The sequence below is a fragment of the Methylobacterium sp. Gmos1 genome, from assembly GCF_053764715.1.
In genome coordinates, this window is record NZ_JBSNCC010000018.1 from 55,913 (window position 1) to 110,933 (window position 55,021).

Annotated in this window: 55 protein-coding genes (2 of these 55 cut by a window edge); 26 read left to right on the forward strand and 29 right to left on the reverse strand. The window is 71.9% G+C overall.

The annotated features are described in order from the left end of the window. Positions 1–303, reverse strand: partial view of a tetratricopeptide repeat protein gene (locus ACS5PV_RS25885; protein WP_455398210.1) — the 5' portion only. The gene continues 1,563 nt to the left of window position 1, outside the view; 303 of the gene's 1,866 nt are visible here — the first part of the coding sequence; its start codon is at positions 301–303; the stop codon falls past the left edge of the window. A 262-nt stretch (positions 304–565) separates the two neighbouring features. Here ACS5PV_RS25885 and ACS5PV_RS25890 point away from each other — a divergent pair, with 262 nt between their 5' ends. Further along, positions 566–2,623, forward strand: a complete 2,058-nt coding sequence (locus ACS5PV_RS25890; RefSeq protein WP_455398211.1) for a methyl-accepting chemotaxis protein — start codon at positions 566–568, stop codon at positions 2,621–2,623. A gap of 227 nt (positions 2,624–2,850) precedes the next feature. On the opposite strand, the gene ACS5PV_RS25895 is transcribed toward ACS5PV_RS25890, so the two are convergent. Continuing rightward, complete coding sequence (locus ACS5PV_RS25895) at positions 2,851–4,515, reverse strand: electron transfer flavoprotein-ubiquinone oxidoreductase (protein ID WP_455398212.1); 1,665 nt, start codon at positions 4,513–4,515, stop codon at positions 2,851–2,853. 194 nt (positions 4,516–4,709) lie between these two features. On the opposite strand from ACS5PV_RS25895, the gene ACS5PV_RS25900 reads away from it, so the two are divergent. The 3 genes from ACS5PV_RS25900 to moaB all read left to right on the forward strand — a co-directional run bounded on the left by ACS5PV_RS25900 (position 4,710) and on the right by moaB (position 7,215). Then, positions 4,710–5,609 carry a uracil-DNA glycosylase gene (locus ACS5PV_RS25900; protein ID WP_455398213.1) on the forward strand — a complete coding sequence of 300 codons (900 nt, stop codon included), beginning with the start codon at positions 4,710–4,712 and terminating at the stop codon, positions 5,607–5,609. A 107-nt stretch (positions 5,610–5,716) separates the two neighbouring features. Then, the gene (gene ypfJ / locus ACS5PV_RS25905; RefSeq protein ID WP_455398214.1) at positions 5,717–6,622 is read left to right on the forward strand and encodes a KPN_02809 family neutral zinc metallopeptidase; all 906 of its coding nucleotides are present in this window, start codon (positions 5,717–5,719) and stop codon (positions 6,620–6,622) included. Next, complete coding sequence (gene moaB / locus ACS5PV_RS25910; protein WP_455398215.1) at positions 6,622–7,215, forward strand: molybdenum cofactor biosynthesis protein B; 594 nt, start codon at positions 6,622–6,624, stop codon at positions 7,213–7,215. Before ypfJ ends, moaB begins: the two co-directional genes overlap by 1 nt. Here the strand turns inward: moaB and ACS5PV_RS25915 are convergent. Further along, complete coding sequence (locus tag ACS5PV_RS25915; RefSeq protein ID WP_455398216.1) at positions 7,181–7,696, reverse strand: hypothetical protein; 516 nt, start codon at positions 7,694–7,696, stop codon at positions 7,181–7,183. The two genes, moaB and ACS5PV_RS25915, sit on opposite strands and share 35 nt — an antisense overlap. Positions 7,697–7,815: 119 nt before the next feature. Here ACS5PV_RS25915 and ACS5PV_RS25920 point away from each other — a divergent pair, with 119 nt between their 5' ends. Beyond that, positions 7,816–8,928 carry a PA0069 family radical SAM protein gene (locus ACS5PV_RS25920; RefSeq protein ID WP_455398217.1) on the forward strand — a complete coding sequence of 371 codons (1,113 nt, stop codon included), beginning with the start codon at positions 7,816–7,818 and terminating at the stop codon, positions 8,926–8,928. Positions 8,929–9,431: 503 nt separating this feature from the next. Beyond that, on the forward strand, positions 9,432–10,004 hold the full coding sequence (locus ACS5PV_RS25925) for a GNAT family N-acetyltransferase (protein ID WP_455398218.1): 573 nt from the start codon (positions 9,432–9,434) through the stop codon (positions 10,002–10,004). Here ACS5PV_RS25925 and ACS5PV_RS25930 read toward each other — a convergent pair. From ACS5PV_RS25930 to ACS5PV_RS25940, 3 genes are all read right to left on the reverse strand, one after another. Then, complete coding sequence (locus tag ACS5PV_RS25930; protein WP_455398219.1) at positions 9,973–10,839, reverse strand: PCC domain-containing protein; 867 nt, start codon at positions 10,837–10,839, stop codon at positions 9,973–9,975. The genes ACS5PV_RS25925 and ACS5PV_RS25930 overlap by 32 nt on opposite strands. Continuing rightward, the gene (locus tag ACS5PV_RS25935; RefSeq protein ID WP_455398279.1) at positions 10,836–12,434 is read right to left on the reverse strand and encodes an acyl-CoA synthetase; all 1,599 of its coding nucleotides are present in this window, start codon (positions 12,432–12,434) and stop codon (positions 10,836–10,838) included. The genes ACS5PV_RS25930 and ACS5PV_RS25935 overlap by 4 nt, the downstream gene beginning before the upstream one ends. Positions 12,435–12,649: 215 nt before the next feature. After that, positions 12,650–13,243 (reverse strand): ribonuclease HII, encoded by a 594-nt coding sequence (locus tag ACS5PV_RS25940; RefSeq protein ID WP_455398220.1) that lies wholly within the window; start codon positions 13,241–13,243, stop codon positions 12,650–12,652. A gap of 250 nt (positions 13,244–13,493) precedes the next feature. Between ACS5PV_RS25940 and ACS5PV_RS25945 the strand changes: the two genes are divergently transcribed. The 3 genes from ACS5PV_RS25945 (at position 13,494) to msrB (ending at position 14,572) form a co-directional block, all read left to right on the forward strand. Beyond that, entirely contained in the window at positions 13,494–13,739 is a 246-nt protein-coding gene (locus ACS5PV_RS25945; RefSeq protein WP_455398221.1) for a hypothetical protein, read from the forward strand. A 109-nt stretch (positions 13,740–13,848) separates the two neighbouring features. Beyond that, a complete protein-coding gene (locus ACS5PV_RS25950) occupies positions 13,849–14,001 on the forward strand; it encodes a hypothetical protein (protein ID WP_455398222.1) in 153 nt (50 codons plus the stop codon). A gap of 157 nt (positions 14,002–14,158) precedes the next feature. Then, complete coding sequence (gene msrB, locus ACS5PV_RS25955) at positions 14,159–14,572, forward strand: peptide-methionine (R)-S-oxide reductase MsrB (protein WP_455398223.1); 414 nt, start codon at positions 14,159–14,161, stop codon at positions 14,570–14,572. A gap of 139 nt (positions 14,573–14,711) precedes the next feature. On the opposite strand, the gene ACS5PV_RS25960 is transcribed toward msrB, so the two are convergent. From ACS5PV_RS25960 to ACS5PV_RS25975, 4 genes are all read right to left on the reverse strand, one after another. After that, complete coding sequence (locus ACS5PV_RS25960) at positions 14,712–14,975, reverse strand: YARHG domain-containing protein (protein ID WP_455398224.1); 264 nt, start codon at positions 14,973–14,975, stop codon at positions 14,712–14,714. A gap of 116 nt (positions 14,976–15,091) precedes the next feature. After that, complete coding sequence (locus tag ACS5PV_RS25965; protein WP_455398225.1) at positions 15,092–15,292, reverse strand: hypothetical protein; 201 nt, start codon at positions 15,290–15,292, stop codon at positions 15,092–15,094. 375 nt (positions 15,293–15,667) lie between these two features. Then, positions 15,668–15,940, reverse strand: coding sequence for a hypothetical protein (locus tag ACS5PV_RS25970; RefSeq protein ID WP_455398226.1), 273 nt, complete (start codon positions 15,938–15,940; stop codon positions 15,668–15,670). A gap of 75 nt (positions 15,941–16,015) precedes the next feature. Further along, entirely contained in the window at positions 16,016–16,786 is a 771-nt protein-coding gene (locus ACS5PV_RS25975) for a cold-shock protein (RefSeq protein WP_455398227.1), read from the reverse strand. A gap of 402 nt (positions 16,787–17,188) precedes the next feature. Between ACS5PV_RS25975 and ACS5PV_RS25980 the strand changes: the two genes are divergently transcribed. After that, positions 17,189–18,622 carry a protein adenylyltransferase SelO gene (locus tag ACS5PV_RS25980; protein ID WP_455398228.1) on the forward strand — a complete coding sequence of 478 codons (1,434 nt, stop codon included), beginning with the start codon at positions 17,189–17,191 and terminating at the stop codon, positions 18,620–18,622. Here ACS5PV_RS25980 and ACS5PV_RS25985 read toward each other — a convergent pair. The 5 genes from ACS5PV_RS25985 to ACS5PV_RS26005 all read right to left on the reverse strand — a co-directional run bounded on the left by ACS5PV_RS25985 (position 18,595) and on the right by ACS5PV_RS26005 (position 24,082). After that, the gene (locus ACS5PV_RS25985; protein ID WP_455398229.1) at positions 18,595–20,220 is read right to left on the reverse strand and encodes an ABC transporter substrate-binding protein; all 1,626 of its coding nucleotides are present in this window, start codon (positions 20,218–20,220) and stop codon (positions 18,595–18,597) included. The genes ACS5PV_RS25980 and ACS5PV_RS25985 overlap by 28 nt on opposite strands. 205 nt (positions 20,221–20,425) lie before the next feature. Beyond that, positions 20,426–22,873, reverse strand: a complete 2,448-nt coding sequence (locus ACS5PV_RS25990; protein ID WP_455398230.1) for a sensor histidine kinase — start codon at positions 22,871–22,873, stop codon at positions 20,426–20,428. Between the two features lie 76 nt (positions 22,874–22,949). Beyond that, the gene (locus ACS5PV_RS25995) at positions 22,950–23,216 is read right to left on the reverse strand and encodes a hypothetical protein (RefSeq protein ID WP_455398231.1); all 267 of its coding nucleotides are present in this window, start codon (positions 23,214–23,216) and stop codon (positions 22,950–22,952) included. 41 nt (positions 23,217–23,257) lie between these two features. Beyond that, positions 23,258–23,587: a hypothetical protein gene (locus ACS5PV_RS26000; protein ID WP_455398232.1), complete on the reverse strand. Its 330-nt coding sequence runs from the start codon at positions 23,585–23,587 to the stop codon at positions 23,258–23,260. 285 nt (positions 23,588–23,872) lie between these two features. Next, positions 23,873–24,082, reverse strand: a complete 210-nt coding sequence (locus ACS5PV_RS26005) for a hypothetical protein (RefSeq protein WP_455398233.1) — start codon at positions 24,080–24,082, stop codon at positions 23,873–23,875. 911 nt (positions 24,083–24,993) lie between these two features. Between ACS5PV_RS26005 and ACS5PV_RS26010 the strand changes: the two genes are divergently transcribed. Then, positions 24,994–26,643 (forward strand): porin, encoded by a 1,650-nt coding sequence (locus ACS5PV_RS26010; RefSeq protein ID WP_455398234.1) that lies wholly within the window; start codon positions 24,994–24,996, stop codon positions 26,641–26,643. Between the two features lie 347 nt (positions 26,644–26,990). Here the strand turns inward: ACS5PV_RS26010 and ACS5PV_RS26015 are convergent, their stop codons facing one another. Next, on the reverse strand, positions 26,991–27,272 hold the full coding sequence (locus tag ACS5PV_RS26015) for a hypothetical protein (protein WP_455398235.1): 282 nt from the start codon (positions 27,270–27,272) through the stop codon (positions 26,991–26,993). A gap of 243 nt (positions 27,273–27,515) precedes the next feature. On the opposite strand from ACS5PV_RS26015, the gene ACS5PV_RS26020 reads away from it, so the two are divergent. Further along, on the forward strand, positions 27,516–28,187 hold the full coding sequence (locus ACS5PV_RS26020; RefSeq protein ID WP_455398236.1) for a glutathione S-transferase family protein: 672 nt from the start codon (positions 27,516–27,518) through the stop codon (positions 28,185–28,187). Positions 28,188–28,191: 4 nt separating this feature from the next. Here the strand turns inward: ACS5PV_RS26020 and ACS5PV_RS26025 are convergent, their stop codons facing one another. Beyond that, a complete protein-coding gene (locus tag ACS5PV_RS26025; protein ID WP_455398237.1) occupies positions 28,192–28,701 on the reverse strand; it encodes a DUF2147 domain-containing protein in 510 nt (169 codons plus the stop codon). A 375-nt stretch (positions 28,702–29,076) separates the two neighbouring features. Here ACS5PV_RS26025 and ndk point away from each other — a divergent pair, with 375 nt between their 5' ends. The 3 genes from ndk to ACS5PV_RS26040 all read left to right on the forward strand — a co-directional run bounded on the left by ndk (position 29,077) and on the right by ACS5PV_RS26040 (position 32,143). Then, entirely contained in the window at positions 29,077–29,499 is a 423-nt protein-coding gene (gene ndk / locus ACS5PV_RS26030) for a nucleoside-diphosphate kinase (RefSeq protein WP_048429253.1), read from the forward strand. Positions 29,500–29,584: 85 nt separating this feature from the next. Continuing rightward, positions 29,585–31,675, forward strand: coding sequence for a molybdopterin-containing oxidoreductase family protein (locus tag ACS5PV_RS26035; protein WP_455398238.1), 2,091 nt, complete (start codon positions 29,585–29,587; stop codon positions 31,673–31,675). A 111-nt stretch (positions 31,676–31,786) separates the two neighbouring features. Continuing rightward, complete coding sequence (locus tag ACS5PV_RS26040) at positions 31,787–32,143, forward strand: hypothetical protein (protein ID WP_455398239.1); 357 nt, start codon at positions 31,787–31,789, stop codon at positions 32,141–32,143. A gap of 335 nt (positions 32,144–32,478) precedes the next feature. On the opposite strand, the gene ACS5PV_RS26045 is transcribed toward ACS5PV_RS26040, so the two are convergent. The 4 genes from ACS5PV_RS26045 to hisC form a co-directional block, all read right to left on the reverse strand. Continuing rightward, entirely contained in the window at positions 32,479–33,207 is a 729-nt protein-coding gene (locus tag ACS5PV_RS26045; RefSeq protein ID WP_455398240.1) for an SDR family oxidoreductase, read from the reverse strand. Positions 33,208–33,217: 10 nt separating this feature from the next. Beyond that, positions 33,218–34,420, reverse strand: a complete 1,203-nt coding sequence (locus tag ACS5PV_RS26050) for a patatin-like phospholipase family protein (RefSeq protein WP_455398241.1) — start codon at positions 34,418–34,420, stop codon at positions 33,218–33,220. Positions 34,421–34,552: 132 nt separating this feature from the next. Continuing rightward, positions 34,553–35,485 carry a prephenate/arogenate dehydrogenase family protein gene (locus ACS5PV_RS26055; protein ID WP_455398242.1) on the reverse strand — a complete coding sequence of 311 codons (933 nt, stop codon included), beginning with the start codon at positions 35,483–35,485 and terminating at the stop codon, positions 34,553–34,555. Next, positions 35,478–36,611 (reverse strand): histidinol-phosphate transaminase, encoded by a 1,134-nt coding sequence (gene hisC, locus ACS5PV_RS26060; protein WP_455398243.1) that lies wholly within the window; start codon positions 36,609–36,611, stop codon positions 35,478–35,480. Before hisC ends, ACS5PV_RS26055 begins: the two co-directional genes overlap by 8 nt. A gap of 243 nt (positions 36,612–36,854) precedes the next feature. On the opposite strand from hisC, the gene ACS5PV_RS26065 reads away from it, so the two are divergent. Beyond that, complete coding sequence (locus ACS5PV_RS26065) at positions 36,855–37,634, forward strand: DUF1499 domain-containing protein (RefSeq protein ID WP_455398244.1); 780 nt, start codon at positions 36,855–36,857, stop codon at positions 37,632–37,634. A gap of 258 nt (positions 37,635–37,892) precedes the next feature. Here the strand turns inward: ACS5PV_RS26065 and ACS5PV_RS26070 are convergent, their stop codons facing one another. Together ACS5PV_RS26070 and ACS5PV_RS26075 are read right to left on the reverse strand one after the other, a co-directional pair. Continuing rightward, positions 37,893–38,819 carry an MBL fold metallo-hydrolase gene (locus ACS5PV_RS26070; protein ID WP_455398245.1) on the reverse strand — a complete coding sequence of 309 codons (927 nt, stop codon included), beginning with the start codon at positions 38,817–38,819 and terminating at the stop codon, positions 37,893–37,895. A 373-nt stretch (positions 38,820–39,192) separates the two neighbouring features. Then, entirely contained in the window at positions 39,193–40,194 is a 1,002-nt protein-coding gene (locus ACS5PV_RS26075; RefSeq protein ID WP_455398246.1) for a DUF2865 domain-containing protein, read from the reverse strand. 253 nt (positions 40,195–40,447) lie between these two features. On the opposite strand from ACS5PV_RS26075, the gene ACS5PV_RS26080 reads away from it, so the two are divergent. Next, complete coding sequence (locus ACS5PV_RS26080) at positions 40,448–40,789, forward strand: CsbD family protein (RefSeq protein WP_455398247.1); 342 nt, start codon at positions 40,448–40,450, stop codon at positions 40,787–40,789. 74 nt (positions 40,790–40,863) lie between these two features. On the opposite strand, the gene ACS5PV_RS26085 is transcribed toward ACS5PV_RS26080, so the two are convergent. Together ACS5PV_RS26085 and ACS5PV_RS26090 are read right to left on the reverse strand one after the other, a co-directional pair. Beyond that, on the reverse strand, positions 40,864–41,586 hold the full coding sequence (locus ACS5PV_RS26085) for a sigma-70 family RNA polymerase sigma factor (protein WP_455398248.1): 723 nt from the start codon (positions 41,584–41,586) through the stop codon (positions 40,864–40,866). 359 nt (positions 41,587–41,945) lie between these two features. After that, positions 41,946–42,263: a hypothetical protein gene (locus ACS5PV_RS26090; RefSeq protein WP_455398249.1), complete on the reverse strand. Its 318-nt coding sequence runs from the start codon at positions 42,261–42,263 to the stop codon at positions 41,946–41,948. A 304-nt stretch (positions 42,264–42,567) separates the two neighbouring features. On the opposite strand from ACS5PV_RS26090, the gene pstS reads away from it, so the two are divergent. The 6 genes from pstS (at position 42,568) to phoB (ending at position 48,127) form a co-directional block, all read left to right on the forward strand. Continuing rightward, positions 42,568–43,605, forward strand: a complete 1,038-nt coding sequence (gene pstS / locus ACS5PV_RS26095; protein WP_455398250.1) for a phosphate ABC transporter substrate-binding protein PstS — start codon at positions 42,568–42,570, stop codon at positions 43,603–43,605. A 185-nt stretch (positions 43,606–43,790) separates the two neighbouring features. Beyond that, positions 43,791–44,765, forward strand: a complete 975-nt coding sequence (gene pstC / locus ACS5PV_RS26100; RefSeq protein ID WP_455398251.1) for a phosphate ABC transporter permease subunit PstC — start codon at positions 43,791–43,793, stop codon at positions 44,763–44,765. 27 nt (positions 44,766–44,792) lie between these two features. After that, positions 44,793–45,704, forward strand: coding sequence for a phosphate ABC transporter permease PstA (gene pstA / locus ACS5PV_RS26105; protein ID WP_455398252.1), 912 nt, complete (start codon positions 44,793–44,795; stop codon positions 45,702–45,704). Between the two features lie 28 nt (positions 45,705–45,732). Continuing rightward, a complete protein-coding gene (gene pstB, locus ACS5PV_RS26110) occupies positions 45,733–46,545 on the forward strand; it encodes a phosphate ABC transporter ATP-binding protein PstB (RefSeq protein WP_455398253.1) in 813 nt (270 codons plus the stop codon). An 83-nt stretch (positions 46,546–46,628) separates the two neighbouring features. Next, the gene (gene phoU, locus ACS5PV_RS26115) at positions 46,629–47,348 is read left to right on the forward strand and encodes a phosphate signaling complex protein PhoU (RefSeq protein WP_455398254.1); all 720 of its coding nucleotides are present in this window, start codon (positions 46,629–46,631) and stop codon (positions 47,346–47,348) included. Between the two features lie 77 nt (positions 47,349–47,425). Then, positions 47,426–48,127, forward strand: coding sequence for a phosphate regulon transcriptional regulator PhoB (phoB, locus tag ACS5PV_RS26120; RefSeq protein WP_060847928.1), 702 nt, complete (start codon positions 47,426–47,428; stop codon positions 48,125–48,127). Between the two features lie 239 nt (positions 48,128–48,366). On the opposite strand, the gene ACS5PV_RS26125 is transcribed toward phoB, so the two are convergent. Next, complete coding sequence (locus ACS5PV_RS26125; protein WP_455398255.1) at positions 48,367–48,882, reverse strand: GcrA family cell cycle regulator; 516 nt, start codon at positions 48,880–48,882, stop codon at positions 48,367–48,369. Positions 48,883–49,432: 550 nt separating this feature from the next. Here ACS5PV_RS26125 and ACS5PV_RS26130 point away from each other — a divergent pair. After that, a complete protein-coding gene (locus ACS5PV_RS26130; protein WP_455398256.1) occupies positions 49,433–50,353 on the forward strand; it encodes a cell envelope integrity EipB family protein in 921 nt (306 codons plus the stop codon). 20 nt (positions 50,354–50,373) lie between these two features. On the opposite strand, the gene ACS5PV_RS26135 is transcribed toward ACS5PV_RS26130, so the two are convergent. Beyond that, positions 50,374–51,699, reverse strand: a complete 1,326-nt coding sequence (locus tag ACS5PV_RS26135; protein WP_455398257.1) for a DNA polymerase IV — start codon at positions 51,697–51,699, stop codon at positions 50,374–50,376. Next, positions 51,696–51,983 (reverse strand): DUF3572 domain-containing protein, encoded by a 288-nt coding sequence (locus ACS5PV_RS26140; protein WP_455398258.1) that lies wholly within the window; start codon positions 51,981–51,983, stop codon positions 51,696–51,698. The genes ACS5PV_RS26135 and ACS5PV_RS26140 overlap by 4 nt, the downstream gene beginning before the upstream one ends. Positions 51,984–52,118: 135 nt before the next feature. Here ACS5PV_RS26140 and ACS5PV_RS26145 point away from each other — a divergent pair, with 135 nt between their 5' ends. Further along, entirely contained in the window at positions 52,119–52,499 is a 381-nt protein-coding gene (locus ACS5PV_RS26145; RefSeq protein WP_093570411.1) for a response regulator, read from the forward strand. A 27-nt stretch (positions 52,500–52,526) separates the two neighbouring features. Then, a complete protein-coding gene (locus ACS5PV_RS26150) occupies positions 52,527–53,894 on the forward strand; it encodes a PleD family two-component system response regulator (protein ID WP_455398259.1) in 1,368 nt (455 codons plus the stop codon). Positions 53,895–54,159: 265 nt separating this feature from the next. Here the strand turns inward: ACS5PV_RS26150 and ACS5PV_RS26155 are convergent, their stop codons facing one another. After that, a protein-coding gene (locus tag ACS5PV_RS26155) for an NAD(P)H-hydrate dehydratase (RefSeq protein WP_455398260.1) crosses the window boundary here: on the reverse strand, positions 54,160–55,021 show its 3' portion. The gene runs 653 nt beyond the window's last position; the window shows 862 of its 1,515 coding nt (coding positions 654–1,515); its start codon lies beyond the right edge, outside the window — the gene reads right to left on this strand; the stop codon is at positions 54,160–54,162.

The following is a 55,021-nucleotide window of genomic DNA, read 5'->3' on the forward strand; positions in this document are numbered from 1 at the left end:
CAGGGAGCCGTCGGCCAGCAGCGCCACGAAGGAGCGTTCGAGGAGTTCCGCGTTGCGCGGGTCGCCCTTCACCGCCTCGCGATAATAGGTGGCGGCGGCCGCCGTGTCGCGGGAGGCGCCGGCGATGTAGGCGGCGAGGAAGTTGCCTTCCAGCGAATCCGCCGGCTCGTAGGCCTGCGGAGCCGCGATCTCCCGCGCCGGCAGCCGGGCCGCGAGAGCCGGCGCCGTCGAGGCGGCGAGGAGCAGGGCCAGCGCGGCGCGCGCAACTCCGCGGCGGGGGGCGGGGATTCGGGTCTTGAGCACCAAACTCGTGGCTCCGTGATCGCGCCGGCCGCGGAGCCGGCGCGCGAAATCGGCGCGACATTGGACCCTGCGCGGGGCAGCGGCAAGACCAAACGGCGGCGGCGATGTGTCGGGGGTAGCGGGCCGGGCGGGCCCGGCCCGCCGGCGCCGCGGGGCGGCTTTGCGCCCGGGGCCAGTCGGCAGGCCGTTGCGTAAGACCGATGTTAAGTAATAACACTGATGATGCCTCGCGATTGCTCAAGATTTGACCAGAGCCGCGGACATGTCATTGCGTAGACAAATTTTCCTGATCCTGGGGCTGATCGGCTGCCTGCTGGTCTGGCTCGCCGGCTATCAGGTGGCCGAGGCCTGGAACCGGGCCGAGATCATGCGCCGGGCGGCGGAGGCCAACCGGGTGACCGACGGGCTCGCCGCCGCCGCCGCGTCGCTGGCGGCCGAGCGGGGGCTGACCAACGGCTGGCTCGCCAGGCCGCCGGCCGCCGCGGAGCACCCGGCCCTGGCACGATTGCGCGAGGAGGGCGACAGCCAGCTCGCCGCCGCCCTGGACGGGTTGCGGCACGACGAAGCGGGCGCGCGGGCGGCGGTCGCCCTGGGGGAGGCGCGCCGCGACCTCGCGAGCCTGCGCCAGCGGGTCGACCGCGTGCTCGCCGGCACCCCCGATCCCGATCTGGCGGCAGCCTGGTTCCCGGCCGCGACCGGCGTGATCGCCCGCGAGCAGGCCGTGTTCGACGCGGTGCGGGCCGGCCTCTCCGGCTCGGTACCCAGCGCGCTCCATCACGGCCTCGACGTCAAGCGGGCCTTGTGGGACGCGGGCGAGTTCGCGGGCCGCGAGCGCGGCCGGCTCAACGCCGCGATCGCCGGGCGGCAGGCGCTGCCGGTGGAGCAGGTCCGGGCGCTGGCCGGCCTCGCCGGGCGGGTCGAGGCGGCGCTGGCGCAGGCCCGCGCCTCCGAGCCGGCCCTCGCGCCGGAATTCCGGACCGCCCTGGCGGCGGCCTCGCGCCGGGTCGAGGCCTTCGAGGCGACCCGCGCGGCGGTGATCCGGGCCGGCGCCGCGCGCGAACCCTATCCCGTCGCGGCCGAGGAATGGTTCCGGCAGGCGAGCGAGGTCATCTCAGGCATCGGCGAGGCGCGGGCGGCGGCCACCGCCTCGCTCGGCGCGATCGTGGCGGCGGAGAGCCGGTCCGCCGAGACGGGGTTTCTCGCCGCGCTCGCCATCCTCGCCGGCGCCTGCGCGGCGATCGCCGGCGGCGCGCTGATGCTGGTGCGCGGCGTGACCGGGCCGCTCGCCCGGATGATCGAGGCGATGCGCCGGCTTACCGCCGGTGACCTCGCCGTCGCGGTGCCGGCGGCCTCGCCCCGCAGCGAGATCGGCGCGATGGCGGCGGCGATGGTGCAGTTGCGCGACGGCCTCGCCCGCGCCGCCGCCCTGGAGCAGGAGGCGGCCGCCGCCCGCGTCGGGGCGGAGGCGCAGCGCCGGGCGGCCCTGCGCGAGCTCGCCGACCGGTTCGAGGGTTCGGTCGGCGGCGTCCTGGCCGCGGTGACCGCGGCGTCGGCCGAGATGGAGGCGACCGCCCGCGGCATGAGCGACATCGCCGGCCGCACCGCCGACCAGAGCACCAGCGTCGCCGCCGCGGCGGAGGAAGCCTCCTCGAACGTTGCCACCGTCGCGGCGGCGGCGGGCCAGCTCGGCGCCTCGGTGCACGAGATCGGCGCCCGGGTCGGCGCCTCGGCCGGGATGGCCCGGTCCGCCGCCGACGCGGCGGGGGAGACCGCCCGCCTCGTCCACGAGCTGCGCCAGGGCGCGGCGCGGATCGGCGACGTGCTGGGCCTGATCTCGTCGATCGCCGCCCAGACCAATCTCCTGGCGCTCAACGCCACGATTGAGGCGGCGCGTGCGGGCGCGGCGGGACGGGGCTTCGCGGTGGTGGCGGCCGAGGTCAAGGAACTGGCGGGCCAGACCGCGCGGGCGACCGAGGAGATCACCGGCCAGATCGCCCGCATCCAGGGCTCGACCGAGCAGGCCGTCGCGGCGATCGGCGGCATCTCCGGGCAGATCGGCGAGATCAGCGCAGCGAGCACCGCCATCGCGGCGGCGGTGGAGGAGCAGGGCGCGGCGACCCAGGAGATCGTCCGGACCATCTCGGAGGCCGCCAAGGGCACCGACGAGGTGACGGGAAGCGTCGTGCGGGTCGCAGGCGCGGCGGACGAGACCGGCGCGGCGGCGAGCCAGGTGCTGTCGGCGGCGAGCGAGTTGTCGCGCCAGTCCGAGCACCTGCGCGGGGAGGTGGGGCGGTTCCTGACGACGGTCAGGGCGGCGTGAAACCCACTTCTACGTCAGTAACGAGAAGTCGCGGGATCCCCTCTCCCGAGTGGGAGAGGGGTAGGGGTGAGGGTGACACGCTTCAGTGTGAAGCTCTGAGCGTCGTGCTGGCAGCGGGACGGTTCGAGCCTTCTGCGGGACCGTAGCACCCTCACCCCCGACCCCTCTCCCACACGGGAGAGGGGAGACGCGCTTCACCCTGAAGCGCTCTCACCATTCAAGGGTCCTTACATGTTCACGTAGTTCGGCCCGCCCGGGCCCTCCGGCGTGACCCAGTTGATGTTCTGGTTCGGGTCCTTGATATCGCAGGTCTTGCAGTGGACGCAGTTCTGCGCGTTGATCTGATAGCGCGGCTCGCTCTCCTCCTCGATCCACTCGTAGACGCCGGCCGGGCAGTAGCGGCCGGACGGCCCGCCGAACACGTCGTGCTCGGAGGACTTCTGCAGGCCCATGTCCTTGACCTGGAGGTGGACCGGCTGGTCCTCCTCGTGGTTGGTGTTCGAGAGGTAGACCGACGAGAGGCGGTCGAAGGTCAGCACCCCGTCGGGACGGGGATACTTGATCGGCTTCACGTCCTTGAGCGGCTTGGTGCAGGCGTAGTCCGGCTTGCCGTGGCTCAGCGTGCCGAACAAGGACAGGCCGGCGAGCTCGTTGAGCCACATGTCGAGGCCGCCCAGGCCCACGCCGATCACCGTGCCGTACTTCGACCACAGCGGCTTGACGTTGCGCACCCGCTTCAGGTCGTAACCGATCGGGCTCGAGCGCCAGCCCTCTTCATAGGAGGTCAACTCGTCCTGGGCCCGGCCGGCGGCCAGCGCCTCGTGGATCGCGCCGGCAGCCTGCATCCCCGACAGCACCGCGTTGTGCGAGCCCTTGATCCGCGGCACGTTGACGAAGCCGGCGGAGTCGCCGACGAGGCAGCCGCCCGGGAAGACGAGCTTGGGCACCGATTGCCAGCCGCCCTCCATGATCGCGCGGGCGCCGTAGCCGATGCGCTTGGCGCCCTCGAACACGTCGCGGATCATCGGGTGGGTCTTGAAGCGCTGGAACTCCTCGAACGGCGACAGGGTCGGGTTCTCGTAGTTCAGGTGGGTGACGAACCCGACCGAGACCAGATGGTCGTCGAAGTGGTACAGCCACGAGCCGCCGCCGGCCTTGTTCGGCAAGGGCCAGCCCATCGAGTGCTGCACCAGCCCCGGCCGGAATTTCTCCGGCTTGACCTGCCACAGCTCCTTCACGCCGAGCCCGTACTTCTGGTGGTCGGAATGCTGGTTGAGGCGGTAGCGGTCGATCAGCTTCTTGGTCAGCGAGCCGCGGGCGCCCTCGCCGAACACCGTGTACTTGGCGCGCAGCTCCATGCCGCGGGTGAAGTCGTCCCGCGCCTCGCCCGAGCGGGCGACGCCGAGGTCGCCGGTGGCGATGCCGACCACCGCGCCGGCCTCGTCGTAGAGAATCTCGGCGGCCGGGAAGCCGGGATAGATCTCGACGCCGAGCTCCTCCGCCTTGCGGCCGAGATACTTCGTCACGTTGGAGAGCGAGCCAACGAAGTTGCCGTGGTTGCTCATCAGCTTCGGGAAGGCGACGTTCGGCAGGCTGATGCCGCCGGCCGGCCCGAGGAACATGAACTCGTCCTTCACCACCTCGGTCTTGAGGGGGCGGTCCGGGTCCTCGCGCCACCCGGGCACCAGGCTGTCGAGCCCGCTCGGGTCGATGACGGCGCCCGACAGGATGTGCGCACCGACCTCGCCGCCCTTCTCGACCACCACCACCGACACCTCGGTGCCGGCCTCGGCCGCGAGCTGCTTGAGCTGGATGGCGGCAGCCAGCCCGGCCGGGCCCGCTCCGACGATCACCACGTCGAAGTCCATCGCCTCGCGTTCCGGCAGCTCCATCCTGGTCCTCCCCTTGTCTCTCGATAGTTCACATATAAACGATCTTGGGCCGCCTCAAGCGGTTCCGTGGCGCGGACCGTGCGACGGCGTGTCCCCGGGCGCAAGCATCCGCCCCCGGTCGCACGCCCGAGAATGCCTGTGCGCGCCCTGTCGCACCTGTTGTCCACAGCCGCCCGGCACGCCACATCGTATCTATGACAGCCGACGCTCCCGACAGCCGCGACCTGCTCTCCTTCCTCGACTTCCACGTCGCGGCGGGCGTCGACGTCGCGCTGGACGAGACGCCGCACGACCGCTTCGCCGAGCCGGAAGCGCCGCGCCGCGCCGCGCGGGAGGCGGCCGAGCCCGAGGCGCTTCCCCGCCCCGCGCGCGAGGCGGAGCGGCCGCCGTTCGAGGAGCCGGCCCGGGCCGCGCCCGCACGCCCGCCGGAACCTCCGCGCGCGGAGGCGCCCAGCACCTACGGCCGCTCCGCCGCCGCGGCCCCCGGCGAGGCGGCGGGCGACGCGCGCGAACTCGCCGCCACCGCCGCGAGCCTGGAGGAGCTGGAGGGCCTGCTCGCCCGGTTCGAGAGCTGTGCGCTCCGCTTCACCGCCAAGAACCTCGTCTTCGCCGACGGCAACCCGCAGGCGCGGGTGATGTTCGTCGGCGAGGCGCCCGGCGCCGACGAGGACCGGATCGGCAAGCCGTTCATGGGCCGCTCGGGCCAGCTCCTCGACCGGATGATGGCGGCGATCGGGCTCGATCGCTCGAACGCCTATGTCGGCAACGTCGTGCCCTGGCGCCCGCCGGGCAACCGCAACCCGACCCCGCAGGAGCTCGCGACCTGCAAGCCGTTCATCGAGCGGCAGATCGCGCTCGCCGATCCCGACATCCTGGTCTGCCTCGGCGGCGTCGCCACGCAGGCGCTCGCCGGCACCAAGGACGGCATCCTGAAGTCGCGCGGGCGCTGGTTTCCCTACCGCACGCACAAGCGCGAGATCCGGCTGCTCGCCACCCTGCATCCGGCCTACCTGCTGCGCCAGCCGCTCCAGAAGCGCCTCGCCTGGCGCGACTTCCGCGCCTTGCGCGCCGCGCTCGACGAGGGCGAGCGTTAGCCTCTCTCAAGCGGAACCGTGCCGGCTCCCGTCGATTACCCTTGAGCCTCGGGCCTGCGCCGCGTAGCCGTCGCGGCCAAGGTTCACGGGCCAACGGGTAGCTGACCATGCGCTGGGAAGATTTTCGCACGTCCGACAACGTCGAGGACCGTCGCGGCGAGGGCGGCGGCGGGGGAGGCTTCGGCTTCCCGGGCGGCGGCGCCGGGGGCCTCGGCATCGGCACCATCGTGATCCTGTGCATCATCGGCTGGGTCACCGGCATCAACCCGGCGATCCTGATCGGCGGCGCCGAGACCGTGACCCGCCAGCGCGCTCCCCAGGAGCAGCAAGGCCAGCCGCAGCCCGACCGCCGCACCGGCGCTCCCACCGACCAGACCGGCAAGTTTGCCGCCGCGATCCTCGGCAACACCGAGGACGTGTGGAGCCAGGTGCTGCCGAACCAGACCGGCCGGCAATACACCCCGACCACGATGGTGCTCTATGCCGGCGGCACCCGCAGCGGCTGCGGCCAGGCCCGGGCCGCGATGGGGCCGTTCTACTGCCCGCTCGACAAGAAGGTCTATCTCGACACCTCCTTCTTCAAGGAGATGGAGCAGAAGTTCCGGGTCAAGGGCGACTTCGCCTACGCCTACGTCATCGCCCACGAGGTCGGCCACCACGTCCAGGACGTGCTCGGCATCCTGCCCAAGGTCCAGCGCAAGCAGCAGCAGGTCGACGAGCGCGAGTCGAACGCCCTCTCGGTCCGCGTCGAGCTGATGGCCGACTGCCTCGCCGGCGTCTGGGCCAAGAACTCCGACGACCGCTTCAAGGCGCTGGAGCCCGGCGACATCGAGGAGGCGATGCAGGCCGCGAGCGCCATCGGCGACGACCGCCTGCAGAAGCAGAGCCAGGGCTACGTCGTGCCGGATTCCTTCACCCACGGCTCTTCGGCCCAGCGCATGCGCTGGTTCCAGACCGGCTATCGCAGCGGCCAGACCCAGTCCTGCGACACCTTCCGGGCCTCGCAGCTCTGATGGCAGGTCCCGACCAAGGCCGCCTCGACACGGCCCGGGATTTCGTGCCGCTGAGCATCGCGGTGCTCACGGTCTCGGATACCCGCACGCTCGCCGACGACCGCTCGGGCGACACGCTCGCGGATCGGCTGGAGGCGGCGGGCCACCGCCTCGCCGCCCGGGCGATCGTGCCGGACGAGGTCGAGGCGATCAGCAGTCAGGTGAAGGCCTGGGCGGCGGATCCGGGCGTCGACGTCGTCATCACCACCGGCGGCACCGGTTTCACCGGCCGCGACGTGACGCCGGAGGCGCTGGAGCCGTTGTTCGAGAAGCGGATGGACGGCTTCTCGGCCGTGTTCCACCGCATCTCCTACGACAAGATCGGCACCTCGACCCTGCAATCGCGGGCGACCGCCGGCGTCGTCAACGCGACCTACGTGTTCGTGCTGCCGGGCTCGCCCGGCGCCTGCCGCGACGCCTGGGACGGCATCCTGGCCGCCCAGCTCGATTACCGGCACCGGCCGTGCAACTTCGTCGAGATCATGCCGCGCCTCGACGAGCACCTGAAGCGGGGGGCGATTACCCCCGCAGCAAAGCCGCCCGCAGGGGCCTGACCGGCAGGCGCGCCTTCAGCGGCAGGCCGGCCCGCAGGGCCTGCACCCGCACGAGGTCGCCGGCCCGCACCTGCCGGGTCCCGGTCAGCGCCTCGCGCCGGCCGGCGATCCGCTCGAACAGGGCGGCGTGCGGGCGGCGCAGCCGGCCGACCGCATCCGTGGTGGTCGTGGCGCCGAACCGGTCGAGGACGCGGATCCAGCCCTCCGCCGGCACGTCGCCGGCCTCCAGGCACAGCATCCAGGGCCGGCGCGCCAGCCCGGCCGCCGCCACCCACGGGCTGCGCCCCCGCGCCACCAGGGCGGCCCCGGTGCTCTCCGCCATGGTATCGACCTCCGGGTCGTCCGGATGCTCGGCCGCGATCACCGCATCGCCCACCACGCCCGCCGCCACGCCGGTCACGAGGGCCGCCAGGGTGCCGGCGAGGGCGTCGATGCGCTCCGGATCGATCGCGCCCGGGAGATGGATGACTGCCGTGAACATGATCGCGCCATAGCGGATGGCGGGCGGCGCGTCCTGCCTCGATCGTTGGCATTTCCGCCGGAGCTTGCGTTCGTTCCTGTTTTGTTCGAAGCTCGGCCGCGATGCGCGGGGAGGGCGGGATGGAAACGGGATGCGGACGGGCGTCGCGCCGCCTCGCCGGGTCGACGCTGGCGGCGGAGAGCCGCCGCGGGCGCGGCGCCACCGCCAACCCGAGCGGCCGGTTCGAGCCGGCCGCGCGCGAGGCCTTCGCCGACGGCTGGGAGATCGCGGAGGACCTGCCGCCGCTGCGCACCGAGGTGACGCTGGAGCGCGCTCGCAGCATCATCACCCGCAACACGTCGCCCGACATCGGCTTCGACCGCTCGATCAACCCGTATCGCGGCTGCGAGCACGGCTGCGTCTACTGCTTCGCCCGGCCGAACCACGCCTATGCGGGGCTCTCGCCGGGGCTCGACTTCGAGACGAAGCTCTTCGCCAAGCCCGACGCGGCATCGCTCCTGGAGCGGGAATTGTCGGTGAAGGGCTACGCGCCGCGCACCATCGCGCTCGGCACCGCGACCGACCCCTACCAGCCGATCGAGCGGCGCTACCGCCTGACCCGCGGCATCCTCGAGGTGCTGGCGCGCTTCCGCCACCCGGTCGGGCTCGTCACCAAGTCCGACCTCGTGCTGCGCGACCTCGACATCCTGGCGCCGATGGCGGCGCAAGGCCTGGTGAAGGTCGCGCTCTCGGTCACCACCCTCGACCCCGACCTCGCCCGGCGGATGGAGCCCCGCGCCCCGCGCCCGGAGAAGCGCCTGGCGGCGATCCGGGCGCTCGCGGAAGCCGGCGTGCCCGTGATGGCGCTGGTGGCGCCGCTGATCCCGGGCCTCAACGACCACGAGATCGAGGCCGTGCTCGCCCGCGCCCGGGATGCGGGGGCGAGCGAGGCCGGCGGCGTGCTCCTGCGCCTGCCGCACGAGCTCGCCGACCTGATGCGCGACTGGTTCGCCGAGCACTATCCCGACCGGGCCGGACGGACCTTCGCGCTGCTGAGCCAGGCGCGAGGCGGCAAGGTCTATGACGCGACCTACGGCCGGCGCTTCACCGGGACGGGCCCCTATGCCGACCTCCTGGACCAGCGGATGCGCGTGGCGATGACGCGGCTCGGGTATCCGGCGGAGCGGGTGCGGCTGCGGACGGACCTGTTCCGGGTCCCGGTGGGAGTGGGTGGGCAGTACAGCTTGTTCTGAGGTGTAGGGGCATCGCCAAGCGTAGCACTGGAATCCTACTCTCCCCGCGGGCGCAGGGCTGTCCGGGGGAAAAAATGGCGCGTCTCCCCTCTCCAGGCGATGCCGGGCTTGCCCGGTATCGCTGCAAGGTGTGGGAGAGGGGCCGTGGGGATCGAAGATCCCGCGTGAGGGTGACACGGTTCAGTGTGAAGCGCTGAGCGTGGTGCTGGCAGCTCAACCGTCAGAGTTTAACCAGGCACCGTGTCACCCTGCGCGATCTTCGATCGCCCCTACCCCTCTCCCACACCTTGCAGCGATACCGGGCAAGGATCACTCGGCAAGCCCGGCATCGCCTGGAGAGGGGATCCCGCGCTTGATTCTAAAACGGGATTTTCCCCGAACAAACCTGCCTCTGCGGAGGAGTGGTAAAGCCGCACCATTTCTTTCCCCGGACAGCAATTCTGCAGCCCGCACCGACAAACGATCGATTCTGACGCTGAGGTAAGTTCTGCTATCCTGCCGCCATGCCCGGCCAGCCCTCGCCCACCCTCGACACTCCTCGCCTCCACCTCCGCCTCGTCGCCTCCGAGGACGCCGAGGCGACGAGCGCCATGATGACCCCGGCGGTGAGCCGGTGGCTCGCCTTCTGGCCGCTGCCCTTCACCGTCGCGATGGCGCGGGAGCGGATCGCGATGGCGCACGCCCTGACGGAAGCCGGACAGGCGCTCTCCATGGCGGTGACCGCCCGCGACACCGGCGAACTCCTCGGCTGGATCATGCTGCACCGGACCCGCGACGATCCGCGAACCGCCACGCTGGGCTACTGGCTCGGCGAGGCCCATCACCGCCGGGGTATCCTGCGCGAGGCGGCCGACGCGCTGCTCCCGGTCGCCGCCGCGTGGCTCGACGTCGACCGGATCGAGGCCAGCGCGCACCCTGAGAATGCCGGCTCCTTCGCGGTGATGCGGGCCTGCGGCATGCGCTTCGAGCGCGAGGCGGTGATCCACGCCCCGGCCCGCAACCGCGACGAGCTCGTGCACATCTATGCGGTCGCGCGCGACGCCCTCACTCCGCCGTCAGGCACAGCTCGAAGGTGATGCAGGCGGCGTTGGCGCCGCGCAACAGGACGCCCTCGTGGATGGCGCCCGCGACGTCCACCACCGCGATGTCGAGATGGGCCGTGAGGCCGCCCTCCGGCCCCGGCCGCACGGTCCCGTCGCGGATCAGCACCTCGCTGGCATCCGTGGGAATCACCCGCCCGTCGGCGAAGGCCGGCCGCACGATGCTGCCGATGCCGCGCACCCGCGCCGCCGAGAGACCATGGGTCCGGGCCGCCGCCTCGATCGCCGCATGGATCTCCTCGTTCGGCTGGATCTTCAGGAGCAGACAGCCGGACTGCGCCCCCGACAGCGGGACCGGGGTGAAGAGCGGGAAGTTGGTCTCGGCATCCGGGATGACCCGCCAGGCCGCCTCCGCCGTGCCCCAGACCTCGACCCGCACGGCCTGTGCGATCACCACCTCCGCCGGCAGCAGGTGGCCGGCGCGGCGGCGCCCGTCGGGCTCAATCCAGGTGCCGTGCACGTGCAGGAACGCGGCGCCATCACGCTCGCCGAAGGTGGCGCTCGCCCGCTCCAGTCGGGTCGTGCCCTCGGGCCGGAAGGTCTCGCTGTAATAGGCGGCAAAGCGCGGATCCGACGACAGCGCCGGCATCACGTAGGAGAAGGGCGAGAAGGCCCCGCCCGAGAGATGCACCACGCCGCCCCGCATCCCGGCTTCAGTGAGCGGTCGTCCGACGGCGTCGAGGAGGGTATGCCCCGGCGCGAGATCGAAGGCGCGGTGGATCGGGGCGCCGCCGGCGGCGAGCCAGCGCTCGGGCCGCGCAGGCCCGGGCTGGGCGAGGGTGGCGAAGGGCCGTACCAGGGGCGCGCTCATCCCTGTGCCTTCTCGCCGAGAAGTCCCGCCGCCTCGAGTTCGTCCCGCACCATCTTCTTGGTGATCTTGCCGTAGCCGGATTTCGGCAGCGACTCGCGCAGGATCACCCGGCGCGGCAGCTTGTAGCGGGCGACCTTGTCGAACAGGAACGCCATCACGTCGTCCTCGGAGAGCGCCATGCCCTCGCGCGGGACGCAGACCGCGATGCCGATCTCGCCCCAGGTCGGGTCGGGCACGCCGAGCACCGCCGTCTCGGCCACCGCCGGATGGGCCAGGATCTTCTCCTCGATCTCGCGCGGGTAGATGTTCGAGCCGCCCGAGATGTACATGTCGGAGGCGCGGCCCGTGATGTACAGGAAGCGCTCCTGGTCGAGGTAGCCGAGGTCGCCGGTGCGGAACCAGCCACCGCGAAACGCCTCGGCATTGGCCTTCGGATTCTCCCAGTAGCCGGCAAAGACCGCGGGGCCGCAGACGCAGATCTCGCCGTTCTCACCGGGAGCGACCTCGCGCCCGTCCGGGTCCTGGATCTGCACCTGCATGCCCGTGCGCTCGAAGCCGCAGGTGCCGATCTTCACCGCCGGCCCGTCCTCGGCCTCGTGGAGGGCGGGAGGCAGCACCGTGATGTTGCCGGTGACCTCGCCGAGGCCGAAATACTGCACGATCACCTTGCCCAGCGTGCGCAGGGCTCGCTTCTGGTCCTCGCGGTACATCGGCGCGCCGGCATAGATGATGTATCGCAGCGAGGAATGGTCGTTGGCCCCGACCGCCGGGTGCTCGACCATCATCTTCAGGATCGTCGGCACGGTGAACATGTTGGTGATGCGGTGGCGCGCGACCAGGCCCCAGACCTCCGCGGCGTCGAAGCGCTCGGAGGCCGGCAGCACCGAGGTCACGGCCCGGGCGATCTGCGCCACCGCGTGCACCCCGGCCCCGTGCGAGAGCGGCGCCACCACCAGCGAGGCGTCGGTCTCCGCGCTCGTGCCCGGCATCAGGTCGCAGAGGTGGTTGGTGACCACGAAGGCCATCTGGCCGTGGGTCAGCACCGCGGCCTTCGGCTTGCCGGTGGTGCCGGAGGTGTAGAAGAACCAGCACGGGTCGTCGTGCTCGACCGCCGCGTTCGCGACCGCGCTCCCCGCGCCCTGCGCCACCACGTCCTCGTAGGCCTCGCCCGCGGCCGGGCCCTCGCCGATGACGACGACGCGGGTCAGCGACGGGCAGGCCTCCCGCACGGCGGCGACGTGGTCGGGGTAGTCGGCGTGGCACAGGAACGCGACCGCGCCCGATTGCTGCGCGAGGTAGGCGACGTCGCCGGGCATCAGCCGAAAATTCGTCGGCACGAACACCGCGCCGAGCCGGAACGCCGCGACCATGATCTCCAGGATGGCGTTGCCGTTGCGGGCATGGACCAGCAGCCGGTCCCCCTTGGCGATGCCGCGCTGCCTGAGCGCGCCGGCCAGCGCCGAGACCCGGGCGTCGAACTCGCTCCACGTCCAGCTGCGCTCGCCCCAGACGATCGCCGGGCGGTCCGGATGCCGGGCGGCGGCCTGGGTGACGAAATGGGCGAGGTTCATCACCCGGCGCGACATCGGGGTCATCATCGGGCGGCCCTCGGGGTCGTGGTGGTCACGGTCGGTCTCCTCCCTGGCGGCGCCGGCCATTCGGCTCGTTGCGCGTGGGAGGAGCTTACGACGCTCCTAGCGGGAAGCGGAAGCGCCGGCCGCGCATGGGCCGCCTCATTCGGTTTCCGCATCGCTCAAGAGCCGCGCGGGCTCGTGACATTAGATACGGAAGATGACCTCCGGATCTCATGTCAGGTCTTCGACTTGAAGCTCAGCCGATGGTGGCGCGTGAGGCCGAGGCGCACCATCGCGGCCCGGTGCGCGGCGGTGCCGTAGCCGACGTTGCGCTCCCAGGCATAGGCCGGGTGGCGCGAGGCGAGCGCCCGCATCAGCCGGTCGCGCGCCACCTTGGCGACGATCGAGGCGGCGGCGATCTGCGGCACCAGCCGGTCGCCGCCGACGAGGGCCCGGCAGGGCAGGGGCAGGCCCGGGGGGACGTCGCGCCCGTCCACCGCCACCTCCGCCGCGAGGCCGAGGCGGGTGACGGCGCGGCGCATGGCGTCGAGGGTGGCGGCGCGCACGTTGATCCGGTCGATCAGGTCGCGGGAGGCGCCGGCGAGCGCCACGCGGCCGGCGGCGGCGATCCGCGGCGCCAGACGCTCGCGGGTGGCGGCGTCGAGGCGCTTGCTGTCGTCGAGGGCTTCCAGCAGGTCGGGGGGCAGGCCGGCCGGATCGAAATGCACCGCCGCGACGATCACCGGGCCGCACAGCGCGCCGCGGCCGACCTCGTCGCAGCCGATGAGGACGGGGTAGCGGGCGGCGTGTCTGGCATCGAACGGGCGCATCGCGCAGATGTGCGCGCGTTCCGGTTTCGAAATCCCTGCGCGCACAACCGGTGACGTTCCCTTTCGGCCGGCGCGGCGCGATGATCGCTCCCACGAAGGCGCGTCGGAGCGCCGGACCGGGGAGGATGCACCAGCGCCCTGCGCGTCGATGACGCGCCCGTGCCTGTTCCGCAGCTTCTGGCACGCGGCGTGCCGCTCCCGGTATCCGGCCCCGCTCGGCCCGGATTCAACCGCTGGAGGTACGCCGCACATGAAGGTCGCCCTCGCCGTCGCCGCGCTCTCCCTCGTCCAGCCCGCGCATTCCTGGTACCCCTTCGAGTGCTGCTCGGACCAGGATTGCGAGCCGATCTCCGACGCCGTCGAGGTGCCGGGCGGCTACCAGACCCACGGGATCTTCGTGCCGATGGCGAAGGTGCGGCCGAGCCAGGACGGGCGCTACCACTGGTGCCACCGCGGGACTTACGTGTTCTGCTTCTTCGCACCGCTCGCAGGCTGACAATTCGCTTGGCGGGCGGACGGCCTGCTGGCACCTGTGGGCGACGGGTGCGTTCCCGAAGGGCAGGGGAGCCCGACACCGGGGACGCCCGAGACGAAGAGGAGGATGCATGACCACGCCGCCGCGGCAGAGCCCGCTCCTGGCGCTCGCCCTGCCCGTCGCGCTGCTCGCCGGGGCCCTGACGATCGGGTTCTGGACGCTCGACCACATCCGGATCGCCCGCGCCCGGGCGCTCGCCGTGCAGATGTGGATGCAGCCATAAGCCAGACCTCGGCCATTTTGGTCGGCGCGTCCGGGCCTGGCTCGGCACGGTCGGACCTCCCCGCACCGGGGGCGCTGCCGCACCCCCTCGCCGGATGCGGTGCCCGCCACCATCTTGTGTTCCCGTCACTTGAAGAGACGCGACGAGGAGAGGCCCGATGGCCGCGACCGAGACCGGCACCGCCGAGACCCGCACCGACGCGGAGTGGCGCCGGACCCTGACGCCGCAAGCGTACCGCGTGCTGCGCGAGCACGGCACCGAGCGCCCGGGCACCAGCCCGCTCAACCAGGAGAAACGGGCCGGCACCTTTACCTGCGCCGGCTGCGGCCAGCCATTGTTCGACGCCGCCACGAAGTTCGAATCCGGCACCGGCTGGCCGAGCTTCTCGGCTCCCCTCGACGGTGCGGTGGAGACCCAGACCGATCGCTCGTTCTTCATGACCCGGACCGAGGTCCATTGCGCCCGCTGCCAGGGCCATCTCGGCCACGTCTTCGACGACGGCCCGGCCCCGACCGGCCTGCGCTACTGCATGAACGGGGTGGCGATGGGGTTCGAGCCGGAAGAGGGATGAGGGGACCGGGCCGTCCGGACAGGGCCGCGTGCGGACCTTCCCCCTCGGTCACCGTCGTGGTTCGTAACGGGAGAGGGCGCCTCTCGCCGCCTCACGTCGTCTCTCCCGCCCTGCGAACCACCTCAAGGCCGAACGCCGATCAGGGCGCACACCGCATCGCCCGCTCCATGGATGCGATCTCGGCGATCTCGGCGCGCTGGCGCGCGGAAAGCGGCACCTCCGCCTGGTCGTCGTACCGGCAGCCGGCATTGCCGAAATTTCGGATCGCCCTGGCGGTCTTGAAGCAGTAGCCCGCCTCCTTGAAGATCATGTTCCGCTGGTACCAGAACTCGTCGCAGGATTGCGCTAGCGAGGGCGTTGCGCCGCCGAGGACCAGCACGGCGGCGATCGCAGCTTTCTTCATGACGCGCGTCCCGTTCTGAAGGAGCGAGGCGGCAGGGAGGGCGGGAGCCGCGACCGCGCATCTCGAGCCCCGCGCGACGGCATCCGCCCCTCCATCCCGGCTGGATGCGGCCCGGGTCAGGCCCGCGCGGCCGCGCGTCCCGGCCGCGGCTTCCTGACCGCGTCGTTGTAGGGCGCGTTGTAGGCGCGGCGCACCGAGGCCCAGTAGGCCTCGCGCTCGCGGGCCGAGAGGCGGCCGAGCGCCGCATTGAGCGCGGCCTCGCCGGCGGCTTCCAGCCCGCGCAGCTGGTCCGGGGTGACGTCGTGAACACTGGTCATGGTGGAGGAGTCCCGAGCCCGGTTGGGTTCGGCCGGCACCATGCCACAAGCGCGGCGGTTCCGCACGCCTCCGCTTGTTCCACGGCAGCGTCGCCCTACAGCATTTTTCGGTTCGGACCACCGATGCAGCCGGGTGCGAGACGGGGACCGACGCGACGGGCAGGCGCTACCGCATCGTCGCCGACGGCCATCAATTCTCCCTGTGGGATCACGGGGCGCGAGCCCGGACGCGCCGACGGATGGTCACCGACACTGACGTCGCCCGCCGGATCAAGGCGGCGCCCTTCGTCGTCGCTCGAGGCGCGTGCTCGGCACTCTCAGCACGCGGGGCACGTGCTTGGCGCTCTCCGCACGCGAGGCGCGTGCCTGGCGCTCTCAGCGAGTACCGCCCCTCGCCCCGGAGGACAGGGCCGGGTTGCGGTCGGCGGCCCGGGCGGCGCTCGGCGGCAAGCCGTCGGCACCTTGCGGCCCGCTCCAGGCGGGGAGGGGTGTGCCGGGCCTTGCGCCCCCGCGCGCGGGCGCGTGGCGCTCCTTGCCCCAGCCGTAACCGGCATTGACCCCGGCATAGAAGCCGGTGAAGTCCTCGGCCGCCGCGGCCGGCGCAGCGACGGCTCCCGCCAGGGCGAGACCCGCCAGGACGGCGCACAAACGGAAAGGAGCGGTGGCCAGGGGCCACCGCTCCGTCCGTGTCGATCGATCACTCGGGCGACAGCGCACCGAGGATCAGTCCACGCTGATGCTCTGAGCCTCGCGGCCCTTCATGCCCTCGACCACGCCCATGGTGACCGGCTGGCCCTCGGCGAGGGACTCGAGGCCGGCGCGGGCGAGCGCCGAACGGTGGATGAAGACGTCCTTGCCGCCGTCATTCACCGAGACGAAGCCGAAGCCCTTGGCCGGATCGTACCACTTCACGGTGCCGCTCATCTCGGTCGACGGACCGGAGGCGAAGCGGCCACCGCCGCCACCGCGCTCGGGACGGTCGCCGAAGCCGCCACCGAAGCCGCCGGCACGCGGCGGACGGGGGTCGCGACGGACCGGAGCCTCGGCCGTGCTGGTGTCCACGCTGGTGATGTTGGTCACCTGCGGGCCCTTCTGGCCCTGCGCGGTCTGGACGGTCAGGCGGGTGCCCGGCATCAGATCCGCGTGGCCGGCCGCCTCGACGGCGCGGATGTGGAGGAAGGCGTCGCCCGAGCCGTCGCCGAGCTCGACGAAGCCGAAGCCCTTCTCCTTGTTGAACCACTTGACCGTCGCGTCACGCTCCGGCCCCGAGGGGGCGGCGTTGCGCGGTCCGCCGCGGTCGAAGCCACCGCCGCCGCCGCCGAAGCCGCCGCCGCCGTAACCACCACCGCCGCCACCACCGTAGCCGCCGCCACCGCCACCATAGCCACCGCCGTAGCTGCTGCCCTGCGGCGCCTGGTCAGGCCACCGCGGCTCGCCACCACCCTCGTCGAAGCCGCGACGGCGCGGCTCCCTGAAATCACGACCACGTCCCATTAGAAGCTCGCCAAAACGTAAAAACCGCCGACCACCCTTGTACCCCGGTGCGCCCTGTCGCTGACAGCCAACGCCTCAGGATCGTTCCATTCCCGGCTGCGGTGACCAAGATGACCGCCACACTCCTGACGCAACTCAGACCGTACCGCAAGGCGGATCTGCCACGCGTGGCGATGACAGGGGTTACTTTCTCACGTCGCAGCGCGGATTGACAGCCCGATTCGGCATCTTTTCCCCGTGTCCAAGATGCACCAGTGTGGCGTATGAGCACGGTCCCGCGCGCCTGCGGGCATGGATTTGCGTGTGCCGGGCTCGACGGGACGAGGCGAGACGCTGCCCGGGACCCCGCCGAGACCGCGACGCGTTGCCCGCCCATCCACCGCTTCACACGCCGAGGTTCCGATGCCGGCCCCCTCCCTTCGCCCGTCGCGCCGCCACGCCGATCTCGGCCCCGACTTCTACGACGTCGTCGTGCCCGCCCGCTTCCCGGCCCACATCCTGCGCCACCGCAACCAGGCATGGGCCGAGCGGGTGGGCCTCGGCGCCCTCGCCGACGAGGAGTGGATCGCGCATTTCGGCCGCTTCGAGCCCCTGCCCGGCAGCTTTCCCGAGCCGCTGGCGCTACGCTACCACGGCCACCAGTTCCGCAGCTACAACCCGGATCTCGGCGACGGGCGCGGCTTCCTGTTCGCCCAGCTCCACGACCTCGCCGACGGGCGCCTGCTCGATCTCGGCACCAAGGGCAGCGGCCAGACGCCGTGGTCGCGCACCGCCGACGGCCGCCTGACCCTCAAGGGCGGGGTGCGCGAGGTGCTGGCCACCGCGATGCTCGAGGCGCTCGGCGTCGAGACCTCGAAGTCGTTCAGCCTGATCGAGACCGGGGAGGCGCTGGTGCGCGGCGACGAGCCGTCGCCGACCCGCTCCGCCGTGCTGGTGCGGCTCAGCCACTCGCACATCCGCATCGGCACCTTCCAGCGCTTCCGCGCCTACGACGACACCGACAACCTGCTCCGCCTCCTCGACCACACCGTGCGCACCTACCTACCCGAGGCCTGGCGCGACGACCCGGCCGACCGGGCGGCGGCCTTCCTCGCCGACGTCTGCCGACGGGTCGCCCGGATGGGTGCGCAGTGGATGGCGGCGGGCTTCGTCCACGGCGTGCTCAACACCGACAACATCAACGTCACCGGCGAGAGCTTCGATTACGGCCCCTGGCGCTTCGCCCCGGTCAACGACCCGGCCTTCACCGCCGCCTATTTCGACGAGTACGGCCTCTACGCCTTCGGGCGCCAGCCGGAGGCCTTGGGGTGGAACCTCGCGCGGCTCGCCGAGTGCCTGCTGCCGCTCTCCGACGAGGCGCGGCTGGGCGCGGCCATGGACGCCTACGGCCCGGCCCTGCAGGAGGCCTTCGCGGGAGCGATCCTGCGCCGTCTGGGCCTCGCGGTGCCGGCCGACGAGGCCCTGATGCACGCCCTCGTCGGCGCGTTCTGGGCCTTTTTGCAGCAGAGCCGGGCGCCGTTCGAGCAGGTCTTCTTCGACTGGTACGGCGGGCTGGCGAGCGAGGCCCGCGCCGCCCGCAGCCCGGCCGCCGCGCATTACACGGCCGAGGGATTCGCGCGGGTGCGCCGGGCGCTCGAACCGCTCTCGGCCGATCCGGCGGCGCGGCTCGACCACCCGTACTTTTCGAAGGAGACGCCCTGCACGATGCTGATCGACGAGGTCGAGGCCCTGTGGGCGCCGATCGCCGACAGCGACGACTGGTCGGCCTACCACGCCAAGCTCGCGGCGATCGCCGAGATGGCGCAGGCCTACGGCACGGCGCCCGCGGCGCCCTGAGACGGGGGAGTCGCGGCCCCGCGCGGCTCGGGGCCGTTCAGGCCGACGCCGCGGAACAGGTGCCGGCCGAGGGGATCCATGCGGTAGCCCGTCACCTCGCGCCGCGCGGCGACGAACACCGCCGAATGGGCGATCGGCACCCACGGCACCTCGCGGGCGAAGACGGCTTGCGCCTGCCGGTAGAGCGCGGCCCGGCCGGCCTGATCGGACAGGCGCCGGGCCCTGGTCACCAGGGCGTCGAAGGCGGGGTCGCACCAGCGCGCGACGTTGCTGCCGCCGGGCCGGGCCGGGATGCAGCCGAGCAGCACGCCGAGGAAGTTGTCGGGATCGCCGTTGTCGGCGGTCCAGCCGAACAGCGCCATCGCCGGCACGCCGGCCAGCATCTTGGCCCGGTAGGCGCTCCACTCGTCGGTGAGCAGCCGCAGCCGCACGCCGATGCGGGCGAGGTCGGCCTGGATCATGTCGGCGACGCGCCGGCCGTTGGGATTGTAGGCCCGGCTCACCGGCGGATACCACAGCTCGGCCTCGAAGCCGGACGGAAAGCCCGCCTCGGCGAGCAGCTTCTGCGCCGCCGCCCGGTCGAGGGGCGGGTCGCGCAGCGCCGGGTCGTGGCCCCAGAGGTTCGGCGGCAGCGGCGAGCGGGCCGCGGTGCCGCCCGGGCCGTAGATGCCCTCGACGATCGCCGCCTTGTCGATCGCCATCGCGACGGCGCGGCGCACCCGCAGGTCGTCGAAGGGCGGCCGCAGCACGTTGAGGGCGAGGTAGCCGATGTTCAGCTCCTCCTCGCGCATCAGGGTCAGCGCCGGATCGGCCCGGATGGACTCGAGGTCGGAGGGGTTGGGGAACGGCATCAGGTGGCACTCGCCGGCCCGGACCTTGGCGAGCCGCACCGCCGCGTTGGGGGTGATCGAGAAGACCAGGCTGTCGATCGACTGGCGCCCGCCCCAGTGCTCCGGAAACACGCGGTAGCGCAGCGCGACGTCGGGCTGGAACGCCACGAAGCTGAACGGCCCGGTGCCGATCGGCTCGCGGTCGAAGCGCTCCGGCTCGCCGGCCGCCAGGAGCAGGCCGGCATATTCCGCCGACTGGATCGACCCGAGCGTCATGGCGATGTTCGGCAGGAAGGTGGCGTCGGCCTCGCGCAGGCGGATGCGCACCGTGCGGGGATCGACCGCCTCGACCGCCTCGATCAGCTCGGGCAGGCCGAGATCGCGAAAGTAGGCGTATTGCCCGCCGGAGACGGCGTGGAACGGGTGATCGCTCCGCCACTGCCGGGAGATCGAGAACACCACGTCTTCGGCGGAGAGCGGCCGGGTCGGCCGGAACCGGGCGTTGCGGTGGAAGGCGACGCCGGGCCGCAAGGTGAAGGTGTAGTCGCGCCCGTCCGGGGAGATCGTCCAGGACTCGGCGAGGCTCGGGCGGATCGTGGTGGTGCCGGGCTCGAACGCCACCAGGGTGTCGAAGACCGGCCAGGCCGCGTCCATCCCGGTCGTCGTGGTGACGAGCTGCGGGTTGAGCGATTCGGGATTGCCCTCGGAGCAGAACACCAGCGTCCGGGCCGCGGCCGGGAGCGCCGCGAGGCAGAGAAGGACCGTCAAGAGGGCCGGCTTTGCGCGAAGGAACGCCCGGAGCCGCCCCGCGACCTGGCCGCCCGTGCCGCCTCGTCGTGTCCTGCCCGGCATCGCTCCCCCGCCTCTACGCCGCTGCCGCCTCGCCCCGGGCGAATCGATCCATCGCCCGTCGGATATGTCCCGCCGTATCGTACACACAGACAAGGATAAAATACCTATCCGGGACGGCCCCCTACTGTGCTGCCACACGCCTCTCCGCGCCCGCCGGCGCGAAGCTCGGCGCGGACGTCGACCGGGCGAGGCGGGCCGGGAACTCGACCCGCACCATCGTGCCGCTGCCCTCCCGGCTCTCGACCGCGATGCGGCCTTGGAGCTGCCCGGTGACCAGGTTGTAGACGATGTGCATGCCGAGCCCCGAGCTGCCGCGGTGGCGGGCGGTGGTGAAGAACGGGTCGAAGATCCGCTCCCGGTCCGCCGCCGCGATGCCGCGCCCGTCGTCGCGCACCTCGAGGCGCACCCAGCCGCCGTCATGCGCCGCCGCCCCCGGAGGGGCGGGGACCTGGGCGACCGCGACGACGATGCGCCCGGGCTGCCCGTCCGCGAAGGCGTGCACCACCGCGTTCTTGACGAGGTTGGTGATAACCTGGGCGAGTGCGCCCGGATGGGTGTCGACCTCGTACTCCCCGCCCTCGAACGCCTCCAGTTCGAGGCGGTGCCCGCCGCGGCGCAGGAGCGGGCCGAGGCTGCGCAGCAACTCCCCCAGCCACTCGCGCAAGGAGAAGCGGCGGTGCTCGTCGCTCACCCGGTCGACCGCGACCTGCTTGAAGCTGTGGACGAGGTCCGCCGCCCGGGCGAGGTTGGCGGTCAGAAGGTGCGAGCCCTCCTGCATCCGCTCGACGAAGTGCGAGAGGCGCGAGCGCGAGAGCTGGCCGGTCCGCGCCACCTCGCCGAAATCCCGCGCCTCGTCGCGCACCAGGGTCGCGGTGGTGAGCGCGATGCCGAGCGGCGTGTTGATCTCGTGCGCCACGCCGGCGACGAGCTGGCCAAGGGATGCGAGCTTCTCGGCCTGGATCAGGTCGGACTGGGTCTGGCGCAGCTCGGCCAGGGTCCGGTCGGCCTCCTCCTTGGCCCGGCGCAGGGCCCGCTCGCGCCGGCCGATCTCCTCGACGAACATCGCGGTGGCCCGCGCCATGTCGCCGAGCTCGTCGCGCCGGCGCCCGACCGCCTCGCCGACGTCGCCGCCGCCAAAATCCCTGCCTCCGAGCACGCGCCGGGACGGATCGGCGGCGAGCGCCAGCATGCTGCGCTGGAGCTGGCGCAGGGGCCCGGTGATCGAGTGCGCCGCCGCGAGCCCCACCGTCGAGCCGACCACCAGGCCCGCGCCGGCGCCGACGAGCAGCAGGCGCAGCAGGAAGGTGCCGAGGCGGTCGCCGTCGTCGATGAAGATCTCGTTGAGGCTGCGGGCGGTCTCGCCGATCACCGCCGCCAGGCCGTCCATCGCCGCGATGCCCTCGTTCTGCCGGCGCAGGCCCTCGACCGTGGTGCCCAGGCGCTCGCGCCAGCCGTCGATCGCGTCGATCATCTCGCCCTGGATCAGCGGCGAGATCGGCAGGGCGGCGGCGGTCTCGGACAGGCGCCGCCCGTCCTCCAGCATCGCGGCGGCCGCCGGCACGTCGCGCCGGCGCAGGGCCTCGGCGGTGCGCTGGCCGAGCTTGAGGGTTTCCAGCGCGATGTTCTGGGTCGCCTGCTCGGTCTCGTTGGCCTGCACCGCGTAGGAGAGGAGCTGCGTGACCTCGTCGTGCAGGGCGCGCTGGGCCGATCCGTCGATCTTGAGGACCCGCTCGCACCATTCGTCGAGGACGTTGACCGGGGAGGGGAGCGGCGCGTGGTCAGGGACCGTGCCGCCGGACGCCAGCGGGCGCGGCTCCTCGGCCCCGCGCCAGGCCTCGTAGGCGGCGGTCAGGATCAGCAATTCCTCCGCCTCGCGCCCGCGCCGGTCGCCCTTGAGCGCCGCCGCGAGGTCGCGGGCGGCGTTGCGCACCTGCGTCATCGTGGAGGGCGCGCCGCCGGGAGTCTTCCCGGATCCCGTCCCAGACCCCTTGGCGGCCTCGATCTCGGCCTGCGCCACCAGGGCGCGCAGCTCGTTGACGGCGCCGACCACGTCGCGGACCTGGCGCAGGGTGGCGGCCTTGTCGGTGAGGGAGACGACGAGGTCGGTGTTGGCGGCGCGCTGCCGGTCGCGGGCCTGGTCGGCGAGGCTCATCAGGGCATCGGCGCGGGCGGCCATCTCGGCGATCAGCCCGTCATTCTCCCGGGTGATCCGCACCAGGGCCTGCATCTGCTCGATCGAGTCCCGCAGCGCGTCGCGCGCCGCCTCGATGCGCGCGGCCTGGTCCGGGGTGCGGGCGTAGTGGCGCAGGTCGTCGAGGGAGCCGGCCGACTCGGCCGTCAGGCGGGCGAAGCGCTCGGCATGGTCGGTGCGCTCGGCCGGGCGCGCCGCCACGAACTCGTCGCGCACCGTCGTCGACAGGGTGAGGGTGCGGTAGATCGCGCCCGCCAGCACCGCGCCGTCGCGGGCCTTCCCGGCCTGGGCGAGCAGGAGCCAGCCCGCGAGCGCGATCAGCGCCGCGATGGCGATCGGCAGACCGCCGACCAGGAAGATCTTGTGGCCGACCCGCATCGAGGTCCCGTTCCGCCGCGGGTGCCGACTATGCATTATTTATCAAGGTCTGCCAGCGCCGGGGCATCCACCCGCCTCATCCCGGAATCGGCGGCCGCGCGGCCGTCCGGCCGTGTGTCCCGGCGGCAGGGCCCGGACGGCCCGTCGTCGCCCGGCCCCCGCCGGCCTGCCGCCTCGGGCGGGGCGCCGGAACCGGCATCGCCGGCCGGGCCAGGACGAGGGGAGCCGGCCGGCAGCCGGTGCAGCGGCCCGGACCCGCACCGAGCAGGGCGCGCAGCGCCTCCAGCCCGGCGGGATCGCCGTCGAGGAGCGCGTCGAGGCGATCGGCGCTGAAATGGGGCATGACGGTCTCGCGGTCGGCGGCCTCGTCGCATCGGTCCGGCGTCAGCCGACCGAGACCCGGCCCGGCATCCGCGCGGGCGAGGCGGGGCGCTGCTCCTCGATCATCCGCACCGGCCGGCGCGGCGGGGCGCCCTCCGGCCGCGAGCAGGTCTCGGGCCGGTAGGGCCAGGCGGCCTCCGCGCAGGCGCGCTCGGCGGCCGGCGCCGTCGAGACCGGGAGCGCGCGGGGCATCGCGGCGGGGGCCTCCACGGCCATATCGACGGGAGCCGTCCCGCGGGCGTCCTCGGTCAGGTGGGCAGCCGTCGTCTTCGTCATCTCGACGATGCCGGCCGTCAGCATCGCACTCATCAGGATCACTCGCGCCACGATCATCTTCGCCTCCTCGCAGCCCGTTATGTCCCGGGCTCTTGTGGGGGGCGGTATAGGGGCGGTGCATGTCCGCGATTTTGCGTCGGAGCGCCAATTCCGCCCGATCGGGGCGGATCGTGTTTCGTCGGCTGCACTGGACGAAACATTCCGGGGTGCAGCATGCGCGCAAAAAATCCCCCGCTCCGGCAGGAGCGGGGGACCGATGTCGTCGGCCGAAACCTGGCGCGGCCGCGGATCGCCGACGAAGCCGTCGCGTCACGCCGGCCGGCCCGGATCACCCGGGCCGGGTCACTCGGCCGGGATCTGCTCGGCGGTGAAGTGACCGCACCAGTCCTGCCCGGCGACGACCGGCCAGAGGCCGTGGCCCTGCGGCTCCGGCTGGCTGACCGGGGGGTTGTAGCGGCACAGGCCCTGGTCGCCGGTGGCGGCGGCGCCGTTGAGCTTGTGGTCGTCGAAGTAGCGGCAGCTGCTGCAGGCCGCGCCCTGGGTGATCGCCATCGTGGTCTCTCCCATCCGGTGAGCCGTCGCCCGGCCCCGTCAGTTGCTAATTAGAACAACTAAAAACTAAGGGCAAGGGCCCGTTTGGAGGAACCTCGGGCCCATCGACGCGTGGCGGGGGCCGCTCGATGCACCGGGCCCGGCACTCTTCCGCAGGACCACGTCGGGCCGCCGGCACGCCGGCCGCTCCGCGATCCAGGCCCGACCCCTGCGGACGGGCGGCGCAAGCCGGTGGACCTGCGGGTGCCGCCACGCTGGGGATATCTGCCGCCCGGCGACGCTGTCCCGGGCGCGGCTGCGCGTTGATTCGCCTGCCGCCCGATCGGACCGACGGCCCATTTCCGCCGCGGAGCCGGATCGCCATCGATGCGGCGGCGACCGGCGGAGCCGGGGCAGCCGTGGAAACTCCACCTATCCTGATAATGACGGGTTGCGCGGAGCGGCTATGCGCTGCCGGCGCCGATGAAACACAACACGATGCATATCTTCATGTAGCAATATTCATGATCTAACAAAAACTATCGTGTTCTATATTGGATTTTTCAAGAGCTTTTCTACTTTGTTAGCGCAACGCATCGGCGTAGATAAGCGTCATTCTGCCCACTGTTAGATCTTGAAGATTATGTTAGTTCAAGATCGACATCTAAGATATGGCACAGTCACAATGTGGTGATTCTGCCACATTCTCCGGTCAAGGCGGCTTCCAACGTCTGTTAGATCTTGGAAACGATTGATCAACCCGGCCTCATGAAAGATTGTTCCGTCGCACCGCATGAAGTCAGGTGCGGTTCGGCCGAACCTGAACGGCGGCCGAATCTTCGGGGGCATAAGAGGGACATGGTCTCGAGGCCGGCAAGGTCTTCGGAACAGAGTCGTTCACCCCTTTCGGGTCCGAAATCTTGGAGGTCTCTATGAAGCTCGTGAAGAGCCTTCTTCTCGGGTCGGCCGCTGGCCTGACCGTTGTTGCCACCGCTCACGCCGCCGACCTGCCGGTCAAGAAGGCCGTGCCCGTCGAGTACGTCCGCGTCTGCTCGACGCACGGCGCCGGCTTCTTCTACATCCCGGGCACCGATACCTGCCTGCGCGTCTCGGGCCGCGCCCGGTTCCAGGCCACCTACCTGCAGAGCTACTACCGCGGCGGCGTCGCCGGCGGTGGCGACCTCACCGGCTTCCAGGGCCTCGGCCGTCTGAACCTCGATGCCCGCACGGCGACCGGCTACGGCACCCTGCGCGCCTTCGTGCGCTTCGACCTCGCCTACGGCACCGGTCCGTTCCTCGCGTCCGGCACGCAGCGTCTCGCCGGCACCGGCTTCCCGGGCCAGGGCGTCGACACCTTCGGCCGCTCGATCACCACGGTGAACGTCGACAAGGCCTTCATCCAGTTCGCCGGCTTCACCGCCGGTCGCGCCGCCTCGTTCTTCGACTTCTACGCCCACGACCTCGAGTTCATCGCGTCGTCGCTCGGCTCCGACATCTCCTCGACCAACCTGCTCGCCTACACCGCGACCTTCGGTCAGGGCTTCTCGGCGACGCTGTCGATGGAAGACCCGCTGCTGCGCAAGACCCCGATCTTCGGCAGCGGCACGGCCGGCTCGAACTTCGTCAACTACCAGGTCTTCACCGCCGGCTCGGGCAACTTCACCCCGGTCATCGGCACCAACGCCTTCGGCCAGCCGGTCATCGCCGACTACGACGTCGTCCAGCGCCAGCGCCTGCCCGACTTCGTCGGCGCGCTCCGCTACGACGCCGCCTGGGGTTCGGCCCAGCTCTCGGCCGCCGTGCACGAGATCAACACCGCCAACGCCGCCTCGGTCCGCAACTTCGGCGCCTTCTCGACCGTCGGCGCGGTGGCTCCGCGTCCGGGCAGCGAGTACGGCTGGGCCGTCCAGGGCGGCCTGAAGATCAACCTGCCGTTCATCGCCGCCGGCGACCTGCTGTACCTGCAGGGCTCGTACGGCGAGGGCGCCCTGCGCTACACCGGCTACAACGCCTGGCTCGGCGGCTACACCGCTTCGGCCACGCTCGCCGCCGGCACTGGGCTCGGTACCTCGCTCGTCGACGCGGTCGTCAATCCGGTCACCGGCAAGCTCGACCTGTCGACCTCGTGGACGGTCGCCGCGTCGTACCTGCACTACTGGAGCCCGGAGTGGCGCTCGGCGGCGTTCGGCAGCTACGGCGAAGTGGCGTTCGGGCGGGCCAGCCGCGCGAATCTCGGCCTCGTGAACCAGATCAGCGGCTTTGCCACCTCGTCGCTGCCGAGCCCGTTCGCTCCCGGCTTCGCCTTCTCGAGTCAGCTCCGCGACACCAACCAGCTGATCGTCGGCGCCAACCTGATCTGGTCGCCGGTGCGTGACCTCGACATCGGCCTCGAGGGCAACTACGCCCGCCTGGCGACCCAGAGCGGCCGCGTGATCGACCAGAACAAGGCCCCGGGCGTCAGCGCGGCAGCCGTCGCCAGCGTCGTGAACGGCGTGCCGTTCAACGCCGCCGGCGTCGCCCTGCCGACCACCAACGCCACCGACACGTTCCAGATCCGCATGCGCGTTCAGCGCGACTTCTAAGATCTCGGAAGTTCAGACATCGGGGGCCCCGGCGCGAGCCGGGGCCCCTTTTTTCGTTCGCGCGTCATGAGGACAAGAAAAAAGGCGCACTCGGGGAGTGCGCCTTGCAGGTGCCCTGGGTCTCGAAACTCAGGATGTCATTTTCTAACAGCATTCAAGCGCATATTCAACTGTCATATCTGGCGTCACATCGATCATCGCAATAAAATTTCGCGGCCGGCAAGAACTACCAACGTCAGGCTTCGGACCCTGGCACCAGTCGCGGATGGGCGAAGCGCGATCCCGCCGGCGGGCCCAGCGGCCGCAGCGGCGCGCGCACCGATCCCTCGCGCTCGCCGAAAGGGCGGTCAGGCCCGCTGCTCCTTCAGGCGGCGGACGCAGCGGCTGTAATATTGCGGCCAGCGCGGCCCCTGCGACGCCTTGTCCGGCGGCGCGAGGGCGCGCCACTCGGCGCCGCACCGACGCTGGCGCTCGCGGGCGGCGAGGCTGCGCGGGCTGGGCTCCCGGCGCGGGGCGACCTCGGTCCTCTGGGCCGCGGGACTCGGAGCCGCCTGGGCGAGGGCCGCGGCGGGGGCGGCGACGAGGAACGCCGCCAGGCAGGCACGGAGGAAGGGAGACGGCAGGCTCATCGGGGGAGGCTCGCGGCAGGCGCGCCGCCGGATCGACGGGCGCGGGACCGAGACTGCCACAGCCTGACGCAGGGGCAAGAGGTGCGGGCACCGGGCCTGGATTCTCGCCGCGACACCGGTGCAAGATCGTCGATTGAGACAACCTTCACCCTGTACAGGCCGGGCCCGGGCCTGTTTACCTCTCCCTGACGCCCGATGCGCGACGGACGCTCCCGTCCCCGCCGTGCCAGAAGGACCAGCCGCATGTCGGCCGTGACGACGCCGCCGATCGACCTCTACTACTGGACGACGCCGAACGGCTGGAAAGCCTCGATCATGCTCGAGGAATGCGGCCTGCCGTACCGCATGGTGCCGATCAACATCGGCAAGGGCGCGCAAGCAGCACCCGACTTCCTGGCCGTGTCGCCGCACGGCAAGATCCCGGTCATCGTCGACCCGGACGGACCGGGCGGCACTCCGATCACGGTGTTCGAGTCGAACGCGATCCTGCAATACCTCGCCCGCAAGACCGGGCTGTTCTACCCGGCCGAGGAGCGGGCCCGCATCGCGGTCGACATCTGGCTGTTCTGGCAGGCGGCGAATTTCGGTCCGGCCCTCGGCCAGACCCACCATTTCCGCATCTACGCCTCGGAGAAGATCCCCTACGCGATCGAGCGCTTCACCGCCGCGACGACGAAGCTCTACGCCACCCTCGACGCGCAGCTCGGCCGCCATCCGCACGTCGCGGGCGACGACTACACCATTGCCGACATCGCGATCCTGCCCTGGGCCAAGCTCTGGGAGCGCCAGGGGCAGAACCTCGCCGACTTTCCGAACGTCGCTGGCTGGATCGACCGGATGAAGGCCCGCCCGGGGGTCCAGCGCGGCTTCCGGCTCAAGCCGGACCCGGAGGAGGGGCCGGGTCCGGGCCGCTGAGCGATCAGTTCGCGGTGGGCTTCGCTTTCGCCGGCGCGGCGTGGGCGGCGGCCGGCACGGCCTGGGCGAACTCCTCGGGCGCCTTGGTCCAGGTCTGCGAGCCGCACAGGATCTTCAGCATGCAGCCGGAGATCGCGAGCTCGCTCGCGGTCTCGCGGCTGATCGAGACGTCGTAGAGCTTCCCTTCCTCGGCGTTGTAGATCTGGCCCTTGTAGGCGCCGTCCTCGGGCTTCAGGCCGTCCATCAGCTGGAGGCCGATCACCGGGCGGCTGCGCTTCTTCGGGTCGGGGTTCTTGATGTCGGTGCGCGGCTGGCCCTGGTCGTTCAGCGGCGTCTTCAGCCACACCACCTTGCCGCAGGCATGGGCGGCACCAGGGCCGCACTTCTCGATCTTGATCTTGGCCCGCCCGTCCTCGGTGAGCCAGGTGCCCGACGGATCGCCGGCGGGAGCCGCGGCGGCGACGCCGGCCGAGAGCAGGGAGGCGGCGAGGGTGGGGATCAGGATCGAGCGCATGCAGGAAGCTCCTGGCTGTCCGCGGACCGGCGCGAGGCGCCGGCGGCGGAAGGCTGAGGGACGCCGCCGCGGGCGAACCGGGCAGCGTGGCCGAAAGGTCACGTCCGAGTCAGGAAGCCCGACCTTTGGGGCGATATTTCGACCGTGTTGCGGCGGCGCCGCATCGGGAGGCACCGCGTGCCGCATCCGGCGGCTCCGTCGCCCCGCCTTCGGCGCTTGAGGGCTGCCGGGCCCACGGCTATAAGCCCGGCGCCGGACGTCCGCTCACGGACCCGGCGCGCGGGCGCTCGCGCCCCGCTTGAGAGCCGGCCCCCCGGGTCCGGTGCCGCGCGGCATTCCCGCCCCCGCCACTGCTATTCTTCGAACGGACGTCCCATGGCCACCGAGCGCACCTTCTCCATCCTGAAGCCCGACGCCACCGCCCGGAACCTCACCGGTGCGGTCAACGCCGTGATCGAGGAGGCGGGCCTGCGCATCGTCGCCCAGCGCCGCATCCGCATGTCCGACGCCCAGGCCAAGAAGTTCTACGAGGTCCACGCCGAGCGCCCGTTCTACGGCGAGCTCGTCGAGTTCATGACCTCGGGCCCGGTCGTGGTCCAGGTGCTCGAGGGCGAGAACGCCGTGGCGAAGTACCGTGAGGTGATGGGCGCGACCAACCCGGCCCAGGCCGCCGAGGGCACCATCCGCCAGAAGTTCGCGAAGTCGGTCGGCGAGAACACCGTGCACGGCTCCGACAGCCTCGAGAACGCCGGCATCGAGATCAAGCAGTTCTTCGACGACAAGGACATCGTCGGCTAAAACGTTTCCCCGCCCGGGAAACGCCGATAGGCTGAGAGCCCTCGCCGCCCGCGCGGCGGGGGTTTCTTCGTTGGAGGAGCAAGCGGTGACGGCGCAGCCACGGATCGAGCGGACGACCTCCACCTGCCCGCACGACTGCCCGTCGGTCTGCGCCCTCGAGGTCGAGGTGATCGACGGCGCGACCATCGGCCGGGTGCGCGGCAACCCGCGCCACAGCTACACGGCGGGCGTCGTCTGCGCCAAGGTCGCGCGCTACGCCGAGCGCATCCACCATCCCGACCGGCTGACCCGGCCGCTCGTCCGCACCGGGCCCAAGGGCTCGGGCGAGTTCGCACCGATCGGCTGGGACGAGGCGCTCGACCGGGTCGCGGACGAATTCCGCAAGGCGGAAGCCGCGCACGGGCCGGAGGCGGTCTGGCCGTACTACTATGCCGGCACGATGGGGCTGGTGATGCGCGACGGCATCAACCGCCTGCGCCACGCCAAGGGCTATTCCGGCCAGTTCTCGACCATCTGCACCACGCTCGCCTGGTCGGGCTACGTCGCCGGCACCGGCCGCCTCGCCGGCGTCGATCCGCGCGAGATCGCCGAGAGCGACTGCGTGGTGATCTGGGGCACCAACCCGGTGCACACGCAGGTCAACCTGATGACCCACGTCCAGGCCGCCCGCAAGAACCGCGGCGCGAAGGTGGTGGTCGTCGACATCTACGACAACCCGACGATGCGCCAAGCGGACCTCGCCCTGCTCCTGCGGCCGGGCACCGACGGGGCGCTCGCCTGCGCGGTGATGCACGTGCTGTTTCGCGATCGCCTGGCCGACCGCGACTACATGGCCCGCTACACCGACTGCCCCGAGGAACTGGAGGCGCACCTGGAGAGCCGCGGCCCGGATTGGGCCGCCGCGATCACCGGCCTTTCCGTCGAGGAGATCGAGCGTTTCGCCCACCTCGTGGGGAGCACGAAGAACACGTTCTTCCGCCTCGGCTACGGATTTGCCCGCAGCCGCAACGGCGCCGCCAACATGCACGCGGCTTTGTGCATCCCGGCGGTGACCGGCGCCTGGCAGCACCGGGGTGGGGGCGCCTTCCACTCGAACAGCGGCGTGTTCGGCCTCAACAAGCGGCTGATCGAAGGTCTCGACGCGGTTCGCCCTGAGACCCGCATGCTCGACCAGTCGCAGATCGGCCGGGTGCTCACCGGCGACGCGGAGGCGTTGCGCCACGGCCCGCCGGTGACCGCGATGCTGATCCAGAACACCAATCCGGTCTCGGTCGCCCCCGAGCAGGAGTTGGTGAAGCGGGGCTTTGCCCGCGAGGACCTGTTCGTCTGCGTCCACGAGCAGTTCATGACCGAAACCGCCCGGATGGCCGATCTCGTCCTGCCGGCCACGATGTTCCTGGAGCACGACGACCTCTATACCGGCGGCGGCCAGCAGCACATCCAGTTGGGGCTCAAGCGCATCGAGCCGCCCGAGCACTGCCGCTCGAACCACGACGTCATCGTGGCGCTCAGCCAGCGCCTCGGCGCCGAGCATCCGGGCTTTGCCATGAGCCCGCGCGAGCTGATCGACGCCACCCTCAAGGCCTCGCGCCGCGGCAGCCTCGCGGAGATGGAGGGGGAGGGCTTCCTCGACGTGCAGCCCGCCTACGACCGGGCCCACTTCCTCGACGGCTTCGCCTTTCCCGACCGGCGCTTCCGCTTCAAGCCGGACTGGGGCACCGTGCCGGTCGCCAAGGACGGGCCGCGCGGGCCGGCGATGCCGCCGCTGCCCGACCATTGGGAGGCGCCGCTGATGTCAGCGACGCAGGCCCATCCCTTCCGCCTCGCCACCAGCCCGGCGCGCAACTTCCTCAATTCGAGCTTCACCGAGACCCCGACCTCGCTCGCCAAGGAGCGCCACCCGACGGTGATGATCCACCCGGAGGATGCCGGGCCGCTCGGGATCGGGGAGGGGGCCTGGGTGCGGCTCTCCAACGAGCGCGGCGCCGTGACGTTGCGGGCGACGCTGTTTCCCGGCCTGCGCCGCGGGGTGCTGATCGCCGAGTCGATCTGGCCCAACGACGCCTACCCGGACGGGCGCGGCATCAACACCCTGACGGGGGCCGACGCGCCGGCCCCGTTCGGCGGCGCCGCCTTCCACGACAACCATGTCGCCATCGAAGCCCTGCGGCAGTAGCGGCCACGGAGTTTCGTCCCCGGTGTGGCCCGCCCGCCCTTGTGCGGGCGGGGAGTTTCGGCGTCCAACGGTCGAGCTTGACGACAAGCAGCCCAACGGACCTCACCTCCCATGCGTCTCCGCACCTTCCTCGCCGCCGGCATCCTCGCGCTTGGCACCACCGCGGCGCTCGCCGGCGCCTCCTCGTCGCAGCTCGAGGCCTACCAGCCCGATCCGTCGCTGCGCAGCGCGCCGACCTCGGAGCTCGAGACCCGGGTGCGCCGCGCCTGCGCGGTCGTCCAGGCCCGGATGCAGAACGCCGCCGAGACCAGCTTCGAGCGCCCCTGCGGCTGCTACGCCCGCACCACCCTGCGTTCCCTCGACGCCTCCGAGATCCAGGCCTACCGCACCACCGGCTACTTCAACGATTCGGCCCGCGCCAAGGCGCTGGGTGCCATCGACAGCTGCAAGCTGCAGCGGCCGGTCTGAGCGGAGCGGCACTGCGGGCGCGCGGCCTGCATCGCTCGCGACCACGACCTCCTCCCGAGCCGTCGTCGGACGGGCCGGCCGGGCATCGACCCGTGCCGGTCCGGCCAGCCAGCACCTCCCGATCACGTCGTGATCGAGAATCGATCCTGGTCTTCGATCCGGCCGTCTCTTCTGCGAGAGGCCGGCATCCGCCTCGTCCAAGAAATGCTCTGCCCGTCATGCTCGGCCCGTCCTGCCGACCGACGAGAGCCGGACACATTCTCCAGGGATCACGGAGGATGCGGGGAAAACAAAGCATTCCCCCGCGACGCGCCGAAGATGGCTCGGCCCGGTCCCTAAAGGTCGAAGTTCGTCGGCAGCATCACCACGTCGCGGATGGTCATGCCGCGCGGGCGCGTCAGCATGAACATCACCACGTTCGCCACCTCCGCGGGCTCGAGCAGGCTGCCCGAGGCGCGGGCCTCTTCCAGCTTCTCGGCCGGCCAGTCGGCGAGCAGCGCGGTCACGACGGGACCCGGCGAGATCGCGCCGACGCGGATGCCGTGCTTGAACACCTGCCGCCGCACCGTCTGGACGAAGCAGTTGATCGCCCATTTCGACGAGGCGTAGACCGGCTCCCACGGCGTCGGGTAGTGCGCGGCGAGCGAGCTCGTCACGACGATGTCGCCCGAGCCGCGCTCGATCATGTGCGGCAGCACGTCGTGCACGTTCTTCATCACGACGTTGACGTTGAGATTCAGCATCCGGTCGATCGCCGCCGACTCGGCCTCGACGAGGTCGCCGCCGACGTAAGTCCCGGCATTGGCGTGCAGGATGTCGAGCCGGCCGGCCGCATCCAGGATCCGCGGCAGCAGGCGCGCGCAGGCCTCCGGATCGAGGAGATCGAGGGGAAGCGGGATCGCCGCCGCGCCGTGCGCCGCGCACACCTTCGCCAGGGCCGCCTCGTCGCGGTCGACCAGCACGACGCGGGCGCCTGCCGCCAGCATCGCCTCGGCGCTGGCGAGCCCGATGCCCGACGCCGCGCCGGTGACCGCCGCGACCTTGCCATCCAGTTCTCCCGCCACGGCATTCCCCCTATCGCAGGGCCAGCGCGGGCGCCGCAGGTACCGCGGGTACCGCCGGCTCGCCCTCGCGCGGCAGGTTCGACTGCCAGACCGTGCCGGCGCGGCCCTTCTGGTAGCCGTCGTCGTAGAGGCGGCGCATGTAGGCGGTGTCGAACCCCTGCGAGGCCGGGACCTCGGGGATGCGCCGGTCGATGTAGGTCAGGTTGAAGCCCATCCCGTTGCGGCGGGCGAAGGCGTAGGTGCTGGCGAGCGTCGCGCGGGCGCGGGAGCGCCCGACGGTCGAGAGCGAGCGCACCGCGATCGGCAGGGTGCCGTTCTGCACCACGTCGAAGCTCGGCTCGATGCGGCCGTTGATGACGACGTAGATGTTGGGCGTGCCGCGGCTCGAGGCGATGCGCCCGTCCTGGGTCAGGAAGGCCTCGGGCAGGGTGAAGACCGGGGTCACCACCGAGCCGTCGACGTGCATCTCCTGGAAGGCGCGGTTGCCGGCCGCGGCGTCGATCAGCATCGGCGGGAAGACCGCCGGCACGCTGGCCGAGGCGGTGAGCACGTCGCGAAACAGCGCCACGGCGTTGGGCTGGCCGCTCGCCGCGATGGCGCCCATGTCCCAGATCACCGCGCGCTGCGAATCGAGGTTGGTGGTGACGACGAGCAGGCGCCGGCCCTTGCGGTGCTCCTCGGCCACCGCCGCCAGCAGGTCCGGCGTGACGTAGCGCCCGACGAGGTCGCGCAGGCGCGCGTCGCCGAACAGCCCGTCGCCGATCAGCACGTTGAGCGGGTTGGGCGAGCGCACCAGCGTCTCGGCCTCGCCGCTGGTGTAGATCTGGCGCAGCTGCGCGTCGTAGGCCGGCCCCAGGAAGGCGAAGGGGGCGATCAGCGCGCCGGTCGAGACGCCCGACACCATGGTGAAGTTCGGGCGCCGCCCGGTCTCGCTCCAGCCGTTGAGCACGCCGGCGCCGTAGGCCCCGTCGCCGCCGCCGCCCGAGAGGGCGAGGTAGCTGAACGGCTCGCGCGAGGTCTTCACCTGGTCGGCGACCGCCGCGAAGCTGCGGGCCGGGCCGTCGGCCCAGAAGCGCACGTCGGGCGCCTGGCCCGGCACCGTGGCGGCGGCGGCCTCGGCGGCCGTGTAGGGCGCGCGCGGCAGCGACGCGCAGGCCGCGGCTTGAGCCCCGATCAGGGCCACCGCGAGGCCGCGCATCCAGGTCGCCCGCATCCAAGTCGATCGATGGGACACGATCATCACACCACGAGTTTCACCAGGCCGCCTCGCCGGGGAGTATCCGACGAAGACGACGAAACGGCAACGCTTATGGCAAAGCTTGAGCGGAGGAACGGTTCCGCCGTCCTATTCCGCGGCCTTGGGACCGCCGGCGCGGCGGCCGAAATCCGGCTCGGCGGTTTCTTGGCCCATGGCGACGATGCCGCGGCGGATCGCCCGGGTGCGGGTGAACAGCGTGTGCAGGGCCTCGCCGTCGTCCCAGCGGATGGCGCGGGCGAGCGCCGCCAGGTCCTCATTGAAGCGGCCGAGCATCTCCAGCACCGCCTCCTTGTTGGTGAGGAAGATGTCGCGCCACATCGTCGGGTCGGAGGCCGCGATGCGGGTGAAATCGCGAAACCCGCCGGCCGAGAACTTGATCACCTCGGACTGGGTCACGGTCTCGAGGTCGGCGGCGGTGCCGACGATGTTGTAGGCGATGAGGTGCGGCACGTGGCTGGTGATCGCTAGCACGAGATCGTGGTGGGCGGGCGTCATCGTCTCGACGACGGAGCCGAGGCCCTCCCAGAACGCCCGCACCCGCGCCACCGCCGCCGGATCCGTGCCTTCCGGCGGCGTCAGGATGCACCAGCGGCCGTGGAACAGGCTGGCAAAGCCGGCATCCGGCCCCGAATGCTCGGTGCCGGCGACCGGGTGGGCGGGCACGAAGCTGACGCCCGCCGGCAGGTGCGGCTCGGCCGCCGCCACCACCGCGGCCTTCACCGAGCCGACGTCCGACAGGATCGTGCCGGGCGCGAGCGACCCGGCGATCTCGGCCGCCACCGCCCCGATGGCGCCGACCGGCACGCACAGGATCACGAGGTCGGCCCCGGTCACGCCGGCGGCAAGCTCGGTCGTCGCCTCGTCGGCGAGCCCGAGGGCGCGGACCCGCTCGATCACGCCGGCGTCGCGGTCGACCGCGACGATTCCTTGAGCGAGCCCCGACGCCCGGGCGCCGCGGGCGATCGAGGAGCCGATCAGCCCGAGCCCGATGATGGCGAGGCGCCGGAACGCCTCAGCCACGCGCCGCACCCTTCTGGGAAACGCCAGCTTGCACGAACTCGGTCAGCGCGGCGATCACGGCCTCGTTGGCCTCGGCGGTGCCGATCGTCATGCGCAGCGCGTTCGGCAGGCCGTAGGCCCCGACCCGGCGCAGGATCAGCCCGCGGGCGGTGAGGTAGGCGTCGGCGTCCGCCGCGCTGCGGCCGGCCTCGTCGGGGAAGTGGATCAGCACGAAGTTGCCGACGCTCGGCGTCACCGCGAGGCCGAGCCCTTCGAGGGACTTCGTGACCTTCGGCAGCCACTCGTCGTTGTGCGCCACCGCCCTGGCGATGTGGGCGTCGTCCGCCATCGCGGCGGCGCCGGCGGCGATCGCCGCGGAGCCGAGGTTGAACGGCCCGCGGATGCGGTTGACCGCGTCGACGATCGCGGCCGGCCCCACCATCCAGCCGATGCGGAGCGCGGCAAGCCCGTACACCTTCGAGAAGGTGCGAGTCATCACCACGTTCTCGGACTCGGCCACCAGCTCGAGGCCGGCGGCGTAGTCGTTGCGCCGGACGTACTCGGCATAGGCCGCGTCGAGGACGAGCAGCGTGGTCTTCGGCAGGCCGGCGTGGAGGCGGCGCACCTCGTCGAAGGGCAGGTAGGTGCCGGTCGGGTTGTTGGGGTTGGCGAGGTAGACGATGCGGGTCTTGTCCGTCACCGCCGAGAGCAGCGCGTCGACGTCGGTGGTGTGGTCGCGCTCCGGCGCCACCACCGGCGTGCCGCCCGCCGCCAGGATGGCGATGCGGTACACGAGGAAGCCGTACTGCGAATACAGACCCTCGTCGCCCGGGCCCATATAGGCGTAGGTCAGGAGCGACAGAAGCTCGTCCGAGCCGGCACCGCAGACGATGCGCTCCGGGTCGAGTCCGTATTTCTGCGCGATGGCCTGGCGCAGCTTGGCGGCGGCGCCGTCCGGGTAGAGCTCGAGATGCGCCGCCGTCTCCTGCGCCGCCGCGATCGCCGCCGGGCTCGGGCCCATCGGCGTCTCGTTCGAGGACAGCTTGTGCAGCTTCACGCCGGCCGGCGCCGCGCTCTTGCCCGGGACGTAGGCCTCGATCTCGAGGACACCGGGGCGCGGGACGGGGCGAAGGGCGGCGGCGGACATGAGCGAACCTTGGGGTCGATGTCGAACAACGTCACGCGTCTAGAGCAAGTCGCGGCCTTTGGGAAACGGCCCTGACCGCGCGGGAGCCCTGCATCGCGGGCCGGCGTCGATTCGCCGGTGCGCCCCGGGACGCACCCGGTAGCGCGGGCGGGCGCGGGGCGGTACACCGGGCGCTCCAAGGCCGCCCGCCCCGGCGCGGACCCGAGAGCCCCGCCGGATGATGCAGCCGAGCCGTTTCGTGTCATGCGCCGCCTGATCGTCGAGGAGCCCGTCACCCGGGCGGCGCCCTGGGCGCTCCGCCTCGCCTGGCTCTCGCTGGCGGTGGTCGGGCTGTCGCTGCTGCTCGTGCGCGATCCCCGGGCCGAGACCGAGGCGGCGCTCGCGGCCCTGGGCTCCGGGGTCGGGCTCGCGGCCCTGGCGGTGCTGCTCGCCGTCGCGGCCTTCGTGCGGGTCTGGCGCGAGGGCGCGCGCGGCCTCGGCGTCGCGGTCGGCGGCCTCCTGCTCGCGGCCCTGGTCCTGGCCTACCCGGCCTACATGGCGGCCCGCGGCGCGATGCTGCCGCCGCTCACCGACGTCTCGACCGACATCGAGAACCCGCCGGCCTTCTCGCGCTCCCGCGCCGCCTGGGAGGCGAGAGGCGGACGGCTGCCGCGCGATTCGAACCCCGCCGCCCGGGCGCTCCAGCGCGAGGCCTACCCGCAGATCGCCCCGCTGACCCTCGATCTCGGCCCCGACGAGGCCTTCGCGCTCGCCATGAAGGCGGCGCAGAACCGCAAGTGGCAGGTGGTGGAATCCTACAAGCCCGGCGGTCGCGTCGGGAACGGCCGCATCGAGGCGGTGGTGCGCTCGCGCCTGCTCGGCCTGCCCTACGACGTGACGGTGCGGCTGCACCCGCGGGCCGACGGCACCCGCATCGACGTGCGCTCCGCCACCCGCTTCGGCGACCGCGATTTCGGGCAGAACGCAGATCACATCCGGGCGTATCTCGACGAGATCGGGAACCTGGCGCTGGCGCTGAAGTAGGGCGGGCGCCCGGGGGCTCACACGCCTGCATCGGACCGCGCGATTAACCCTCCCCCCCTCCGCGGGGGAGGGTGGCCCCTGCATTAGCAGGGGCCGGGAGAGGGGACCGCGACGCTGATCTAGCGGGCGTCCTTCATGCGCCCGTCTGACGCGCGCGACCTCTCCGGAAACGGGGTTCCCCCTCTCCCGCCCGGCTCCGCCTGGCACCCTCCCCCGCAGAGGGGGGAGGGGGAAACTCACGCCCGATCGTACGGGCGCTCACCCCGGCCGGTACTCCCCGTCCAGCGCCGGCGGCCCGTCCGTTACCACCCGCCCGCGCTCCACCAGATCCTCCAGATGGGCGAAGACCGACAGCGCCGCGGCCGGCCGCAGCATCGGGTCGAGGCCGGAATAGAGCGCCGCGACGAGGCCCGGGATCGTGCGCTCGCCGGCGGCCAGCCGGTCCAGGATGCCGGTCTCGCGGGCGCGGCGATGGGTGAGCAGCCCGCGCACGAAGCGCTGCGGGTCGCGCACCGGGCCGCCGTGGCCGGGCCAGTACACGCCCTCCGACCGGCCGCGCAGGCGGTCGAGGGAGGCCATGTAGGCGCCCATAGACCCGTCCGGCGGCGCCACGATGCTGGTCGACCAGGCCATCACGTGGTCGCCCGAGAACAGCGCGTCCTCCTCCGCCAGCGCGAAGGCGAGGTGGTTCATGGTGTGGCCGGGGGTGGCGAGCGCGGTGAGCGTCCAGCCCGGGCCCGAGACGTCCTCGCCCTCGGCGAGTTCGCGGTCCGGCCGGTGGTCGGCGTCGCCGGCCGCATCGAGGCGGCCCTGCTCGGCCCCGCGCACCGCGCGGGCCGGCCGGTGCGGGCCGCAGCCGACGATGGGCGCTCCGGTCACGGCGGCGAGCGGCCGGGCGCCGGGCGAGTGGTCGCGATGGGTGTGGGTGACGAGAATCGCCTCGACCGTCTCGGTCCCGAGGGCGGCCAGCAGCGCCGCCCGGTGCTCGGGATGGTCCGGGCCGGGATCGATGACCGCGACGCGGCCGTGCCCGACGAGGTAGGTGCAGGTGCCGCTCTGGGTGAAGGGCCCGGCATTGGGGCAGACCAGCCGCCGGACCAGCGGCGAGACCGCCTCGACCCGGCCGCTCGGCGGCGCCTCGCGCAGGAAGGTCGGCGCCGCGCCGGGCGCCTCGGACTCGCTCACCGGACGGCCTCCCGCTTCGTTGACGACGCCCCCGGGTTAGCGGCCGCGCTCCCCCCTGTCGAGGGCTCCCCGTCTCAGGTGGCCATCCACGCCCAGACCAGCAGGCCGGCGAAGAACAGGCCGGAACTCACGAAGACGGCCGCGACTTCGCGGTAGGGCAGCAGACGATTCTCGAGCGCGGGCGACATGGCGGGGGAGCTTGGCAGAGGACGATGCGGGAGGGAGCCGGGCGGAAGGTCTCGGCGGAGTCAGTGTCGTCCCGGGCCCCTGTGAATCGCAAGCGCCGCGAGGGCGCCGCCTGCCGGAAGACAGGCCCTGTCTCCGGACCGCAACAGAATCCCGCGCGGCGCCGGAATCCTGCGTCGCGGCAGGCTCAGCGGTACGGCGAGGGCTGGACGATCCGGATCGGCGCGGCGCTCGCGTCGCTGGCGATCTCGGAAAAGCCCACGACCCCGGCGGCAAAGCGCAGGCGGACGAAGCCGCCGTTCTTCTCGGCGGCGAGCGAGCGGCGGAACTCCGCCCGCGCCCGCTCCAGGCGGCTCACGTCGAGAGTGCGGTCGAGGTCGCGCCGCTCGCTCGCGGTGAGCATCGCGGCGCGGCGGAAGTCGACGAAGCGCGCCTCCCCGTTCCCGCCGCGGCCAGCGAAGACCTGGGCACCCGCCGCGCCCGCCACCGCGTCGCCGGGCCGCAAGCTTGCGTCGCGCAGGAGCAGCCGGGCGTAGCCGCCAGCGCCCGGGTTGCACGAGCAGCTCGGTGTCAGCCGGCTGCGGTAGGAGAAGGCGGCGGCGAGGCTGCGATACGGCTTGCCGGCCCGGCTCACCGCCTGGTCGAGCTCCTCGCCGGCCCGCACCGTGTAGAGGGCGGTCTCCGCCCCCGGGCAGGCGGCGGCGCAGGCCTTCTCCTGCGCGGGCGCCGCATCGCCCTTGGCGAGATTGGCGAGCGGGAACATGTAGCCGTCGCAGGTGCGCACGCAGACCGTGCGGGCATGGCTGGCGGCGCCGTCGTGGCGGCTCGCGGCGGGAGCCGGCTCACGGGCCGGGCGGACGGGGGCCGGCTTGTGCACGGCGGCCTGCAGCCGCGGCGCCGGGTTGGTCCAGCGCAGACGCTCGGCCGGGGCGCTGGCCGGGCGGCTCGTCCAGCGCACGCGCCGCTCCTTCAAGGACGCCTCCGCCCGCGGGGCCCGCGCCGGCAGGCCGAGGCTGCGCGGCACGTCGCCGAGGATGAAGTCGAGCACGCCGGCATCGTCCGCGGCATGAACCAGGGTGGTGCCGGCACCCACGCTCCCGATGCCGAGCAGCGCGCCGAGCGCGAGCGTGCGGACGAGGGCGCGCGTCCGGGCGCCACCGGACGCGGTCGGGATCGGGGGGAAGTTCACGGGATGCCTCACCAAAGGTTAAGGCCAATTAACAATTCGCCCCGGACTCGCGCAACTGCGGAAAAGCGCTGAGTTGACAGATTCTTGACTCGGCCGCGGCGGCCGGGCGATCCGGCGTCCCGGCCCCTGCGCCGGGCCCTCTCCGGCCGTCGATGCTGCCTGCCGGGAGCCGGCCCGCGCGACCGTTTCGGCTCCCGGCGCGTTGAGGGGGCATGCGGCGGCCGCGCGGACCGCCCGACGAAGGAGAGACGCGATGGATTCCGACCGCATCATCGGCGCCGGCCAGGAACTCGGCGGCAAGGTGCAGCAGCGCGTCGGCGACTGGACCGGCGATGCCGGCACCCGGGCGCAGGGCCTCGCCGACCAGGCGGCGGGCGCGGCCCGCACCGTCTACGGCCAAGCCAAGGACGGGTTGCGCGGCCTCGCCGACGCCGCGCCGGACTCGCTCGACCAGGCCCGCGAAACCGGACGCCGCTATTACCGCCGCGCCGACCGGGCGGTGGCGCGCCAGGTCGGCGACCATCACCTCGCGGCCCTGCTGGTGGCGGGCGCGATCGGCTACGCCTTCGGCTGGCTGCTGCACGACCGGGGCTGAAACGCAAAGCGCCCGCGGCATCGGCCGCGGGCGCTGTTATCCGGGAAGGGGAGCGGCGGCGGGTGCGCGCGTCCTCAGACGCCCTCGCCCATCGCCGACTGCATCATCCGGTCGCCGGAGAGGTCGTCGTCGCCGTAGCCGAGGAGTTCCGCCAGGCGGTTGCGGGCGCGGTTGACCCGGCTCTTGATCGTGCCGATCGCCACGCCGCAGATCCCCGCCACCTCCTCGTAGGACAGGCCCTCGGCGCCGACGAGGATCAGCGCCTCGCGCTGGTCGGGCGGCAGCTTGGCGAGGCCCGCGCGCAGGTCCTGCACGTCGAGGCGGTGGCCCTGGTCGGGGGCGGTGAACAGGCGCGCGGCGTAGGAGCCGTCCTCGTCCTGAACCTCGCGCATGCGCTTGCGCTGCTCGGAGTAGAAGGCGTTGCGCAGGATGGTGAACAGCCAGGCGTTCAGGTTGGTGCCGGGCTGGAAGCGGTGCTGGTTCTGCCAGGCGCGCAGGATCGTGTCCTGGACGAGGTCGTCGGCCCGCGCCGCGTTGTTGGTGAGCGAGAGCGCGAAGGCGCGCAGCGACGACAGGGCGGCCAGCATGCCCTCGCGGAATTCCGGCTCGACGGCGCGGCCCTGCGCGGCGAGCGCCGCCTCGAGCTTCTCGATCAGCGCGAGGAAGATCTCCGGGGTCGCGGCGGTCTCCAGCGGCGCGTAGGCCGCGCGCAGCTGGTGGCCGAGATGGCGCTGGACGGTCGGGGGCAGGCCGGGCTTGGCTTCGGTGCTGAGGATGGGGTTGTCGGTGGACGCCATGCGACTCTCACGTTCTGAAGCGGGGAGGGCGGGGCGGCGGCGCTCTGACGGGCCGCTCGCGAAGATACCCCGCCGGGGCTTCCTGGAAGGGGAAGTGGGGCGCGCCGCGCGCCTGTCGATGCGCGCGCATCGCCGCGGGTGGGGACAGGCTCAGCCGCGGCGCATCCGGTGTCCCGCCGCGCCCTCGATCCACCCCTCGCCGCACCGCATCGCCATGGCTCCGTTCCCCTACGGCCGCACGGCCGCACGACCGCGCGGCGCCCGGGCCGGCGGCCCGGGTCGCGAGGGGCAACGGCTTCGTACGGCCCAGGTTCCCGGGTGGAATTCTCCGCTCAAGGTTCCGGGATCGTCGGCGCCCCCTACCAGGTGCGGGCGCCGGGCTGGCTCCTGTACTCGGCCGCGCGGATGCGGGTCATCAGGCGGTCGAGCTCGGCGAGCAGGGCGGCCTCCTCGCCTTGCGCGGCGGCGACCGCCGCCGGGTCGCTGAGGTAGAGCCGTTCCTGCTCGGCCCGGGCGAGGCGCTGCTCCAGCTCCGCCCGCTCGGCGTGGAGGGCGATCAGCTCCCGGCGCCTGGGATCGTCGGACCTGGCGTCGTCGAACCCGGGATCGTCGGGACGGTCGGCCTCACGGTTGCCCTGGATCTGGTTTCTCTCTGTCGTCGTATCGAGGTTGTGCACGACGGCTCGTCCTGTCGCTGGGGTCGCGGCCCGCGAAGGGCCTGCACGCGTTGACCATCCAACGCATGAGACGGCCGGAACGTCGCATCCGGACCGCGCCTGTCATCTGAACGTCATGCAACCGTCATAGGGCCGGCGTCGCACCGGGCTTATCCCTCGCACCGCGGCGGTCGCCCCGGCAACGAACGGGACACGATCCGGCGCACCAGGGAAACCGGTCGCGTCCTCACCGGCCGTCGACGCGCAGGGTGCGGGCCAGCGTCCCCGCATCGTGCCGGACCGATCCGAACACGGAGAGATACCAGTGAAGCCCTTCTCCTACGCGCTCGCCATCGGGCTCGCGACCGCCCAGATCGCCACCTCGGCGATGGCCCTCGACATCACCGGCGCCGGCGCCACCTTCCCGTTCCCGGTCTACTCGAAGTGGGCCGAGGCCTACCGCAAGGAGACCGGCAACGGCCTGAACTACCAGTCGATCGGCTCGGGCGGCGGCATCAAGCAGATCCAGGCCAAGACCGTCGATTTCGGCGCCACCGACGCGCCCCTGAAGGGCGAGACCCTGACCAAGGACGGCCTGGTCCAGTTCCCGACCGTGATGGGCGGCGTCGTCCCGGTGGTGAACGTCGCCGGCATCAAGCCCGGCGAGATCAAGCTGACCGGCGAGGTCCTGGCCGAGATCTACCAGGGCAAGATCAAGAAGTGGTCGGACCCGAAGATCGCCAAGCTCAACGAGGGCGTGAAGCTCCCCGACGCCGCGATCACCCCGGTCTACCGGTCTGACGCGTCCGGCACCACCAACATCTTCACCACCTACCTGTCCGACGTGTCCCCGGCCTGGAAGTCCGAGCTCGGCGCCTCGACCACGGTGAGCTGGCCGGCCGGCCAGGGCGGCAAGGGCAACGAGGGCGTCACCGCCGTCGTCAAGCAGGTCCCGAACGCCATCGGCTACGTCGAGTACGCCTACGCCAAGCAGAACAGCCTGCCGGTCGCGCTGATCCAGAACAAGGACGGCCAGTACCCGATGCCGGGCGACGAGGCGTTCCAGGCCGCCGCCGCCAACGCCGACTGGAAGTCCGCCCCGGGCTTCGGCATCTCGCTGACGAACCAGGCCGGCGCCAAGGCCTGGCCGATCACCGCCGCGACCTTCATCCTGGTCCACAAGAACCCGGCCGACGCCGCCCGCACCGCCGAGGTGCTGAAGTTCTTCCGCTGGGCCTACAAGAGCGGCGACAAGCTGGCCTCCGACCTCGACTACGTGCCGCTGCCCGACAAGGTGGTGAGCCAGGTCGAGGACGAGTGGAAGTCCGTGACGAAGGACGGCAAGCCCGTCCTGAGCAACTGAGACCCTGAGACAGTCGGGGAGGGCGGGACGATCCCGTCCTCCCTTCCTCCGCTGGCCCGCCCGCCGGGCCCGCGCGGCGCTTGAGCGATGCCGAGATCCCGCCGACGGCCGGCCGCCTTTGTCGCGTCCGACTCGCCTCGATCCGCCGAGCGCGCTAGAGCCCGCTCACTCCAAGGGAAACCCGGATGGTCGCGTTGTCTGAGAACGTTGCTTTGGCGGCGAGGCCGAGCGTGGCCCGCCGCAACCCGAGCCCGGTGGGCGACCGCCTCTTCCGCGGCGCCGCCCTCGCCTCGGCGCTGCTGGTGCTCCTGGTGCTCGCCGGCATCCTGGCCTCGATCGCCTATGGCGGCTGGCCGGCCTTCCGGGAATTCGGCCCGGGCTTCCTCGTCTCGAGCGCCTGGAACGTCGGGCGCGAGCAGTACGGCGCACTCGTCGCCATCATCGGCACCCTGGTCTCGGCGCTGCTCGCCCTCGTCATCGGCGTGCCGATCTCGCTCGGCATCGCGATCTACCTGACCCAGCTCTGCCCCGGCTGGGCCCGCCGCCCGGTCGCGATGACGATCGAGCTGCTCGCCGCCGTGCCGAGCATCATCTACGGCATGTGGGGCCTGTTCGTGTTCGCGCCGCTCTTCGCGCGCTTCGTGCAGATCCCGGTCTCGAACGTCGTCGAGGGGATGCCGATCGTCGGCACCCTGTTCTACGCCCAGGTGCCGTCGGGCGTCGGCGTGCTCACCGCCGGCATCATCCTGGCGATCATGATCGTGCCGTTCGTCGCCTCGATCACCCGCGACATGCTCGACCAGATCCCGACCGTCTTGCGCGAGAGCGCCTACGGCATCGGCTGCACCACCTGGGAGGTCGTGCGCCACGTCCTGATCCCGCAGGCCTCGGTCTCGATCATCGGGGCGATCATGCTGGGCCTCGGCCGCGCGCTCGGCGAGACCATGGCGGTCACCTTCGTGATCGGCAACGCCAACCGCCTCTCGGCCTCGATCTTCGATCCGGGCTCGACCATCGCCTCGCGCATCGCCAACGAGTTCAACGAGGCCGACGGCCTCCAGCTCAACTCGCTGATGGCGCTCGGCTGCATCCTGTTCGTCGTCACCTTCATCGTGCTCATCATCGCCCGGCTGCTGGTGCGCCGCGCGAAGGTGGCCTGATCCTCCGCACCCGCAGGACGCCTCCCGATGAACGCCTCCCCCGCCGCGGTCGCAAGCCCGGCCACCCCCGCCCGCTCAGCCCCCGCGGAATGGGGCCGGGTCCGCGCCGGCCGGCGCTCGGCCGACAGGATCCTGGTCGCCGCCTGCACCACCGCCACTTTGCTCGGCGCGGTGGTGCTCGGCTCGATCCTGCTGATGCTCGTCATCGAGGGCGTGCGCGGCTTCTCCCCGGCCCTGTTCACCCAGGTCACCCCCGGCCCCGGCTCCGAGGGCGGCGGCATCGCCAACGCGATCCTCGGCAGCCTCGTCATGACGGCGCTCGGCATCGTGGTGGCCACCCCCGTCGGCGTGCTCGCCGGCACCTACCTTGCCGAGTACGGCCGCACCTCGCACCTCGCCAACCTGATCCGATTCCTCAACGACATCCTGCTTTCGGCCCCCTCGATCCTGATCGGCCTGTTCGTCTACACCCTGATGGTGCGGCCGATGGGCGGGTATTCGGGCTGGGCCGGGGGCGTCGCGCTCGCCATCATCGCCACCCCGGTGATCGTGCGCACCACCGAGGACATGCTGCGGCTGGTGCCCGGCACCCTGCGCGAGGCCGGCGCGGCGCTCGGCGCGCCGACCTCGATCGTGATCCGCAGCGTCACCTGGCGGGCGGCGCAGTCCGGCATCGTCACCGGCGTGCTGCTCGCGCTCGCCCGCATCGCCGGCGAGACCGCGCCGCTCCTCTTCACCGCGCTCAACAACAATTCCTGGTTCAACTCGAACCTGATGGGCGGCGTCGCGAACCTGCCGGTGATGATCTACCAGTTCGCCCTGTCGCCCTACGAGAACTGGCGCCAGCTGGCCTGGGCCGGCGCGCTCCTCATCACCGTCACCATCCTGGGCCTGTCGATCGTGGCCCGCCTCGTCCTGAGCGGCCCGAAGGGGCGCTGACCGCAGAACCCTGCTGGGAGACCACCCGATGAGCGCCACCGCCACCGCCGTGCCGGTCGTGGGCCAGAGCACGGCCGACGAGTCCGCCGCGATCCGCCTCGCCGTGAAGGACCTCAACTTCTACTACGGCGACTTCAAGGGGTTGAAGAACATCAACCTCAACTTCCTCGACCGCCAGGTCACGGCGCTGATCGGCCCGTCGGGCTGCGGCAAGTCCACCCTGCTGCGCACCTTCAACCGGATCTACAGCCTCTACCCCGAGCAGCGGGCGGAAGGCGAGATCCTGCTCGACGGCCGCAACATCCTGGACCCGTCGATCGACCTTAACGAGCTGCGCGCCCGGGTCGGCATGGTGTTCCAGAAGCCGACGCCGTTCCCGATGTCGATCTACGACAACATCGCGTTCGGCATCCGGCTCTACGAGCGCCTCGGCAAGGCCGACCTCGACAACCGCGTCGAGGAGGCCCTGCGCAAGGGCGCCCTGTGGGACGAGGTGAAGGACAAGCTCAAGCAGTCGGGCATGGGCCTGTCCGGCGGCCAGCAGCAGCGCCTGTGCATCGCCCGCACGGTGGCGCAGCGCCCGGAGGTGATCCTGTTCGACGAGCCGACCTCGGCCCTCGACCCGATCTCGACCGGCCGCATCGAGGAGCTGATCGAGCAGCTGCGCGGTGAGTTCACCATCGCCATCGTCACCCACAACATGCAGCAGGCGGCGCGCATCTCGCAGTTCACCGCCTTCATGTATCTCGGCGAGCTGGTCGAGTTCGGGCCGACCAACCGGCTGTTCATGAACCCGTCGAAGCGCCAGACCCAGGACTACATCACCGGCCGGTTCGGCTGAGGCTCACCGACTCGCTTCGCCGGCCCGGCCCTGCCGGGCCGGCGCGCCACACACGCCACCCTCATCGCGGGGAGTCGCAATCCATGTCGAGCCACATCGTCACCTCCTACGATCAGGAGTTGCAGAACCTCCGGCGCAGCATCTCGGAGATGGGCGGCATCGCCGAGAAGATGGTGGCCGATTCCGGCCAGGCGCTCTTGCGCCGCGACGCCGCCCTCGCCCAGGCGGTGATCGCCGCCGACCAGCGCCTCGACGGGCTCCAGCGCGAGATCGAGGAGAAGGCCATCCTCCTCATCGCCCGGCGCCAGCCGCTCGCCGTCGACCTGCGCGAGACGATCTCGGCGATCCGCGTCTCGGGCGACCTCGAGCGCATCGGGGACCTGGCCAAGAACGTCGCCAAGCGCGTCGTGGCCATCGCCGACCAGGTCCAGCTCCAGAAGATCGTCGTCGGCGTGGAGCACATGAACGAGCTGGTCCAGGGCCAGCTCAAGGACGTGCTCGACGCCTACGCCACCCAGGACACCGTCGTCGCCCTCGACGTCTGGGCCCGGGACGGCGGCATCGACGCGCTCTACACCTCGCTGTTCCGCGAGCTCCTGACCTACATGATGGAGGATCCGCGCAACATCACGTTCTGCACGCACCTCCTGTTCTGCGCCAAGAACGTCGAGCGCATCGGCGACCACACCACCAACATCGCCGAGACCATCCACTACCTCGCCACCGGCGAGACCCTGCCGACCGATCGTCCGAAGAACGACCGGTCGAGCTTCGCCACCCTCGACAACCAGACCGAGGTCTGAGGCGGCAGGCCCGCCGGGCTTCCGGTCCGGCGGGCCTTTTCCTGCCATCCATCCTCCGCCGCCCGAAGTAATCCGCGATGAGTACCCGCATCCTGATCGTCGAGGACGAGGAAGCCCTCACCCTCCTCCTGCGCTACAACCTCGAGGCCGAGGGCTTCGAGGTCGACGCCGTCGCGCGCGGCGACGAGGCGGATATCCGCCTGCGCGAGCAGGTGCCCGACCTCGTCCTCCTCGACTGGATGATGCCGGGCCTGTCGGGGATCGAGCTGTGCCGGCGCATCCGCGCCCGCCGCGAGACCGAACGGCTGCCGGTCATCATGCTGACGGCGCGGGGCGAGGAGGGCGACCGGGTGCGGGGGCTCGCCACCGGCGCCGACGACTACATCGTCAAGCCGTTCTCGGTGCCCGAATTGCTGGCGCGGGTGCGCGCGCTGCTGCGCCGCTCGAAGCCCGCCCACGTCGCCGACCTGCTGGTGGCCGGCGACATCGAGCTCGACCGGGTCAGCCACCGGGTGCGCCGCGACGGCCGCGAGCTGCATCTCGGCCCGACCGAGTTCAAGCTGCTCGAATTCCTGATGCAGAGCCCCGGCCGGGTCTTCTCGCGCGAGCAACTGCTCGATGGCGTGTGGGGCCACGACGTCTACATCGACGAGCGCACGGTCGACGTGCATATAGGCCGCCTGCGCAAGGCGATCAACCGTGGCCGCGACAGCGACCCGATCCGCACCGTGCGCGGCTCCGGCTACTCCTTCGACGAGATGTTCGCGCCGGAGCCGTGAGGCTGCCCCTTCGAGACGAACGGAGCAATCTCGACGGCTCGACCATCGGTTGCTCCACCTCCGCGTCATCCCGGGGCCGGGATAGCGGAACCCGGGATGACGCGGCCTCGCCGAATCCCTTCCGGGCGAGCCGCCGGACAGGATTCGTTAGGATTTGAGCGATATCGTCGACGCGTTGGAAGGCATCGCGGCGGAAGCGGCGCGGCGCCGCCTCCGTGTCCTCCGGTGGAACGCGGCCCCTAGCGGAACCCGACGACCTTGCGGTCGCGCCTGCGCTCGGCGGCGGGCTGGTAGGCTAGGCGGCTGTGGTGGGTGCAGTAGGGCAGGCCGGTGATGGCGCGGTCGCCGCAGAAGCGGAAATCGGGCGTCGACGGGTCGCCCATCGGCCAGCGGCACATGAATTCCCGCAGCTCCATGATGGTGACGCGGGCGCTCTCCGGCAGCGCGTCTCCGACAGCGGGCGGCGTGGCCTGATACAGGGCCAGCGCCGGCGGCGCCGGGGCGAGCACCGATGGGGTCTCGCCGGCCGTGCCGGCGGACTCGCCCTCGGCCCGGGGACGGCGGCCGGACGGCGCGGCGCCGTTGGCCTTCACGATGCGCCCGGCGAGGCCGAGGCGGTGGACCTTGCCGATGACGGCGTTGCGGGAGACGCCACCGAGCTCGGCGGCGATCTGGCTGGCGCTGCGGCCGTCGCTCCACAGCCGCTTGAGAAGCTCGACGCGTTCCTTCGTCCAGCCCGGACCCGCATCCATCATCGCCGCCTCCACTCCCCCGACATCACCCATGGAATCGGCACGCAGCCGCGAGCGGCACGCCGTTCGGCCGCGCGGTGAATCCGTCCGATCCTGCTGGTGATCGCCGCCACGCCTGGAGCGGTGGCGACGGGGGTGAACCTACAGGACGGGCTAACACCCGCGCAAGAGTCCGCCCCCCGCCGAGTCGGTTTTTCCCCGCGGCCTCACGGCGGCCGGGACCCGGCCGGGTCGCGCCGCCGGAGCCGGGCAAGGCGCGGCCCTACCGGAGCGCGCCGCGGGCTTACCCTTACCCATCAATGGGTTGCCACGGCGCCCCGGAGAGACCGGCATACCGGGGTACCGCATGATCGCAGGTTGCGCCGTCCTCGCGGCTCCCGACGCGCGGAGGTCGTCGGTGCGGTCTTCGACAAGCGTGGCCGCAGCGCCACGGCCCGGGCCGGCCGGCCGGCGATCGCCGCGCCCCGGAACGTTGCCGGGGGCCGGGGCGGGGCCTATCTTGGAACGACCAACAGGGCCGACGCCAGCACCGACGGCCGCCCCGGGAGACCTCATGCGATCACTCCTCGCGTGCGTCCTGCTCGCGCTCTCGTCGCCCGCGATGGCGGCGGAGGCCGTGCACCTCGCGCCCCACCGCGCCGTCTACGACCTGTCCCTGTCCGGCAGTTCCGGCACCCGCGCGGTCGAGAGCGCCCGCGGCCGGATCGTGTTCGATTTCACCGGCGACGCCTGCAAGGGCTTCGCGCTGCAGTACCGGCAGGTCACGGTGCTGGAGAGCTCGGAGAGCGGCACCCGCACCTCCGATCTGCGCAACACCACGTTCGAGAGCGGCGACGGGCGCAGCTTCCGCTTCCGCACCCAGTCCGACCTCAACGGCAAGGCGGCGGCCCCGGTCGACGGCAATGCCGAGCGCGGCGACAAGGGCCTCGACGTCACCCTCAAGCAGCCCAAGCGCGGCGAGATGGCGGTGCCGGGCGAGGTGCTGTTTCCGGCCGCCCACATGAAGCGGCTGATCGAGGCTGCCCGGGCCGGGCAATCCACTGTCGCCGTCAAGGTGTTCGACGGCTCGGATGACGGCCGCAAGGTCTACGACACCTTGGCGGTGATTGGTCCGCAGCGCGTCGCGGCCAAGCCCGAGACATCAAAGCCCGAGGCACCCAGGCCCGAAGCACCCAAGCCCGCCGCGCCCGATGCGCCGAGAGCCGATGCTCCCAAGCCCGACGCGCTCAAGCCCGCCTCCGCTCCGGTCGAGGCGCCGTTGCGCGAGGGCGCGATGGCGGCGATGCCGCACTGGCCGGTGACGCTGAGCTACTTCTCGCCGGGGGAGGGGGAGCGGACCCCGGTCTACGTCCTCGCCTTCGACCTCTACGAGAACGGTGTCAGCGGCGCGCTGCGCCTCGATTACGGCGAGTTCTCGCTCAAGGGCGAGCTGTCGCGCATCGACCTCATGCCGGAGAGCAAGGACTGCAAGTAGGGCGGCGACCTCCGGCGCCGTCAGCGCGGCTCCCGCTCCGGCGGCTCCTTGCCGCGATGGTCCTTGCCGGGAGGCCCCCCGGCCTGCGGCGCGAAGCCGAGCCCGCGCTGCACGGCGGTCGCGCCGAAGCGCTCGCGCAGGGCGTCGATCGCCGCCGCCCGGCTCGCCTCGCGCACCGCCGAGACGTCGGCGAGGTCGCCGCGGTCGGCGTGGGCCGCGTCGCAGAGATCGCCGGCCCCGACGCCGATCAGCCGGTAGGCGGTGCCGTCGCAGGAGTCGCGCAGCAGCGCCTCGGCCGGGCGAAACAGCCGCTCGGCGACCTGCGTCGGCGCCAGCCCCGAGCGGGTGCGGGTGCGCAGGCGAAAATCCCGATCCTTCAGCTTCAGGGTGACGCTGCCGGCGGCGAGCTCGGCCCGCTTCAGGCGCCGCGCCACCGTCTCGCACAGCCGCCACAGCACCGGCCGCAGGGCCTCGAAGGCGCGCAGGTCCTCCGCGAAGGTGGTCTCGCCCGAGATGCTCTTCGCTTCCCGCCGCGGCTGCACCACGCGCCGGTCCTCGCCGCGCGCGAGCGCCAGGAGGCGGGCGGCGTCGCGCCCGAGGCTCGCATGCAGCCGCTCGGGTGCGATCCGGCCGATCTCGCCGATGCGCTGGATGCCGAGCGCCGCCAGGCGCTCCGCCGCGGCCTGGCCGATGCCGGGCAGGATCCGCACCGGCCGCGGCGCCAGGAAACTTTGGGCCTCCGCCCGGCCGATGATCGAGAAGCCGCGCGGCTTCTCGAGATCCGAGGCGATCTTGGCCAGGAACTTGTTGGGCGCGAGCCCGACCGAGACGGTGATGCCGATCTCCGCCTCCACCGCGCGGGCGAAGCGCGCCAGCGTCACGGCGGGCGAGGCGCCGTGCAGCCGCTCGGTGCCCGACAGATCGAGGAAGGCCTCGTCGATCGAGACCGGCTCGACCAGCGGGGTCAGCGCCTGCATCATCGCCCGCACCTGCCGGCCGACCCGGGCGTATTTCTCCATGTCGGGCCGCAGCACCACCGCGTCCGGGCAGGCCTCGAGCGCGCGGAACATCGGCATCGCCGAGTGCACGCCGCGGATGCGGGCGATGTAGCAGGCGGTCGAGACCACCCCGCGCCGACCGCCGCCGATGATCAGCGGCCGGTCGCGGAGCGAGGGGTCGTCGCGCTTCTCGACCGCGGCGTAGAACGCGTCGCAATCGACATGCGCGATGGCGAGCGTGTCGCGCTCCGGATGGGCGAGAAGGCGCGGCGAGCCGCAGGCCCGGCAGCGCGGGGCGTCGCCCGGCAAGCTCGCCCCGCAATCGCGGCAGAGCGCGCCTCCGCTCACGCCCCGAACTCGCCGGGATCCTCGGGCGGTCCGAGGCGGCGCCAGGCCTGGGTGATCCGCTCGGGCGGCACCTCCAGGGCGGTGGCGCAGGCGAGCAGCAGCTCCTCGTCGGCCACCACGTGGTCGAGGAGGCCGGCGACGAGATCGGGGCTGTCGGCCGCCTGCCGCAGCGCATCCGGCGACAGGCCGGAGCTCTCCATGAAGCGCAGCAGTCGCCCGGGCTCGCCGGTGACGTAGGCGAAGACGCGGCCTCCCAGCGCCTCCGCGGCGGATTCGCTCAGCACTCCGCCACGGGGATCGGACCCCCTGGCAAATCCATCGAATTTGCGTTTCATCAACATGTGCCGCTTAACAGTGTTGCGGTTCCGGTCGCAGCCGGGGTGTGACGCGGCCCGCTGGAGCGCCGGAGACAGTGAGCCATGACAAAGACGGTGCTCATCGTCGAGGATAACGAGCTGAACATGAAGCTCTTCAACGACCTGTTGGAGGCTCACGGCTACGCGACCCTCAAGACGGCCAACGGGATCGAGGCGATCGAGCTGGCGCGCCGGCATCGGCCTGACCTGATCCTGATGGACATTCAGCTCCCCGAGGTGTCGGGCCTCGAGGTCACTAAATGGCTCAAGGAGGACGATGAGCTCAAGAGCATCCCGGTGATCGCCATCACGGCCTTCGCCATGAAGGGTGACGAGGAGCGCATCCGCGAGGGGGGCTGCGAGGCCTACCTGTCGAAGCCCATCTCGGTCGCGAAGTTCCTCGCGACGGTCCGCACCTATGTCGGCGACGAGCGCCAGAGCTGAGCAGAGCTGAGAGGGGCCTGGCCTTCCATGTCGGCACGCGTTCTCATCGTCGACGACCTTTTCCCGAATATTAAGTTGCTCGAAACGAAATTGACCGTCGAGTATTTCGACGTCGTTTCGGCGATGAACGGGCCCGACGCGCTCGCGGTGTGCGAGAAGGGCCTGTGCGACATCGTGCTGCTCGACGTGATGATGCCGGGCATGGACGGGTTCGAGGTGTGCCGGCGGATCAAGTCGACGCCCACCACCGCGCACCTGCCGGTGGTGATGGTGACCGCCCTCGACCAGCCGAGCGACCGCCTGCGCGGGCTCGACGCCGGCGCCGACGACTTCTTGACCAAGCCGATCGACGACACCGCCCTGATGGCCCGGGTGCGCAGCCTGGTGCGCCTCAAGGCGGTGACCGACGAGCTGCGCAGCCGCGCCATGGCGTCGCGGGTCGGCGATCCGCTGGCGGCGGCCGCCGCCGAGACCGGTCACGACGCCAACGTGCTGATCGTCGAGGATCGCCCGTCCTCGGCCGAGCGGCTGGCGGCGGCGCTCGGGCAGTACCACCGCGTCGAGACCGTGGCCTCGCCGCAGGACGCGCTGGAGCGGGTCAAGGCCGGCGAGTACGACGTGGTGCTGGTGAGCCTCGACCTCCAGGACCACGACGGCCTGCGCCTGTGCAGCCAGCTCCGCTCCCTCGACCGCACCCGCACCGTGCCGGTGGTGATGATGGCCGACGCGCACGACAAGGCGCGGATCATGCGCGGCCTCGACCTCGGCGTGCACGACTACCTCGTCCGCCCGATCGACCGCAACGAGCTCGTCGCCCGGGTCCGGACCCAGGTGAAGCGCCGGCGCTTCTCGGATTCGCTGCGCGAATCGGTCCAGGTCTCGATGGACCTCGCGGTGACCGACGGGCTCACCGGCCTGCACAACCGGCGCTACCTCGACAGCTACCTCGGCGGCCTGTTCTCAGAGCCGTCCTTGCGTGACCGGCCGGTGGCGCTGCTGCTCCTCGACATCGACCGCTTCAAGACGATCAACGACCGGTTCGGGCACGATGCCGGCGACGAGGTCCTGAAGGAATTCGCCAACCGCATCCGGGCCCAGACCCGCGGCATCGACGTGGTGGCGCGCTTCGGCGGCGAGGAGATCGTCGTGGTGGTGCCCGATACCGGGCTCGACGCCGCCCGCCAGGTCGCCGAGCGCATCCGCGAGCGGATCGAGGCGGCGCCGTTCCAGGTCCAGCGCGGCACCAGCGCCATCGAGGTCACGGTCTCGATCGGCGTCGCGGCGCGCCAGCCGGAGGATGCCGACCCGGCCCAGATGCTCAAGCGCGCCGACCTCGCGCTCTACCAGGCCAAGCAGGCCGGCCGGAACCGGGTGGTCGCGGCGGTCGCGGCGTGACGGCTAAAGACACCTTGCCAGGTCAGGCGCGGTTTTCCTCCTCTCCCCGCCCGCGGGGAGAGGGCTGTGTTCCCGTTCAGGGAACGCAGCAAGCGGAGGCGAAGCCGGAGCGAGGGTGAGGGGGTCTCGACGAGTGAGCCTCTTCCGGAAACACCCCCTCACGCTCGCCCTGCGGGCTCCCTTGGCACCCGACAAGGGGTACGAAGGCCTCTCCCCGCCCGCGGGGAGAGGAGAAGATCCGCGGTTTTCTTTCACGGTCGGCTCCTCACCTCACTCCGAACCCTACCAGCAATTCCCCGAGCACTCCCGGCATCATCTCCGGCAGGTCCTCCGAGATCAGGCCCGGCCCGTGCCGGCGCGCGGCGGCCGCGTGGAGCCAGACCGCCGCGGCGGCGGCCTCGAAGGTCGCCATGCCCTGGGCGACGAGGCCGCCGATGAAGCCGCACAGCACGTCGCCGCTGCCGGCGGTGCCGAGCCAGGGCGTGCCGTTGGGGTTGATGGCGGCGCGGCCGTCCGGCGCGGCGATCACCGTGTCGGCGCCTTTGAGCACCACGACCGCGTCGAGGAACGAGGCGGCGGCCCGGGCGCGGGCGAGCTTCGAGCCCTCCGCCGGCACCCCCGCCACGCCCCGGAACAGGCGCGCGAACTCGCCCTCGTGCGGGGTCGCGACCGCCTGGGCGCCCCCCGCCGCGATCGTCTCGGCGAGCTCGTCGGCTTTGCCGGAAAAGCTCGTCAGGGCGTCGGCGTCGAGGACGAGGCCGCGGCCGGCTTCCGCGGCGACCCGTACGAGGTCGCGGGTCGGGGCGCCGGTGCCGAGACCCGGGCCGGCGACGATCGCATTCAGGCGCTCGTCGGTGAGGATGTCGTCGAGGTCGTCGGCGCCGTCGCAGGCGCGCAGCATGATCGCGGTGAGCTGGGCGGCGTTCTCCGGCAGCGCCGGCGTCGGCGACAGCACGGTGACGAGGCCGGCGCCGATCCGCAGGGCGCCGCGGGCGGCGAGCCGCGCCGCGCCGGTGCGGTGCGCCGGGCCCGACAGCACCACCGCGTGGCCGCGGGTGTATTTGTGGCTGTCCTCGGACAGCCGCGGGAAGGCGGCGTCCCAGAGTTCGGGGCCGTTGACGTGGACG

Bases quoted from the DNA above. Each gene is read 5' to 3' on its own strand.
- ACS5PV_RS25890 (WP_455398211.1), top strand. From the start codon at position 566: ATGTCATTGCGTAGACAAATTTTCCTGATCCTGGGGCTGATCGGCTGC.
- ACS5PV_RS25895 (WP_455398212.1), bottom strand. From the start codon at position 4,515: ATGGAGCTGCCGGAACGCGAGGCGATGGACTTCGACGTGGTGATCGTC.
- ACS5PV_RS25900 (WP_455398213.1), top strand. From the start codon at position 4,710: ATGACAGCCGACGCTCCCGACAGCCGCGACCTGCTCTCCTTCCTCGAC.
- ypfJ (WP_455398214.1), top strand. From the start codon at position 5,717: ATGCGCTGGGAAGATTTTCGCACGTCCGACAACGTCGAGGACCGTCGC.
- moaB (WP_455398215.1), top strand. From the start codon at position 6,622: ATGGCAGGTCCCGACCAAGGCCGCCTCGACACGGCCCGGGATTTCGTG.
- ACS5PV_RS25915 (WP_455398216.1), bottom strand. From the start codon at position 7,696: ATGTTCACGGCAGTCATCCATCTCCCGGGCGCGATCGATCCGGAGCGC.
- ACS5PV_RS25920 (WP_455398217.1), top strand. From the start codon at position 7,816: ATGGAAACGGGATGCGGACGGGCGTCGCGCCGCCTCGCCGGGTCGACG.
- ACS5PV_RS25925 (WP_455398218.1), top strand. From the start codon at position 9,432: ATGCCCGGCCAGCCCTCGCCCACCCTCGACACTCCTCGCCTCCACCTC.
- ACS5PV_RS25930 (WP_455398219.1), bottom strand. From the start codon at position 10,839: ATGAGCGCGCCCCTGGTACGGCCCTTCGCCACCCTCGCCCAGCCCGGG.
- ACS5PV_RS25935 (WP_455398279.1), bottom strand. From the start codon at position 12,434: ATGACCCCGATGTCGCGCCGGGTGATGAACCTCGCCCATTTCGTCACC.
- ACS5PV_RS25940 (WP_455398220.1), bottom strand. From the start codon at position 13,243: ATGCGCCCGTTCGATGCCAGACACGCCGCCCGCTACCCCGTCCTCATC.
- ACS5PV_RS25945 (WP_455398221.1), top strand. From the start codon at position 13,494: ATGAAGGTCGCCCTCGCCGTCGCCGCGCTCTCCCTCGTCCAGCCCGCG.
- ACS5PV_RS25950 (WP_455398222.1), top strand. From the start codon at position 13,849: ATGACCACGCCGCCGCGGCAGAGCCCGCTCCTGGCGCTCGCCCTGCCC.
- msrB (WP_455398223.1), top strand. From the start codon at position 14,159: ATGGCCGCGACCGAGACCGGCACCGCCGAGACCCGCACCGACGCGGAG.
- ACS5PV_RS25960 (WP_455398224.1), bottom strand. From the start codon at position 14,975: ATGAAGAAAGCTGCGATCGCCGCCGTGCTGGTCCTCGGCGGCGCAACG.
- ACS5PV_RS25965 (WP_455398225.1), bottom strand. From the start codon at position 15,292: ATGACCAGTGTTCACGACGTCACCCCGGACCAGCTGCGCGGGCTGGAA.
- ACS5PV_RS25975 (WP_455398227.1), bottom strand. From the start codon at position 16,786: ATGGGACGTGGTCGTGATTTCAGGGAGCCGCGCCGTCGCGGCTTCGAC.
- ACS5PV_RS25980 (WP_455398228.1), top strand. From the start codon at position 17,189: ATGCCGGCCCCCTCCCTTCGCCCGTCGCGCCGCCACGCCGATCTCGGC.
- ACS5PV_RS25990 (WP_455398230.1), bottom strand. From the start codon at position 22,873: ATGCGGGTCGGCCACAAGATCTTCCTGGTCGGCGGTCTGCCGATCGCC.
- ACS5PV_RS25995 (WP_455398231.1), bottom strand. From the start codon at position 23,216: ATGCCCCATTTCAGCGCCGATCGCCTCGACGCGCTCCTCGACGGCGAT.
- ACS5PV_RS26000 (WP_455398232.1), bottom strand. From the start codon at position 23,587: ATGATCGTGGCGCGAGTGATCCTGATGAGTGCGATGCTGACGGCCGGC.
- ACS5PV_RS26005 (WP_455398233.1), bottom strand. From the start codon at position 24,082: ATGGCGATCACCCAGGGCGCGGCCTGCAGCAGCTGCCGCTACTTCGAC.
- ACS5PV_RS26010 (WP_455398234.1), top strand. From the start codon at position 24,994: ATGAAGCTCGTGAAGAGCCTTCTTCTCGGGTCGGCCGCTGGCCTGACC.
- ACS5PV_RS26015 (WP_455398235.1), bottom strand. From the start codon at position 27,272: ATGAGCCTGCCGTCTCCCTTCCTCCGTGCCTGCCTGGCGGCGTTCCTC.
- ACS5PV_RS26020 (WP_455398236.1), top strand. From the start codon at position 27,516: ATGTCGGCCGTGACGACGCCGCCGATCGACCTCTACTACTGGACGACG.
- ACS5PV_RS26025 (WP_455398237.1), bottom strand. From the start codon at position 28,701: ATGCGCTCGATCCTGATCCCCACCCTCGCCGCCTCCCTGCTCTCGGCC.
- ndk (WP_048429253.1), top strand. From the start codon at position 29,077: ATGGCCACCGAGCGCACCTTCTCCATCCTGAAGCCCGACGCCACCGCC.
- ACS5PV_RS26040 (WP_455398239.1), top strand. From the start codon at position 31,787: ATGCGTCTCCGCACCTTCCTCGCCGCCGGCATCCTCGCGCTTGGCACC.
- ACS5PV_RS26050 (WP_455398241.1), bottom strand. From the start codon at position 34,420: ATGCGGGCGACCTGGATGCGCGGCCTCGCGGTGGCCCTGATCGGGGCT.
- hisC (WP_455398243.1), bottom strand. From the start codon at position 36,611: ATGTCCGCCGCCGCCCTTCGCCCCGTCCCGCGCCCCGGTGTCCTCGAG.
- ACS5PV_RS26065 (WP_455398244.1), top strand. From the start codon at position 36,855: ATGCGCCGCCTGATCGTCGAGGAGCCCGTCACCCGGGCGGCGCCCTGG.
- ACS5PV_RS26080 (WP_455398247.1), top strand. From the start codon at position 40,448: ATGGATTCCGACCGCATCATCGGCGCCGGCCAGGAACTCGGCGGCAAG.
- ACS5PV_RS26085 (WP_455398248.1), bottom strand. From the start codon at position 41,586: ATGGCGTCCACCGACAACCCCATCCTCAGCACCGAAGCCAAGCCCGGC.
- pstC (WP_455398251.1), top strand. From the start codon at position 43,791: ATGGTCGCGTTGTCTGAGAACGTTGCTTTGGCGGCGAGGCCGAGCGTG.
- pstA (WP_455398252.1), top strand. From the start codon at position 44,793: ATGAACGCCTCCCCCGCCGCGGTCGCAAGCCCGGCCACCCCCGCCCGC.
- pstB (WP_455398253.1), top strand. From the start codon at position 45,733: ATGAGCGCCACCGCCACCGCCGTGCCGGTCGTGGGCCAGAGCACGGCC.
- phoU (WP_455398254.1), top strand. From the start codon at position 46,629: ATGTCGAGCCACATCGTCACCTCCTACGATCAGGAGTTGCAGAACCTC.
- phoB (WP_060847928.1), top strand. From the start codon at position 47,426: ATGAGTACCCGCATCCTGATCGTCGAGGACGAGGAAGCCCTCACCCTC.
- ACS5PV_RS26125 (WP_455398255.1), bottom strand. From the start codon at position 48,882: ATGATGGATGCGGGTCCGGGCTGGACGAAGGAACGCGTCGAGCTTCTC.
- ACS5PV_RS26130 (WP_455398256.1), top strand. From the start codon at position 49,433: ATGCGATCACTCCTCGCGTGCGTCCTGCTCGCGCTCTCGTCGCCCGCG.
- ACS5PV_RS26145 (WP_093570411.1), top strand. From the start codon at position 52,119: ATGACAAAGACGGTGCTCATCGTCGAGGATAACGAGCTGAACATGAAG.
- ACS5PV_RS26150 (WP_455398259.1), top strand. From the start codon at position 52,527: ATGTCGGCACGCGTTCTCATCGTCGACGACCTTTTCCCGAATATTAAG.